Here is a 57,511-nt window from a genome sequence, read left to right on the forward strand (position 1 = left end):
CGCGCGAAGTATGACGGGCATGCTGGTCACACCCCCATCAAAGCATTACAATACGCGCCCTGCACTTCTCTGCTCAGAATCAATGGCTAGTTCAATGACCAAAAAACTGCATATTAAAACCTGGGGCTGTCAGATGAACGAGTACGATTCATCGAAGATGGCTGACCTACTGAACAGCACGCACGGCTATATCCTGACGGAGGAAGCCGAAGACGCAGACGTTCTGTTGCTGAATACCTGCTCCATCCGCGAGAAGGCGCAGGAAAAAGTATTCAACCTGCTGGGTCGCTGGAAAAAGCTGAAGGCGAAAAACCCGGAGTTGATCATTGGCGTGGGCGGCTGTGTGGCGTCTCAGGAGGGCGACAAACTCCGTCAGCGTGCGCAGTGCGTTGATATCGTATTTGGCCCGCAGACCCTGCACCGCTTGCCGGAGATGATCAACACGGTACGCGGCAGTAAGAGCCCGGTGGTAGATGTCAGCTTCCCGGAGATTGAAAAATTTGATCGTCTGCCCGAGCCGCGGGCTGATGGCCCGACTGCTTTCGTCTCTATCATGGAAGGCTGCAACAAATACTGTACGTTTTGCGTGGTGCCTTATACGCGTGGCGAAGAGGTCAGCCGTCCGTGTGACGACATTCTGCTGGAGATCGCGCAGCTGGCTGCACAGGGCGTGCGCGAAGTGAACCTGCTGGGTCAGAACGTAAATGCCTATCGCGGCGCAACGTTTGATGACCAGATTTGCACGTTTGCTGAACTGCTGCGTCTGGTGGCGGCGATCGATGGTATTGATCGTATTCGCTTCACTACCAGCCATCCGATTGAATTTACGGATGACATCATTGATGTTTATCGCGATACACCGGAGCTGGTGAGCTTCCTGCATCTGCCGGTGCAGAGCGGCGCAGACCGCGTGCTGACGCTGATGAAGCGTGCCCATACCGCGCTGGAGTATAAGGCGATTATCCGCAAACTGCTGGCGGCGCGCCCGACAATCCAGATCAGTTCAGACTTCATCATCGGGTTCCCGGGCGAAACCCAGCAGGATTTCGAACAGACAATGAAGCTTGTCGGTGAAGTGAACTTCGACACCAGCTTCAGCTTTATCTACTCTGCCCGCCCGGGTACGCCGGCCGCTGACCTGCCCGACGATGTGTCGGAAGAGGAGAAGAAGCAGCGCCTCTATATCCTGCAGGATCGCATCAACCAGCAGGCGATGGCATGGAGCCGGCGGATGCTGGGCACCGTGCAGCGCATTCTGGTGGAGGGTACCTCACGCAGAAACGTTATGGAGCTGACCGGCCGCACCGAAAACAACCGTGTGGTGAATTTTGAAGGCGCCATGAGCATGATCGGTAAATTTGTTGATGTGGAAATTGTTGACGTCTATACCAACTCACTGCGCGGCGTGGTGGTGCGCACGGAGGATGAGATGGGCCTGCGTGTGGCAGAGAGCCGGCCTCGGTGATTGCGCGTACGCGCAAAGAGGATGAGATCGGCGTAGGCGTGTTCCAGCCTTGAGACCGCGATTATTGAGCGACAGCGCACAGTGCGCTGTCGCCTGTTTCACCCCGCAGCGCTTGCTTTCCGCAATCGTCGCCCAAATATCACTTCTGAAGCTTGCGCCCGGGCGCTACCCCATAAATAATTCCGTAATGATGCCACAGCGAACTGACGCAGCATCTGACACACCTTTTCAACTGGCCCTGAGTGACCCAAAGGAATCATTTGAATATCGAAACTCGTGAAATCGCCCTTGAACCGGCAGATAACCGCCGCCTGATGAGCTTGTGCGGTCCGTTTGATGACAACATAAAACAGCTGGAGCGCCGGCTGGGTATTGAAATCAACCGTCGTGACAACCTGTTTAAACTGGTTGGCCGTACGCTGAGCGTTGAGGCTGCTGCGACAATCCTGCGCGATCTGTACGTTGATACCGCACCGGTACGCGGGCAGATCCCGGATATTGAACCGGATCAGATTCACCTGGCGATCAAAGAGAGCCGCGTGCTGGAGCAAACGGCTGACAGCGTGCCGGAGTACGGTAAAGCGGTCAACATCAAGACCAAACGCGGCGTGATTAAACCGCGTACGCCAAATCAGGCCCAGTACATCGCCAACATCCTTGATCACGACATTACTTTTGGTATCGGCCCGGCGGGTACAGGTAAAACCTATCTGGCGGTAGCGGCTGCGGTCGATGCACTGGAGCGCCAGGAGATTCGCCGTATTCTGCTGACGCGCCCGGCCGTGGAAGCGGGTGAGAAGCTGGGCTTCCTGCCTGGCGATCTCAGCCAGAAAGTGGATCCTTACCTGCGCCCGCTGTATGACGCGTTGTTTGAGATGCTGGGCTTTGAGCGCGTAGAGAAGCTGATGGAGCGTAACGTGATTGAGGTTGCGCCGCTGGCCTACATGCGCGGACGTACCTTAAACGATGCGTTTGTCATTCTCGATGAGAGCCAGAACACCACCATCGAACAGATGAAAATGTTCCTGACGCGTATTGGCTTCAACTCGAAAGCGGTGATTACCGGTGACGTCACGCAGATAGATCTGCCGCGCAGCACCAAATCTGGTCTGCGCCACGCCATTGAAGTACTGGCGAACGTGGAGGAGATCAGCTTTAACTTTTTCCATAGCGAGGACGTGGTGCGTCATCCGGTTGTCGCCCGCATCGTCAATGCTTATGAAGCCTGGGAAGAAGCCGATCAGAAACGCCGCGATACGCTGGCAGAAGAGCGTAAGCGCGATGCGCTGGCGGCACAGCTTGCCAGCCAGCCTGCGCCGCAGGAGCCAACATGAGTGCGGTGATTTTAGATTTACAGCTGGCCTGTGCCGATGAAACCGGCCTGCCAGCTGAAGCAGCCTTCCGTCGCTGGCTGGAAGCGGCCGTCACGCCGTTCCAGCCGGAGAGTGAAGTCACGATTCGCCTGGTGGATGAAGCTGAGAGTCATGAGCTTAATCTGACTTATCGCGGTAAAGATAAGCCAACCAATGTGCTGTCATTCCCGTTTGAAGCCCCGCCGGGGATTGAACTGCCGCTGTTAGGTGACCTGATCATCTGCCGCCAGGTTGTGGAGCAAGAGGCGGTGGAACAGGGCAAAACCACTGAGGCACATTGGGCGCACATGGTGGTACACGGCACGCTGCATCTGCTGGGTTACGACCATATTGAAGATGATGAAGCCGAAGAGATGGAAGCGCTGGAGACCGAGATAATGCTTGCTCTTGGGTATCCTGATCCGTACATTTCGGAAAAAGAAGACACCTGAGCCCGGTGCTCAGAACCCTATGCTGCTGGCGAGGATGCCAGCAGTTTTCTTTCCTCTAATGAGAGAACTAAATAAAAACGCCATGAGCGACGACCATTCGCAAAATAACGACGCCCCCAGTAGTAAAAAGGGCTTTTTCTCCCTGCTTATCAACCAGCTTTTCCACGGTGAGCCAAAAAACCGTGACGAGTTACTGGGATTGATCCGCGATTCTGAGCAGAAAGAGCTGATCGACGAAGATACCCGCGACATGCTGGAAGGGGTACTGGATATCGCCGAGCAGCGCGTACGCGACATTATGATCCCGCGCTCGCAGATGATTACCCTGAAACGTAACCAGAGCCTCGAAGAGTGCCTGGCGGTAATTATCGAATCCGCCCATTCACGCTTTCCGGTGATTAGCGAAGACAAAGACCACGTTGAAGGCATTTTGATGGCGAAGGATTTGCTGCCCTTTATGAGCAGCAGTGCAGAGCCGTTCAGCATGGAGAAAGTGTTACGTCCGGCGGTGGTCGTGCCGGAGAGCAAGCGTGTCGATCGCATGCTCAAAGAGTTCCGTTCTCAACGTTATCATATGGCGATTGTCATTGATGAGTTCGGCGGTGTTTCTGGTCTGGTCACAATTGAAGATATTCTTGAACTGATCGTCGGTGAAATCGAGGATGAGTATGACGACGAAGAAGATCGTGATATTCGCCAGCTCAACCGCCACACCTATACCGTGCGTGCGCTGACGCCCATTGAGGACTTCAACGAGGTGTTCGGTACAGGCTTCAGTGACGATGAGGTCGATACCATTGGCGGCCTTGTGATGCAGGGATTCGGCCACCTCCCGGCACGCGGTGAAAGCATTGACATTGATGGTTACCAATTCAAAGTCGCGATGGCTGACAGCCGCCGTATTATCCAGGTGCATGTAAAAATTCCGGAAGACTCTCCGCAACCGCAACTGGAAGACGAATAACTTTATGGCATTGGCCTCTCTTTACTCGCAGCAGCGGGTTCGCCTGCTGCTGGCGTTAATAACGGGTGCCGTGGGCACCCTCTCTTTTTCACCTTATGATTTCTGGCCTGCCGCGATCGTCTCCCTGGCCGGTCTGCAGCTGCTGCTGCTGGATCGTCGCACGGCGCAGGCGGGCGCAATAGGGTTTAGCTGGGGCTTTGGCCTGTTCGGTAGCGGTATCAATTGGGTCTACGTTAGCATTGCCACCTTTGGTGGGATGCCGGGCCCGGTTAACGTCTTCCTTGTGGTGCTGCTGGCGGCTTATCTGGCGCTCTACCCCATGCTGTTTGCCCTGCTGCTTAGCCGCTTCTGGCCCCGTGCTACCTTGTGGCGCCTGGCACTGGCGGCGCCGGCACTGTGGCAAATCACCGAGTTTCTGCGTGGCTGGGTGCTCACCGGGTTTCCGTGGCTGCAGTTTGGCTACAGCCAAATCGACGGTCCGCTTAAGGGCCTTGCACCGCTGGCGGGTGTGGAAACCCTGACGTTCGTGCTGATGGTTACTGCCGGTTTGCTGGTACATGCCGGCTACCACCGCTCATTGAAGAGTGGTATCGCCGCCGCTGCGCTGCTTTTACTGCCGTGGCCGCTGCGCATGGTGCAGTGGTATCAGCCCCTGCCCGCACGCAGCGTGGATGTTGCGATGGTACAGGGCAATATTCCGCAGTCGATGAAGTGGGATCCGCAACAGCTATTGAACACCCTGCGCGTCTACACCACCTACAGCCAGCCATTTATCGGTAAAGCACCGATCATCATCTGGCCGGAGTCTGCGATTACCGATCTGGAGAGTAACCAGCAGCCGTTCCTGCGTTCGCTGGATGCCGAGCTACGCGCGCGCGGCAGCGCGCTGATTACCGGGATAGTGGATTCGCGTATAGAGCGTGATAACCGTTACCACGACTATAACTCGGTGATCGTGCTGGGTGGGGAGCAGCCTTACAGCTATCAGAGCCACAACCGCTATCAAAAAAATCATCTGGTGCCGTTTGGTGAGTTTGTGCCACTGGAAGATCTGCTGCGTCCGCTGGCGCCGTTCTTTGACCTGCCGATGTCCTCGTTTAGCCGCGGTGCCTATGTTCAGCCGCAGCTGAAGGTGGCCGGTTACGATCTCACCAGCGCGATCTGCTATGAGATTGTGCTGGGTGAACAGGTACGCGCAAACTTCCGTCCGGACACCAATTTCCTGCTTACCGTCTCGAACGATGCCTGGTTCGGTCACTCGATTGGCCCATGGCAGCACTTCCAGATGGCGCGCATGCGCGCGCTGGAGCTGGGGCGTCCGCTGCTGCGTTCAACTAACAATGGCGTAACTGCGGTGGTCGATGCTAACGGTGAGGTTGAAAAGGCGCTGCCGCAGTTCACCCGCGATGTACTCACTGCCAACGTCACGCCGACGCGCGGTGAAACACCCTATGCGCGCGCAGGCATTTGGCCGGTCTGGCTATTGACGCTGCTGGCTATCGTACCGGCTATTTTACGCCGCCGCGCCTGATCATTCGTACAGTCTCTACAAGGCGAGGCCCGCGCTTCGCCTTTTTATCCCCCCTTTTTCTGCTCTCTCCACCCGTGCTTGACCCGATGTTGTGCTGCGGTTTTTCTGACGGCCTGTATGCTGGCACGATCATTGCTATTTATTTCAGTGATTTTTAAGAGCATCGCGTTTTGTCAGCAGAGTGCCATGTTAACGCACTATTATCTGGCACCGCTGCGCACCGTAATCGCGCAGAGGCGTTTTTTTGCCTCTTATTGGTGCGGAGCGGCTCGCAAAAAACAAACTTTTTTGTTTCATTGCGTTAACAATTCGCTATGTTAATCACTATCCTGCGCGCAGTTGCGCTAAGGGATAATTAAAAAAGCAGCAGGAAATACACACAACATCACAATCTGCGCAGTTTATGTTCTGCGCAACATTCACACGAAGGAGTTGGAACATGCAGATACGCAAAGTGGCACTATCGCTTCTGCTGTTGGGTTCGGCAGCGGGCGCGGCCCAGGCGGAAGACCTCACCGGTACGCTAAAGAAAATTAATGATAGCGGCGTTATCGTCGTCGGGCATCGTGAGTCATCAGTTCCCTTTTCTTACTATGACAACCAGCAGAAAGTCGTGGGCTACTCGCAGGACTACTCCAACGCCATCGTGGCGGCCATCAAGGCGAAGCTGAACAAGCCCGATCTGCAGGTTAAAATGCTGCCGATCACGTCACAGAACCGTATTCCGCTGCTGCAGAACGGCACCTACGATTTTGAGTGTGGTTCTACCACCAATAATCTGGAGCGCCAGAAGCAGGCGGCATTCTCTGATACTGTATTCATCATCGGTACGCGCCTATTGGTGAAGAAAGGCGGCGATATTAAGGGTTTCGACGATCTGAAAGGCAAAACCGTGGTCGTGACCTCTGGTACCACCTCTGAAGCACTGCTGCATAAGCTGAACGATGAGAAGAAGCTGGATTTGCGCATTATCAGCGCCAAAGATCACGGGGACTCATTCCGTACGCTGGAGACGGGTCGTGCTGTGGCCTTCATGATGGATGATGCATTGCTGGCGGGCGAACGTGCAAAAGCGAAGAAGCCGGATAACTGGGATATCGTCGGTACGCCGCAATCGAAAGAGGCCTACGGCTGCATGCTGCGTAAAGAAGATCCGCAGTTTAAACAGCTGATGGACGATACCATCGCCAAAGCGCAAACCTCAGGTGAAGCGACGAAATGGTTTGAGAAGTGGTTCAAACAGCCAATCCCACCAAAGAATCTTAACCTGAACTTCGAGCTCTCTTCGGATATGCAGGCGCTGTTTAAAGCCCCGAACGACAAAGCACTCTGAATTAACAATGACAACAAGGGCAGTACTGCTGTCCTCTCGATTGCTGAACCCGCGGTGCGGACAGACAGACTGTAACGGGTCGTTCCCCCGAAGCAGCATACAAGACACCGCTCAACAATCTTATGGGTAGCCTGGCTACCCTATTTTTTACCGGAGCTCGTTATGGGTATCGATTGGAACTGGGGCATTTTTTTAGAGCAGGCCCCGTTCGGCAATACGACTTACCTCGGCTGGCTGTGGTCCGGATTTCAGGTGACCGTTGCGGTCTCCTGCTGTGCCTGGATTATCGCCTTCCTGGTAGGTTCCTTCTTCGGCATTCTGCGTACCGTGCCCAATCGCTGGCTTTCAACCATCGGCACCTGCTACGTAGAGCTGTTTCGTAATATTCCGCTGATTGTGCAGTTCTTCTTCTGGTATCTGGTGGCACCGGAGCTGGTAGGTGAAAATCTTGGCATGTGGTTTAAGGCGGAGCTGGACCCGAACGTCCAGTTTTTCCTGTCATCGACCATCTGCCTTGGTCTGTTCACCGCGGCCCGCGTGTGCGAACAGGTGCGCGCGGCCATTCAGTCGCTCCCTCGCGGCCAGAAGAGTGCCGGCCTGGCCATGGGGCTGACGCTGCCGCAGACCTATCGCTACGTGCTGCTGCCAAATGCGTATCGGGTGATTGTGCCGCCGATGACCTCGGAGATGCTTAACCTGGTGAAAAACTCGGCTATCGCCTCCACCATCGGCCTGGTAGATCTGGCGGCGCAGGCGGGCAAACTGCTCGACTATTCCGCGCACGCGTATGAATCTTTTACCGCAATTACCCTGGCGTATGTCGGTATTAACCTGGTTATCATGCTAATTATGAGTCTGATAGAGCGCAAAATTCGCCTGCCCGGCAACATGGGAGGTAAATAATGTACGAGTTTGACTGGAGTTCCATTGCGCCCAGCCTGCCCTATCTGCTCAACGGGATGGCCGTAACGCTAAAGATCACCGCGGTTGCCGTGGTATTCGGCATTATCTGGGGCACCATCCTGGCCGTAATGCGACTCTCACCGCTGGCGCCTGTCCGCTGGTTTGCCAAATTGTATGTCAATCTGTTCCGCTCTGTACCGTTAGTGATGGTGCTGCTGTGGTTCTATCTGGTGGTGCCGAGCCTGCTGCAGCAGGTGCTGGGACTGTCGCCGAAAACCGATATCCGTCTGATTTCGGCGATGGTGGCGTTCGCGCTGTTTGAAGCGGCCTACTACTCCGAGATTATCCGTGCCGGTATTCAGAGCATTTCGCGCGGTCAGTCTAACGCAGCGCTGGCGCTGGGGATGACGCAGTGGCAATCGATGAAGCTGATTATCCTGCCGCAGGCGTTTCGCGCCATGGTGCCGCTGCTGTTAACGCAGGGGATTGTTCTGTTCCAGGATACATCGCTGGTGTATGTCCTGAGCCTGGCTGACTTCTTCCGTACCGCTTCCACTATCGGCGAGCGTGACGGTACGCAGGTTGAAATGATTCTGTTTGCCGGTCTGGTCTACTTTGTGATCAGCCTGAGCGCTTCGCTGTTGGTTAGCTATCTTAAAAGAAAAAGGACGGTTTAAATGATTAGCCTGAAAAATGTTTCTAAGTGGTATGGGCACTTTCAGGTGCTGACCGACTGCTCCACCGAGGTAAAAAAGGGTGAAGTGGTCGTGGTCTGCGGTCCGTCCGGCTCGGGCAAATCGACGCTTATCAAAACCGTTAACGGTCTTGAACCGGTGCAACAGGGCAGCATCATGGTGAACGGTACCGAAGTGAACAACAAGAAGACCAACCTTGCGCAGTTACGCAGCAAGGTGGGCATGGTGTTCCAGCATTTCGAGCTGTTTCCCCACCTCAGCATCATTGATAACCTGGTGCTGGCGCAGGTGAAAGTGCTGAAGCGGGATAAATCTGCGGCGCGGGATAAAGGTTTGGCGCTGCTGAAGCGCGTGGGCCTGAGCGCCCATGCAGAGAAGTTCCCGGGCCAGCTCTCCGGCGGTCAGCAGCAGCGTGTCGCCATTGCCCGTGCGTTATGCATGGATCCGATTGCCATGCTGTTTGACGAACCGACCTCTGCGCTCGACCCGGAGATGATCAACGAAGTGCTGGATGTCATGGTGGAGTTAGCCAATGAAGGCATGACCATGATGGTGGTCACGCACGAGATGGGCTTTGCGCGTAAAGTGGCGAACCGCGTGATTTTCATGGATGAGGGAAAGATTGTCGAAGACACGAACAAAGATGACTTCTTCAATAACCCGCAGTCCGACCGTGCTAAAGATTTCCTGGCGAAAATTTTACACTGATCAACCGCCTCAATCCGTAGCCAGGTGCGCGTCACTGCGCCCCTGGCTACCCGGCGTCATGGCTCAAACGGCTGACGCTGGAAGTGATCGTGACCGCACTCCGGGCAGCGCGTCAGGCTTTCGGGAGTGTAAATCGCACGGGTGAAGCCGCACTTCTCACACACCAGATTGCCCAGGCCAACCACCTCACCGCTTTGATAGACGCCATGATGGCGCAGATCCTGAAACACTTCGCGCCACTCCAGCTGGCTCTTGTCGGTGATGTCAGCCAGCTCCTTCCAGATACTCTCGCGAATGACGCGGAAAAAGACCGAATCAGCCGGCGCATCACTGGACTCCTGGTAGCTCAGCGCAAACTCATGCAAATCACGCCGCACGGCCCGCATTACCTCGTTGACTTCGGCCGGGGTCAGCGTCTGCCTGGCCAGCAGATCCTGGCGCGCTTCCGCGACCAGCGCGTCAACATCGCGCTCGCCGCGCTCCAGCCGCTGGGTTAATGCGGCTACCGTTGCACGATACTCCTGCGCCACGTTATTCATTTTATTCTCCTTTTCGCTGGGGTGCTGTGAGTAAGTTTAGCCGCTTTGTCATATTTGCTGTGTGCACGGCGGAGGAAATCGTAAAAGGGTGAAAGCGGCGGCGCATTCCGCACAAATCACGCCGCCATTGGGCGTGAAATGTTGTTGCGGGGCGGGCTTATGGGTATGCTATGCGGATCGAAAAGTCTTTAAAATACGATTTCACAAAGGACCACAGGCAGCCATGCAAGAGCAATACCGCCCTGAAGAGATAGAATCCCGCGTCCAGAAGCACTGGGACGAAAATGAAACCTTTAAAGTGACCGAGCAGGAAGGCAAAGAGAAATATTATTGCCTCTCAATGCTGCCCTATCCTTCTGGCCGTCTGCATATGGGCCACGTCCGTAACTACACCATCGGCGATGTGATTGCGCGCTATCAGCGTATGCTCGGCAAAAACGTACTGCAGCCGATCGGCTGGGACGCATTTGGCCTGCCGGCGGAAGGCGCAGCGGTAAAAAACAACACCGCCCCGGCGCCGTGGACGTACGACAACATCGAATACATGAAGAATCAGCTAAAACTGCTGGGCTTTGGCTACGACTGGAGCCGTGAACTGGCGACCTGCCAGCCAGAGTATTATCGCTGGGAGCAGTGGTTCTTCACCAAACTGTATGAAAAAGGCCTGGTATATAAAAAAACCTCGGCGGTTAACTGGTGCCCTAACGACCAGACCGTCCTGGCAAACGAACAGGTTATCGACGGCTGCTGCTGGCGCTGTGACACCAAAGTCGAGCGCAAAGAGATCCCGCAGTGGTTTATCAAAATCACTGACTATGCCGAAGAGCTGCTGAACGACCTCGATAAGCTGGACGAGTGGCCTGAGCAGGTCAAAACCATGCAGCGCAACTGGATCGGCCGCTCTGAAGGCGTAGAGATTACCTTCGACGTGGCGAACAGCGCGGAGAAAGTCACGGTTTATACCACCCGTCCTGACACCTTTATGGGTGCTACGTATGTCGCGGTTGCGGCCGGACATCCACTGGCTCGTCAGGCGGCGGTCAATAACCCGGCGCTGGCAGACTTTGTTGCCGAATGCAGCACTACCAAAGTGGCTGAAGCCGACATGGCGACGATGGAGAAAAAAGGCATGGCCACCGGCCTGCATGCCATTCATCCGCTGACCGGTGAAGAGATTCCGGTTTGGGTCGCCAACTTCGTGCTGATGGAGTACGGCACCGGCGCGGTAATGGCCGTGCCCGGACACGACCAGCGCGACTGGGAGTTCGCCACCAAATACGATCTCAACATCAAGCCTGTCATTCTTAACCTCGACGGCTCTGAGCCTGATTTACGCGCCGCTGCGATGACCGAGAAAGGCACGCTGTTTAACTCCGGCGAGTACAACGGCCTTGACCACGAAGCCGGTTTCAATGCGATTGCTGATGCACTGGCCGCGAAAGGCGTGGGCGTGCGTAAAGTGAACTATCGTCTGCGCGACTGGGGTGTTTCCCGTCAGCGCTACTGGGGCGCACCCATCCCGATGGTTACCCTGGAAGATGGCACCGTAATGCCAACGCCAGAAGACCAGCTGCCGGTCATCCTGCCAGAAGATGTGGTCATGAACGGCATCACCAGCCCAATTAAAGCTGACCCGGAGTGGGCGAAAACCACCATCAATGGCCAGCCGGCACTGCGTGAAACGGACACCTTTGACACCTTCATGGAGTCCTCCTGGTACTATGCGCGCTATACTTGCGCAGACTACAACGAAGGCATGCTGGACCCGGCAGCGGCAAACTACTGGCTGCCTGTCGATCAGTATGTAGGTGGTATTGAACACGCCATCATGCACCTGATGTACTTCCGCTTCTATCACAAGCTGCTGCGTGATGCGGGTCTGGTCAACTCTGACGAACCGGCAAAACGTCTGCTGTGCCAGGGTATGGTACTGGCCGATGCGTTCTACTATGTGGGCGCTAACGGCGAGCGCAACTGGGTTTCACCGGTTGACGTCAACGTGGAGCGTGACGAAAAAGGCCGTATCACCAAAGCGATCGACAATCAGGGTCGTGAAGTGATTTACGCCGGCATGAGCAAGATGTCGAAGTCGAAAAACAACGGCATCGACCCGCAGCTGATGGTTGAGCGTTACGGCGCGGACACCGTGCGTCTGTTCATGATGTTTGCTTCACCGGCGGACATGACGCTGGAGTGGCAGGAGTCAGGCGTAGAGGGTGCAAACCGCTTCCTGAAACGCGTCTGGAAACTGGCTTACGATCACGTAGCAAAAGGCGCGACCGTGGCGCTGGATGTCAATGCGCTGAACAATGCTCAGAAAGCGCTACGTCGCGATCTGCACAAAACCATCGCTAAAGTCGCCGATGATATCGGCCGTCGTCAGACCTTCAACACCGCAATTGCCGCTATCATGGAGCTGATGAACAAGCTGCTGCGCGCACCGCAGGAGAGCGAACAGGATCGTGCGCTGATGCAGGAAGCGTTGATGGCCGTGACCCGCCTGCTCTATCCGTTCACGCCACACGCCAGCTATGTTCTGTGGCAGGCGCTGGGCGGCGAAGGCAGCGTTGACGAAGCCAGCTGGCCGGTAGCCGATGAAGCGGCGATGGTTGAAGATTCGCTGCTGGTTGTCGTGCAGGTAAACGGTAAAGTGCGCGGTAAAATTACCGTCGCGCCTGATGCCACGCAGGAGCAGGTACAGGCACTTGCCGCGCAGGAGCACCTGGTGGCGAAATATCTGGAAGGCGTCACCGTTCGTAAAGTGATTTATGTCCCCGGCAAACTGCTTAACCTGGTCGTAGGTTAAGTTCAGGAGGAACTGTGCGACAACTGATTATCAGGCTGTTTGTCCTGCTTGCGGTGCTGGTCACCGCAGGCTGTGGTTTTCACCCACGCGGCACAACCATGGTGCCGCAGGAGATGAAAACGCTGATCGTCCAGAGTGGCGACCCGTATGGTCCGCTGGCGCGCACCGTGCGTCAGCAGCTGCGCATCAATGATGTCACCATCGTTGAAGACAGCGAGGGGGCCAGCGCAAAATACCCGACTCTGCGTCTGGGTGCTGAAAGACAAGGGCGCGACACAGCATCAGTATTTATCAGCGGCACTACCGCTGAGTACTCGTTGGTGATGACGATCAGCGCGCAGGTTTTGCTGCCGGGTAAAGGTATCTACCCTATCAGCACTACGGTGTATCGTTCGTTCTTCGATAACCCAAATGCCGCACTGGCGAAGGATGCCGAGCAGGACATGATCAAACAGGAGATGCGTCAGCGTGCCGCCGAGCAGCTGGTGCGTAAACTGCTGACCGTGCATGCTGCGCAGGAGAGCAATAAAGATACCCTGCCGCAACCGGAAGTGATCGCACCGGGTAGCGCTTCACCTGAAGTGTTCTCGTCGTCAGCTACCAGTCTGCAATGATCAGGATCTATCCTGAACAACTGAGCGCGCAGCTTCGTGAGGGGCTGCGCGCCTGTTATTTTCTTACCGGTAATGAACCGCTGCTGATTCAGGAGAGCGCCGACGCTATCCGTGCCGCGTCCACAGCGCAAGGGTTCGAAGAGCACTTCAGTATCACCCTGGACACGCAAACGGACTGGGACAGCCTGTTTGCCAGCTGCCAGTCACTCAGTCTGTTTACCCAGCGCCAGACGCTAACGCTACAACTGCCAGAGAGTGGCGCTAACGCGGCGATGGCTGAACAGCTGGTTAAGCTCTCCACGCTGCTGCACAGCGATATCCTGCTGGTGCTGCGTATGGCGAAGCTGACAAAAGCGCAGGAGAATAGCGCCTGGTTTAAAGCGCTCAGCATGCAGGCCGTGCTGGTGCCGTGTCAGACGCCGGAACAGGCACAGCTGCCGCGCTGGGTTGCCACGCGAGCGAAAGCGATGAAACTTAGCGTAGATGACGCCGCTATTCAGCTGCTCTGCTACTGTTATGAAGGCAATCTGCTGGCGCTGGCGCAGGCGCTGGAGCGCCTTTCGCTATTATGGCCGGATGGCAAATTGACGCTGCCGCGGGTTGAACAGGCGGTCAGCGATGCGGCGCACTTCACCCCCTTCCACTGGGTGGATGCACTGCTGGCGGGCAAAAGTAAACGCGCACTGCACATCCTGCATCAGCTGGCAAAAGAGGAGAGCGAAGTGGTGATTCTGCTGCGTACGCTGCAACGCGACCTGCTGACGCTACTGCATCTGCAGCGCAACCAGGCGAAACAGTCGTTACGCACGCTGATGGATCAGCAGCGCATCTGGCAGAACCGCCGCGCGCTGTTTACCGAGGCGCTGCAGCGGCTGGACGCGCGTCGTCTGCAACGTGCTGTGCATCTGCTGGCTGACATTGAACTGACCATGAAGCAAGATTATGGTCAGAATCTGTGGCCGCAGCTGGAGACCCTCTCATTGCTGCTGTGCCACCGTGATTTTCCACTGAGCTTTACCGATGTCTAAACTCCATGCGCTGTTTGGCGGTACATTCGATCCGATTCACTACGGGCATCTGCGTCCGGTAGAAGCCCTCGCCGGGCAGATTGGGTTAAAAAAAGTCACGCTGCTGCCTAACAACGTACCGCCCCATCGTCCGCAGCCGCAGGCCAGCGCCGCGCAGCGCGTGGCGATGCTGCAGTGCGCCATCGCCGACCGCCCGCTGTTTGATATTGATACCCGCGAGCTGGCGCGCTCAACGCCCTCATGGACCGTCGCCACGCTGGAAGCGCTGCGCGCTGAACGCGGTGCACAGCAGCCCCTCGGGTTTATCATTGGTCAGGATTCTCTGCTAACGTTACACAAGTGGCACCGCTGGCAGGATCTGCTGTCGCTCTGTCATTTGCTGGTGTGTAAACGCCCCGGCTATGCCACGCAGCTGGACACGCCAGCGCTGCAGCAGTGGCTGGTGGCGCACCAGGCACAGGATCCACAGCAGCTGCATCATGCCCCTGCCGGGTATATCTGGCTGGCCGATACGCCGCTGTTTGATATCTCCGCCACCGAAATCCGTCAGCGCCGCCATGCAGGCCAGCCCTGCACCGATCTGCTGCCAGACGCGGTGATCGCCTATATCGATCGCGCAGGCTTATATCGCGACTAGTTTCACCGTGCTATACTGCGCCGCTTCATTTTTGGCTGCATTTCCGGGGCATTCAGCCTGCCCGTCACCACCTGTTTTTAAGGGGAACCTTTTGCAAGGTAAAGCACTCCAAGATTTCGTTATTGATAAGATTGACGATCTTAAAGGCCAGGACATTATCGCTATCGATGTTCAGGGCAAATCCAGCATCACCGATTGCATGATCATCTGCACCGGCACCTCAAACCGTCACGTCTCCTCTATCGCTGAGCATGTGGTGCAGGAGTCACGCGCCGCGGGCCTGAAGCCATTGGGTGTGGATGGTAAAACGGCTGCTGACTGGGTCGTGGTCGATCTGGGTGAAGTCATTGTTCATGTGATGCAGGAAGAGAGCCGTCAGCTGTATGAGCTTGAAAAGCTCTGGAGCTAAGCGTTGAAACTGCAGCTAGTGGCCGTGGGCACCAAAATGCCCGACTGGGTTCAGACCGGTTTTATGGAGTATCTGCGCCGCTTTCCCAAGGATATGCCGTTTGAACTGATCGAAGTGCCTGCCGGTAAGCGTGGTAAGAACGCTGACATCAAACGCATTCTGGAAAAAGAGGGCGAAGCGATGCTGGCGGCGGTCGGTAAAGGTAACCGCATCGTCACGCTGGATATCCCCGGTCAGCCGTGGGAGACGCCGCAGCTGGCGCAGCAGCTGGAGCGCTGGAAGCTGGATGGCCGCGATGTCAGCCTGCTGATTGGTGGGCCGGAAGGCCTGGCACCGGCATGTAAAGCCGCAGCAGAGCAGAGCTGGTCGCTCTCGGCGCTGACGCTGCCTCATCCGTTGGTGCGTGTGCTGGTTGCAGAGAGCCTGTATCGCGCCTGGAGCATTACCACGAACCATCCTTATCATCGTGAATAAACGCCTGACAACCCCCAGATAATAAACGCAGCGGATGAAATTACAGAGCAACGCTTTTCGCGATTACACTGCCGAACAGAAACTGTTTGTCCGCCGGGCTTTAGTCGCCTTCGTCGGCATTCTGCTGCTCTCCAGCATTCTGGTGGTCAACCTGTACCACCTGCAAATTCTGCGTTTCGACGATTACAGCACCCGCTCCAATGAAAACCGCATCAAACTGGTGCCGGTTGCGCCGAGTCGCGGCATCATCTATGACCGCAACGGCGTGCCGCTGGCACTGAACCGCACCATTTACCAGGCCGAACTGGTGCCGGAGAAGGTGGATGATCTGAAACAGACGCTGCAGGATCTGCGTCCGGTGTTGGACCTGACCGATGACGACATCGATGCGTTTGAAAAAGAGCGCAAGCGCTCGCGCCGTTTCACCTCTATTCCGGTAAAAACCGGCCTGAACGAAGTGCAGGTCGCGCGTTTTGCCGTGAACCAGTACCGCTTCCCGGGCGTTGAAGTGAAAGGCTATCAGCGCCGTTACTACCCCTATGGCCAGACACTTACCCACGTGGTCGGTTATGTATCGAAAATCAACGATCGCGACGTTAAACGCCTTGATGAAGAGGGCAAGTGGCCTAACTACGCTGCGACGCACGATATCGGCAAGCTGGGCATCGAAAACTACTATGAAGATGTTCTGCACGGCAAAACCGGTTACGAAGAGGTTGAGGTCAACAATCGCGGGCGCGTAATTCGCCAGCTGCATGAGCAGTCGCCGCAGGCCGGGCGCGACATCTGGCTCACCGTGGATCTCAAACTGCAGCAATATATTGAAACGTTGCTGACCGGCAGCCGTGCGGCAGTAGTAGTAAGCGATCCGCGCACCGGAGAGATCCTCGCGCTGGTTTCCACCCCCAGTTACGATCCCAATCTGTTTGTTGATGGCATCTCCAGTAAAGATTACAAAGCGCTGCTGAGCGACGAAAATCGCCCGCTCTACAACCGTGCGCTGCAGGCCGCCTACCCGCCAGCTTCAACCGTGAAGCCGTACGTTGCGGTATCAGCGCTGAGCGCCGGGGTGATCAACCGTAATACCAGCCTGTTCGATCCGGGCTGGTGGCAGCTGCCCGGGTCAGAGAAGCGTTATCGTGACTGGAAAAAGTGGGGACACGGCCGCCTCAACGTGACCAAATCGCTGGAGGAGTCAGCGGACACCTTCTTCTATCAGGTGGCGTATGACATGGGTATCGATCGCCTGTCAGAGTGGATGACCAAATTTGGTTACGGTCACCGTACCGGTATCGACCTGCCGCAGGAGAGTCCGGGCAACATGCCCACGCGTGAATGGAAGATGAAACGCTTTAAGAAGCCATGGTATCAGGGTGACACCATTCCGGTGGGCATCGGCCAGGGTTACTGGACCGCCACGCCGATTCAGATGAACAAAGCGATGATGATTCTGATTAATGACGGCATCATTAAAGTGCCGCACCTGCTGCGCGCCACGCGTGAAGGTGATGCCATGGTGCCCTACCGCCAGCAGCCGGATGCGCCGATTGGCGACATCCACTCCGGTTACTGGGAGATCGCCAAAGACGGCATGTATGGCGTAGCGAATCGGGCGAACGGGACGGCGCATAAGAGCTTTGCCGATGCACCCTATAAAATTGCCGCCAAATCCGGTACGGCGCAGGTATTTGGTCTGAAAGAGAACGAGACCTATAACGCCCACAAGATTGCGGAGCGTCTGCGCGATCACAAACTGATGACCGCCTTTGCGCCATATGACAAGCCGCGCGTGGCCGTCACCATGATTCTGGAGAACGGCGGTGCCGGCCCGGCCGTTGGTACGGTAATGCGCCAGATTCTTGACCACATTATGCTGGGCGACAACAACACGGTGCTGCCAGAGGCCACACCCACGCCGCCCGGTTACGAAGGTGAATAACGATGTCGATGAACGATAGTCCCCAGAAAAGAACGATCTGGACGCGTATCCATATCGACCCGCTGTTTATGCTGATCATCATTGCGCTGCTGACCTACAGCGCCATCGTTATCTGGAGTGCCAGCGGGCAGGATCCTGGCATGATGGAGCGCAAGCTCGGTCAGATTGCGATGGGCACCATCATCATGCTGGTGCTGGCACAGGTCCCACCACGCGTGTATGAGAGCTGGGCGCCCTATCTCTATATCGTCTGCGTTATCTTACTGGTGGCCGTGGATGCGTTTGGTCACATCAGTAAAGGCGCGCAGCGCTGGCTCGATCTGGGCTTTGTACGCTTCCAGCCCTCGGAGATCGCCAAAATCGCCGTCCCGCTGATGGTGGCTCGCTTTATTAACCGCGATGTGTGCCCGCCCACGCTGAAGAATACCGGCATCGCGCTGGTGCTGATCTTCATGCCGACGCTGCTGGTCGCCGCGCAGCCGGACCTCGGCACGTCGATTCTGATTGCCGCCTCCGGTCTGTTTGTGCTGTTCCTGTCGGGTATGAGCTGGAAACTGATCGGCGTAGCGGTTCTGCTGGTGGCCGCGTTTATCCCGATCCTGTGGTTCTTCCTGATGCATGATTACCAGCGCGATCGTGTGATGATGCTGCTCGATCCCGAGAGCGACCCGCTGGGCGCCGGTTACCACATTATTCAGTCGAAGATCGCTATCGGCTCCGGCGGGCTGCGCGGCAAAGGCTGGCTGCACGGTACGCAGTCACAGCTGGAGTTTTTACCCGAGCGCCACACTGACTTTATCTTTGCCGTACTGGCCGAAGAGCTCGGCCTGGTCGGCGTCTTACTGCTGCTGGTCCTGTATCTGCTGCTGATCATGCGCGGTTTGATCATTGCAGCACGAGCGCAAACCACGTTTGGGCGCGTCATGGCGGGCGGCTTAATGCTGATTTTATTCGTTTATGTTTTCGTTAACATTGGCATGGTAAGTGGTATCTTACCGGTGGTTGGCGTGCCGCTGCCGCTGGTGAGTTACGGCGGGTCAGCGCTGATTGTGTTAATGGCCGGATTTGGCATCGTCATGTCGATCCATACTCATCGAAAAATGTTATCTAAAAGCGTTTAAGAGGCTGCACATGCGTAAGGACTGGCTTGGAGTTGCACTGGCTTCACTGGTACTGGCTGCCTGTTCCACCCCGGAACAGCAGACAAACACCGCCCCGCCACAACCGGCCTATAACGGCCCGGTGGTGGAGATCCCTGGCGTTGAGCCGCGCTACGAGCCGATCAATCCCTCTACCAGCCAGGATTACAGCGTTAACGGGAAAAGCTATAAGGTTATTAAAAACCCGGCCAACTACAGCGAAGTCGGGCTGGCAACCTGGTACGGTGATGAAGCCCAGGGTAACCGTACAGCCATCGGCGAAAACTACGATCCGGATGCGCTGACAGCCGCTCATCCCACGCTGCCGCTGCCGAGCTATGTGCGCGTCACTAACCTCGCGAATGGCCGTCAGATTGTGGTACGCGTCAACGATCGCGGTCCTTATACGCCGGGCCGCATTATCGACCTGTCGCGCGCCGCCGGCGATCGCCTGAACATTTCAAACAATACCCGTGTGCGCGTGGATTACATCAGCGTTGCGCCGGACGGCTCGGTTTCAGGACCGGGCACTATCGGTACTACGGTAGCAAAACAGAGCTACGCCCTGCCCGCCCGTCCGGATCTCGGCGGCGGTATGGTGATGACCGGCGGCAGTGCGAATCCAGCCCCTGCCCCGCAGGATGTCCATGCGGTAGATAACAGCACCCTGCAAAGCAACGGTGATATGGGTGCCCCGGTACAGAGCAGCGGCTTCCTTGGCGCGCCGCAGCCATTAGCCAGTGGTGTACTTGAGGGCAGTGAGCCGGCACCAGCCGTCGCGCCAGCGGCTGCCAGCGCGGCACCGGCCAGCCAGAGTGCGCATGCCGGCAGCGGTTTCGTGGTGCAGGTGGGCGCCCTGAACGATGCAGCGCGCGCACGCCAGCTGGCGGACAGCCTGGGCAAACGCTTTGGCGTGCCCGGAGCGGTTGAAGCGAACGGCAACGTTTATCGCGTCCAGCTGGGCGGCTTTAAGAGCCGTGCCGAAGCCGCCGCGCTGCAGCAGCGCCTGAGCACCGAAGCGCAGATGAACACCTTTATTACCACTGCCCGTCCGTCAATGTGACGGGCAGTAACATTTCCTGCTGAACTGATTGGTAAAGCAAGATGTCGCGCGATCGGACGTTTGCTATAGTAAGGCACTTTTTTCACTCTAACCCCACGGATGTTGTAGTCCTGAACATGAATACGCTGAAACCTTCTCGTTTTCTGAAACGCCTGACAGTGGGATCACTGGTCGCTCTTTCTCTCAGCCATGTCGCTTTCGCCGACGATGTTAATCTTAAAACTATGATTCCGGGCGTGCCGGACATCGACGCTGAAGCCTATGTGCTCATCGACTATAACTCCGGCAAAATCCTTGCCGAGAAGAACGCAGACGCGCGCCGCGATCCTGCCAGCCTGACGAAAATGATGACCAGTTATGTCATCGGCCAGGCGGTGAAAGCGGGCAAAATCCATCAGGATGACATCGTTACCGTGGGTAAAGATGCCTGGGCCACCGGCAACCCGGTGTTTAAAGGCTCCTCACTGATGTTCCTGAAACCGGGCGATCGCGTACCGGTTTCTCAGCTGACGCGCGGTATCGTGCTGCAGTCCGGTAATGACGCCTGCGTAGCAATGGCCGATTACGTTGCCGGTAGTCAGGACGCGTTCGTCAATCTGATGAACAATTACGTGGGCGCGCTGGGGCTGAAAAACACCCACTTCCAGACCGTACACGGCCTGGATGCTGACGGGCAGTACAGCTCGGCGCGTGATATGGCGCTGATCGGTCAGGCGCTGATTCGCGATGTGCCGGATGAGTACGCCGTGTACCGTGAAAAAGAGTTCACCTTTAACAACATCCGCCAGATGAACCGCAACGGCCTGTTGTGGGACACCAGCCTGAGTGTTGATGGTATCAAAACCGGCCATACCGAAGCCGCAGGTTACAACCTGGTGGCCTCTGCGACCGAAGGTCAGATGCGTTTGATCTCCGCCGTAATGGGCGGCCACACCTATAAAGGCCGCGAAACTGAAAGCAAAAAGCTGCTGACCTGGGGCTTCCGCTTCTTTGAGACCGTGGCACCGCTGAAAGCCGGTAAAGAGTTTGCGTCTGAGCCGGTCTGGTTCGGCAACAGCGATCGCGTCCAGCTTGGCGTCGAGAAGGATGCTTACCTGACCATCCCACGCGGCCGCATGAAGGATCTGAAAGCCAGCTACGTATTGAACAACACCGAACTGCACGCCCCGCTGCAGAAAAATCAGGTGGTGGGCAGTATCAACTTCCAGCTGGATGGCAAAACTATTGAGCAGCGTCCGCTGGTGGTACTGAACGAAGTGCAGGAAGGGGGCTTCTTCAGCCGCATCATCGATTACATTAAGCTGATGTTCCATCACTGGTTCGGCTAAGGCGTGCTTGAAAAATCGCCAACCCGTCCCCAGATACGTTATTATCTCTGCTCCCGCTTCGGCGGGAGCCTGTTTTTTTATGCACCGGAGTCAATATGAAAACCAAACTGAATGAACTGCTCGAATTCCCTACCCCGTTCACTTATAAAGTGATGGGCCTGGCGCAACCGGAGCTGGTTGATCAAGTGGTTGAAGTGGTGCAGCGTCATGCGCCAGGCGACTACTCACCGGATGTGAAGCCAAGCAGCAAAGGCAACTATCACTCCGTTTCCATTACCATCAATGCGACGCACATTGAGCAGGTGGAAACCCTGTACGAAGAGCTGGGCAATATCGAAATCGTGCGCATGGTTCTGTAATGCGGACGCTGGCAAACGCCACTTTGCCAGCGTTATACTCAGCCCTCCATCCTCTACCGGACTTTCGCTTTGTCAGCTCATACGCTTCTTGTTCGTCAACTCGGTCTGCGCGACTGGCAGCCCGTCTCCGATGCCATGCATCAGTTTACCGATCAGCGCCACAGTGAAACCCCGGATGAGATCTGGCTGGTTGAGCACCCGCCGGTGTTCACCCAGGGACAGGCCGGTAAAGCCGAGCATCTGCTCATGCCAGGCGACATTCCGGTGGTGCAGAGCGATCGCGGCGGTCAGGTGACCTATCACGGGCCGGGCCAGCAGGTCATGTACGTTCTGATTGATATCAAACGCCATAAAACTGGCGTGCGCGAGCTGGTGACCGCGCTGGAGAATACGGTGATCGCTACGCTGGCGGACTATCAGGTGGCCGCGCGGGCGCGAGCCGATGCCCCCGGCGTCTACGTGGGTGATGATAAGATCTGCTCCCTTGGCCTGCGCATCCGCAAAGGCTGCTCGTTTCACGGTCTGGCGCTGAATGTCGCGATGGATCTCGCACCCTTCCTGCGCATCAATCCCTGCGGCTATGCCGGCATGCAGATGACCCAACTGAGCCAGTTCCAGCCTGGTGTTACGGTAACGGACGTGCAGCCACGTCTGGTGCACCATTTTGCCCGTCTGTGCCGGTTTGATGAGGTTGAATGGTTGAATGAGGCGACATCTTGACCTTGTCTGTATGTGCGCATTTACAAAATTGTAACCTTTGTCTCCGCTTATCGGCTGCTTCTGTGCGGGCGAGATGATATAATTTTTGCAATTTTTTCAAATAAAGTTGAAAGCCTGGTTCTCAGTTTGAGTGAGGAAGCTTTCAAATCGCAATCCCGACCGGAACCTGCAGATTTATGAGTAAACCAATTCAGATGGAACGTGGCGTCAAATATCGCGATGCCGACAAAATGGCGCTGATTCCGGTGAAAACCGTGGTCACCGAGCGCGAAGAGATTTTACGTAAGCCCGAGTGGATGAAGATCAAACTGCCTGCGGACTCCAGCCGCATTCAGGGTATCAAGGCTGCCATGCGGAAAAATGGCCTGCACTCGGTGTGTGAGGAGGCCTCCTGTCCTAACCTTGCCGAATGTTTCAACCACGGCACCGCAACCTTCATGATTCTGGGCGCGATTTGTACCCGCCGCTGCCCGTTCTGCGACGTCGCACACGGCCGCCCGAATGCGCCGGACGCGAATGAACCGTTGAAGCTGGCGCAGACCATTGCCGATATGGCGCTGCGTTATGTGGTCATCACCTCTGTTGACCGTGATGACCTGCGTGACGGCGGTGCTCAGCACTTTGCCGACTGCATTACGGCCATTCGTGAAAAGAGCCCAACGATTAAGATCGAAACGCTGGTACCTGACTTCCGTGGTCGCATGGATCGTGCACTGGAGATCCTTACCGCCACGCCGCCGGATGTGTTCAACCACAACCTGGAGAACGTACCGCGCGTCTATCGCCAGGTGCGTCCGGGTGCCAACTATGAGTGGTCGCTGAAGCTGCTGGAGCGTTTCAAAGAGGCGCATCCTGATGTGCCGACCAAATCCGGCCTGATGGTGGGCCTGGGTGAAACCAATGCGGAGATTATCGAAGTGATGCGCGATCTGCGTCGTCACGGCGTTACCATGCTGACGCTCGGCCAGTATCTGCAGCCAAGCCGCCATCACCTGCCGGTACAGCGTTATGTCAGCCCGGCTGAATTCGATGAGATGAAAGAGGAAGCGATGGCCATGGGCTTCACCCATGCCGCCTGCGGCCCGTTTGTACGCTCTTCTTATCATGCCGATATGCAGGCGAAAGGCCTGGAAGTGAAGTAACAGCCTGTCGCAATTGCGCCCGTCGTGGCGCAATTGCAAAATTCTCCTTAAAAGCTTTAAGACTTGTGCCAAATCTGTCGCTTTAACCGCTGAGGCCGTAAAAGCCCTTTTTTTCTTTTTCAGCGTGTTTTTTATAAAGGTCAGATTATGCAACCATCCTTTCATGTCGATGAGCCCGATTTTCGGGCGGCAGATGTGGCGGGTCACTCCATGAGTCAGCGGCGTGCCGGCGATTCGGGCGAAAGCTGGAAGCGCGAAAGGCCCGCACTACGCCAATGGATATCACCAACCCATTTGTCACGCCGCACGCCTCCTGTGAACTGGCGTTTCTGGCAACGGCGATCAGCATTGAACATCGTTACGACGAAGTGCACATGCATCTTCCCGCTGCCAGTCATACGCCCGCCACGCTGCCGCTGCAGGCCGCTGATAACGTAGTTTCAGCCGCAGAAGTGCCGGTTCTTCCGGTCGCGCTGCCTGCCATAAAAACTGAAACCGTCCCGGAAGGGTATGCCATCAGTGCTGTTCCCGTGCCTGTTGTTAACCCGCTGCTGCCGCAGTTTTGGTTACCTCAGCCCCTCTTATCCCCTGCCACTCTCGTGAAGATCGGAGTAACTGCCTTCAAAACAGCCCAGCCTGCCGCGCTGTTGCCGAATGATAGCGTATCCGATATCAAAGCTCCGGCGGCCCTCCACGCGCGCTATGATGATGACTACAAGCCGGCGATGTTCAGCGGTAAAGCCCCGGCTGGAAAACTGCTGCAGTTTTACATTGACGGTATACTGGTGGGCAGTATTGAGATCGATGAGAGCGGCGACTGGCAATTTGAGCAACCAGCAGGATTAGGCGGCGCGCAACACACCTTCAGCGCCATCCTCGTCGATGAAGAGGGGGTGATCGGCGAGCAGCTGGATATGCCTTTTACTTCGCTGCCGTGGCTGGATAGTACGCTTCTTCCCCCTGACGAGAGTGAACTGGTCCGAATCGAGCTGGCGCTGATTGAGCTGACGCTACCGCAGGAGGATACCGTACCTGCGATCTCTCCGCTGCCGCTGACAAACGAGATTCTAACTGACTGGCAGACGCAGGCGGGCATCAGCGTAACGACACCGCTAACCGGAATGGACCTGCTGATGTGGGATGAAAGTGCTGACGGCCCTGTTGTGTGGCACTAAATAAACAAAAACCAGACTGCTGCAGTCTGGTTTTTTAGTAGCGCAATAAATATTTACACTTATTGACGTTCAGCGCAGAGATTACTCTTTGTGGCTAACGCGTTCAGCCGGAACTTCTTCAGCGCTCTGTTTGGCGGTGGAGGATTCATCATCTTTCATGGCTTTTTTGAAGCCTTTGATTGCGGAACCCAGATCGCCACCCAGTGAACGTAACTTATTGGTGCCAAAAAGCAGTACGATAAGCGCACCGATGATCAGCAGTTTGGCAATACTGATACCTTCCATATTTTACCTTTCAACCTTCGCGAAAACGGACAACCGTTATTAACGCGCAGTTTATCACCTGTCTCAACTGGAATCTGTAACAGAGTGAGATCGATGGGTCAGATAAACCGGCTAAGAAACGCCTGAGTTCGCGGGTAGTGTGAGTTGTTGATCGCCAGCGGATAGTAATCCGCGTTTATGCCCGCCAGCGCGATGGCGGCAATCATCATTTTCCCTCGATAGCTTCAGCGTGGCTGCAGTTCAGGGCGGACAAAGCGGCGATTTTCCAGTACCGGCAGTACGCTTCGCGCCCAGGCAATGCGCTGCGGATCAAGTTCCGCAAATATCAGGGCTGCGGATTCCGGCGCTTTCGCAATCGCGACGCCAAGGGGATCAATCACCAGGCTGTTGCCAATATTACGCGGACCGCACTCGCCAACCGCCACCATATAGCAGGTGTTTTCCAGGGCACGCGCGGTAGTCAGCAACTCCCAGTGCATCTCCTTAAGCGGCCCTTTAACCCACGCTGAGGGCAGCACCAGCACATCGGCACCGTCCAGCGCCAGACGGCGTGCCAGCTCCGGGAAACGCACGTCGTAGCAGGTCATCAGGCCCACTTTCATGCCCGCCACCTCCACCAGCGGCGGCACCTCATGGCCAGGATTGACGCGCTGTGACTCCTGCATCGCAAACGCATCGTAGAGATGCAGCTTCACGTACCGGGCGATGATTTCGCCATTGCGGAGAACGATCAGAACGTTATGCGCTTTATTACCCTCAACCGGCACGTGTACGCTCATTATGGTGGTCAGCGTATTACCGCGGCTGGCCGCCAGCAACTGCGTGACAAACGGCCCATCCAGCGGCTGTGCGGCTTTCAGTACGCGATCGGGATCGGCGATGTCCTGCGCCAGCACGGCTTCCGGCAGCACCAGCAAATCCGCCCCGCCGGCCAACGCATTGTTCATCAGGCCAATACAGATCGCGGCATTCTCCTGCCATTCGCGGCTGACGGCAAATTGTCCCATTGCAACTTTCATCGTTACTCCCCTCGGGGGCAAATACCGCGCTCAGCTCATCAGCCTTTAACCTTCAGCAGCAGGCCAGCGTCGGCGGTTAGTCATGGCTTCCGGTCGCGAGATAAACGTTAGCCCAGACCTTTAATGTGATAGCGCGGTGACTCAACATAACCTTCACGTGCATAGAACTGATTGGCTTTAACGCGTGAGGCGTGACAGTGTACTTCCATGCGATCGCATCCGCGTGCGCGCGCCAATTGTTCGGCATGGTTCAGCAGCTGCTGGCCGCTGCCCTTGCTGCGCTCACCTTCGGCAATGCAGAAATAACTAATGCGGGCAAAATCGCCTGCCAGCGCCAGCTGCGGAATAAAGTGCAGCGAAAGAAAACCCAAAACCTGATAACCGTGCTCCGCGACCAGCAGCACTTCATCAGGGTGGCTGCTTAGCTGTGCCAGGCGCGCTTCTATAAACTGTTCGGTATTGCGGTAACCCAGTTCGGTTAACAGCGCACTCAGGGCAAAACTGTCTTTAGCCTGTGCTTCACGTATGTTCATCCTGCCTCCTCCCTTTTCCCTGCCTGCTGTTATATAGCGTTGGCCGCTAAAAAGCTGCACGTATGATTTGTTATGAGGATGTTACAGACATTATCTGTGAGATACGCCGCAGAATGTGCGTTGTCATCCGGCTGTTATGCGCGCTTAAGGCTGGCTTAATCTTGCTTTGCCATGCTGACGGAAATGAACTGACGGGGCAAATGGATGAAGAACTTGATACCGCGTTGCTTTAATGAACTGCTGGCGCTCTCAATCACCACCGTGGCGATTATTGCCTGGGCGATGATGTGGTGGCAGGCCTGAAAAAAGGATAAAAAAAACCCGCCAGAAGGCGGGTTTTTAAAATTCTGACTGTTAACTTACAGAGCGATAACGTTAGCAGCAGATGGGCCTTTAGCGCCGTCGGTGATTTCAAACTCTACACGCTGACCTTCAGCCAGAGTTTTGAAGCCGTTGCTCATGATAGCAGAGAAGTGTACGAATACATCTTTGCTGCCATCTTCTGGAGTAATGAAACCGAATCCTTTGGACTCATTAAACCACTTAACGTTACCTTTGATCTTGGACATCTATATTACCTTTACATGAAAAATGGACACTAAACTGTGTCGGCATCTAGTACAGCAATTGCGGTGACATTTGTCCAGTGAGAATTGATGAAAAAGTGATAAATATCGATTTTTTCCACCTCCTTCACACTTTCTGCCTCTTCTCCTGGCTTAAAACTGGAAGCGCAGCCAGGCAAAATAGACGTTGCCGTTGTTATAAGTGCCCGGAATATAAGTCATTTGGAAGGTAGCCGGGCCATATCCTAATGACGCCAGCGGTAACACCAGCGGAATCGGGATATAGTTCCAGTTATCTCTGGCCGTAACGCCTGCGGTGTAGCCGGCACCGAGATGGAAGTTCTGATCGTTCAGCGGTCGCCATGTCGCTTCCCAACCGTAGCCGGCAATGGGTTCCCACTTGTTAAACGAATCTTTAAAGGCCATGGCATACAGGCCATGCCAGTTACCCTTCTCATCCCAGCGCGACACACCGCCGCCAGCGCCCCATGGTCGCTCGTTGTATTTTCTGATGTGCTCATCATCATAGGTTAAGCGGTTGTGCCAGGTAATTGCCGGCACGTAAAGGTCGTAACTTTGCGGTTGTGACCAGGTTTGCGCCACGTTGCCAGAAAACGTATTCCAGCCCGTTTTAAGCGCTTCGCCGGTGGTTGCCGCTGGTGTTGAAAAAGAGACCGGTAAGGTCAAAATGCAGCCTGAAAAGGCGGCTAAAAGGTGCCGATTCACAACAAAAATTTCCTGTTAATTTTTTCCGAACACAGCGACCGGGAAGGAACCAGGCCCACTCTCTCGGCTTCGCTGCTGATGCATTTTCGTGCCTGAATAGCCTAATCAATACCCGTACTTTATGCGCCAGGCATAGTCCGGATCCCGGGCAATCAGGTGGTTAATTTTACCTCAGAAAATACGGGGAATCGAAACGGCAGCTAAACGAGTGGAAACTGTTGTAAAGGGATCAAATTGTGCACTTCACGTGTAACTATAACCTTACTTGATTACTTAATAATCAGCAACTTACTCACGATCTTTTCAGTGGTGAATAAGTTAATAAAATTTATCAATTGAACTTAAGGGGTAGATAAGATAAATCTCATGACTTCCAGGACGGAAAGAGGAGAAGTGAAATGATTATTCGTTGTAGCCGTTGCGGCTGCGCGCGGTTTTTCTACACATTACCCGGCAGCGAAAACGCCGATAAAGCGCGTCATCATGGTGCCTGTTGCGCCAGATGTGGTAAGGCCATCAATCAGCATGACCTGATGCCACGCTTACCCACTTCTGTTCCCCCTCCAGCCCGCCATGCTGAATAGCTGAATCAGGCACCCAAAGGTGCCTGTACGCGTCAGAAAATCAGTTTAAACACGCCCGTTATCGTCAGCAGTCCCACGATAAAGATGATGGCAATAATCCACAGAATTATTTTCATAGTTCGCTCCTTCAGTGATGAAAATTAACGCGTCTGGGATTCAGTATAGATGATTATTCTGGCTTCGCTCGATCATGCGAAGCGGATCTCACTTAGCGCTTCTCAGAATAGTTATCCTCCATTTATTTTGCGAGAAGGGTCGCAGCTAAGGCCCTTTTTTGTCCCTTGCCGGGCACGTATCAGACGCAGATTGTCTAAACTTACAGCGCCTGTAGCAGGCCTCAATTGTTATCAATGCCTACGTAACAAGGAGACATTATGAGCACAATTAATACCAGCATGGGACGTTACAGCCTTAAGGCAAAGGAGTATGGCAATCACATTCGCGGTAGCATTGCCATCAATGACGAAGGCGGTACGCAGCTCACCCTGCAAGAGTTCGATGAGCACTATCTGGACGATGTGGTCAACAATGTTATTTACCCGGTCACGGGTGGGAACCGTGAAATTACCCGCGCCCTGCGCGAAGAGATGGTAAAAGCGGGCTTTGAACAGCCGCATTAAGCCAGTTGGGCCACATATTGTGGCCCTTGCTTTATCCGGGTTGCGGTTAGACCGGTTTTCGGCGCAGGATGCGTCTTTACCCGATAAGGAGATTGACCGCATGACCACGCTTCATCGCATTTCCCCTTCAGCGCTCCATTCGTTTGTTCAGGCTATCTGGTTACAGGCGGGCAGCAGTGCCGCCGAGGCGCGCCTGGTGGCCGACCATTTGGTCGCCGCTAACCTGGCCGGACACGACTCACACGGCGTCGGCATGATCCCCAGCTATATGGCGTCGCTTACGCAGGGCTTTTTGCAGCTCAATCAGCACGTCAGCATTGAGAAAGATGTTGGCGCAGTGATAACCGTCAATGGTCACAACGGTTTTGGCCAGGTGGCCGCCTATGAAGCGATGCAGCACGGCATTGCACGTGCAGAGAAGTTTGGTATCGCGGCGGTAGGTTTACATCATTCGCACCATATTGGTCGCATCGGACACTGGGCAGAGCAGTGTGCGGCCGCGGGCTTTGTATCATTCCACTTTGTGAACGTGATGGGCGACCCGATGGTGGCGCCGTTTAATGGCAGCGATCGCCGTTTCGGCACCAACCCTTTCTGCGCAATCTTTCCGCGCCGCGCCGGCAAACCGCTGCTGCTGGATTTTGCCACCAGCGGTATCGCCTTTGGCAAAACGCGCGTGGCGTTTAATAAAGGCCAGCCGGTGGCGCCAGGTTATCTGATTGATCATCAGGGCCAGCCCACATCAGACCCGGGCGTAATGCATCAGCCGCCCTTCGGTTCACTGACGGCGTTCGGCCTGCACAAAGGGTATGCGCTGGCGACCTTATGTGAAATTCTGGGCGGTGCGCTGTCGGGGGGCCGCACCACGCACGATGCCACGCTGGTTACCAGTCATGACGCTATCTTTAACTGCATGACCACCGTGATCCTCAATCCTGACGCTTTTGATGCGCCGGGCATGCAGGAGGAGGCTGAATCATTTCTGGCGTGGGTTAAACGTTCACCGCAAAGTGGCGCGGCGCCCATTCAGGTACCCGGCGAGTGGGAAGAGCATAACCGGCAGGTACGCGAGCGCGAGGGCATTCCGCTGGACAGTAATAGCTGGGCGCAGATTTGTGCCGCAGCCCTGCAGGCCGGCATGCCAGAGGAGACGCTGGCGACCTGGCGTGCGTTAGCGCAGTAAGTCGCCCGGGGAGCTGAGGCGCAGCGGCCTCAGCTTAAGGATTACAGCGCCGCCGAAAGCAGCAGACAGCCGATCAGACCACACAGCGAGATGATGGTCTCCAGCGCTGACCAGGAGCGAATGGTTTCGCCAATCGTCAGGTTGAAGTACTCCTTGAACAGCCAGAAGCCGGGATCGTTCACGTGCGAGAAGATCACGCTGCCGGAACCGACCGCAATCACCATCAGTTCCGGGCTGGCTCCGCTGGTCACAATCAGCGGCGCGACAATGCCCCCGGCGGTAATGGCAGCCACCGTCGCTGAACCAAGCGCGATACGCAGTACAGCGGCAATTGACCAGGCCATAAAGATCGGCGACAGGTTAGTTTCATGCATCATGCTTGCGATGTACTTATCGACGCCGCTGTCCACCAGCACCTGCTTGAACGCCCCGCCACCGCCGATGATCAACAGCATCATGGCAATGATTTTAATGGAGTCGGTGATGGTGCCCATCACTTCATCCATGCTGCGTCCGCGGTTGAGACCAAAGGTGAAGATCGCGATCAGCACCGCAATCAGCGTTGCCATGATGGGATCGCCGAAGAACTCGGCGTACGGCAGCAGCACGTGGCCTTTCGGCAGCAGCATCTCGGCCACGGCACGCAGCGCCATCAGAATCACCGGAACCAGCGCCGTCCAGACGCTGACGCCAAAGCCTGGCATCTCTGCTTCAGTAAAGGTTTTAGGATTCCACAACCCTTCCGGGATAGGCTTATCAATGCCCTTCAGGAAACGCGCATAGACCGGGCCGGCGAGGATAACGGTTGGAATACCTAACAGCGTACCGTACAGCAGCGTTTTCCCCATGTCTGCGTTAAACAGCGTGGCAATCGCCGTCGGGCCCGGATGCGGTGGCAGGAAGCCGTGGGTGACGGAGAGCGCAGCAGCCATCGGCACGCCGACATACAGCAGCGGCACGCGGGCTGAAGCCGCAATGCTGAACACCAGCGGCAGCATCAGCACAAAGCCCACTTCGTAGAACAGCGCGAAGCCGACGGTAAAACCGGTCAGCACCAGCGCCCACTGGATATGTTTCTGACCAAATTTTTCGATCAGCGTGGTGGCGATACGCTGTGCGCCACCGCAATCGGCTAACAGTTTGCCGAGCATGGCACCAAATCCCATGATCAGCGCCAGGCTGCCCAGGGTGCCGCCCACGCCGGTTTTGATCGAGCCGATCACCTTGTTCACTGGCATGCCCTGCATCATCCCCACCGCCAGCGCGACCAGAATCAGCGCGATAAATCCGTTGAGTTTGAAACGAATCATCAGCAGTAGCAGGAGCGCTACGCCAATTGCCACATAGAGTAATGGCATAATTTTTCTCCACTTTTGTGCGCGGCTGTTAACCGGCAGCGGTTTGTTGTAGTAAGCCCGGGGGCCAGAGTCAGTGCCTGATGCTTCAGCGTGTAGCATTCTGTTACCGGTATCATGTTAAGGGTAACATTGCCGGGAAATCACCTGGCGCGGCGGGCGAATTTCTGTTTTGCGAAGGTGATCAACTTTTTGCCCGCCAGTTATCAGATTGTTTGCACCGGAAGCGTCACGGCTTTTGGTTACACTAGCGGTTTACGCCAATCAAAAAGGATATGCAGGTGAGTGAGAATCTGATCGAGCTGTACAGTAATCAACAAACCCTGTTTGGGCGCGGCAGTATAGACCGTCTGGTGCCGCTGCTGGCCGCCAATCCACAGCCGACCCTGCTGTTCTGCGGTCGCTCTTTTCTCAACAGCCCCGCCTGGGCGCGCCTCGGCGCCGCCTTACATGACCAGATCCTCGGCTATGAGATTGTCAGTCACGAGGCCTCACCGGCGGAGATCGATGGCTGGGTGCAGCGCTGGCGTGGACACGTTGATCGCGTTGTTGCAATTGGCGGCGGCAGCGTACTGGATGCCGCGAAAGCGTTTGGCGCGATGATGCAGCATCCGCTGAACACGGCGCGCTATCTGGAGAAGGTGGGTGATACGCCGGTACAAGCCGTAACACTGCCGCTGATTGCGATTCCCACTACGGCCGGCACCGGCAGCGAAGTGACGCAAAATGCAGTGGTAACCGACCAGCAGGAGATCAAGGTCAAAGCATCACTGCGTCATCCGGTGTTTGTGCCGCAGGTGGCTATTCTCGATCCCGATCTACTTAAAGGCGCGCCAGACTCAGTCTTAGCAACCTGCGGCATTGATGCGTTTACCCATCTGTTTGAGGCCTATCTGTCGCGCAAGGGCAATCTGTTTACCCGGCAACATGCGCTTAATGGCCTGCAACTCTTTTTCCGTGCCTGGCCGCATTTGAACCGTGATGACACCGTGGGAGATGACGCGCGTGAAGCGATGATGATGGCATCGTGGCTGGGCGGCATCAGCCTGAGCAGCGCCGGCCTGGGGGTTATTCACGGCATCGCCGGGGAGCTGGGCGCGATTAAGCCGTTCCACCATGGCGAAGTGTGCGGCCGTTTACTGTTTCCCTTCCTGGATGTGCTGGCTGAGACAACGCATCCTGAGCAGCAGCGCCTGATGGCCCAGCTGGGTGAACAGCTGCTGCCGAATGAGGCAGCACCGCCTGCGCTGGCGCTGAAAGCCTGGCTCCAGCAGCATGCGATTGTGCCCTTCTGGCAGGATGGCCCCACGCTCTCACCAGAGGACGTTGACTGGATTGTAGCCCGTGCCAACAGCAAAAATGGCTGGGTGAGCTATGACGCACCGACGATGACAGAGATGCTCGTGGCTGCGTGGCGGGTTGTTTAATACCAGATACCGTATCGTTGAGAAAATCCCACTGCAGATAGCGCAGTCAGGCCGGACAGGCCTGACTGTAAAGGCCTCTGTCAGGCAAACGGCCCCTCTTCTGCCAGCATCTGCTCAATCACCTGCAGCACCCCCTCCTCACTGTTCAGCGGGGCGACATAACGCGCCGCCTCTTTCACCCGCTGCGGCGCATTCTGCATCGCAAAGCTAAAACGTGATTGCGTCAGCATCTCCAGATCGTTACCGCCATCGCCAAACGCCAGCACGTTATCGCTGCTGATGCCCCAGCGGTCCTGTAGCAAACGCAGGCCGTTGGCCTTATGCAATCCCGGCACAATCAAATCCACAGAGCCGTGACCGCTGGAGGTCGCCGCTGCCGCGCCCCGATGCACGCGGTTAATATCGGCCATCAGGGTATCCACGTAATCGTCGGAAAGGTTCAGGGCGAACTTGAACAGTTTGTCATCGCCGACATCGGCAAGGCTGTGGATCTCCTGCAGACGATGACAGTAGTGCCGCATCTTGCTCAGCCACTGCGCATCGGCACCGGCAAAGTGATAGGCACTGTTGCGTCCGCACAGCAGGAACCGGAGGTTGGGATAGTGCCCCTGATGCAACGTCTCCAGTACGGCATTCACATCGTCGCGTGAAAATTCTCCGCAAAACAGCTCTTCATCACAGTCGATAATCCACGCGCCATTCTCTGCAACAAAGGCAATCTCGCTGGCAATGTCAGGAAAGAAGGATTTGAGCTGGTAGTACTGGTTGCCGCTGGCCACCACAAATTTGATGCCGCGCCGTTTCATCTCCTGATAGCAGATGTGAAAACGCGCCCGGTTGTAGTGCTTTTTATCGTCGAGAAAGGTGCCGTCCATATCCACCGCCACCATTTTTACCACGGTCATCATGACTCCTTATCGCTTTGAAAGGAAAAACGGGTCACAAAGAGGATAACCTGGTGAGCGGCGAAAGCAGAAAGAAACACGGATGGCCGCCGCCATCCGTGCAGGGTAATCAGTTGATGGCGTTGTTGAGCAAAATCGCCGTAATAATCCCGGTAGCTGCCGCCACCAGCACGTAGTTGCCATCAATATAAGCCCAGTGCTCACCGCGTGGTGGCTCATACAGACCGCGATCGCGCCAGTCATCTACGCGGTAGTGCGATCCGCGAAACGCCTGCGGTGCCGGATAACCCCGGCGGAAATCGTGACCATTCCAGGCAAAGCGGTCGCCGCCGTGATGGCCTTCCGGCATGCGATGGCTGGCATAGTTATCATGATGATCGTCACCACGCCCGCGATCGCCACCGCGGTGCTCATCTCGATCGGGGCTGTGACCGCGATCCTGATGCTGATCGTTTCCGTGTGACTCCCATCGGTGATCGCCCGGCCCGTCCGCCCACGATGTGCCGGAAATGAGTGTGCTGCATGCAATAAGTGAAGCAATAATAGTCAATGTTGTTTTTTTCATGATGTTACCTCCAATAATAACGGCAGGCTGTATGCCGTTGAGCATCACTATTGTTTAAATAGAGGTAGAAAATCATTTCCAAAAGTCTTAAAAATCTTAAACTTACAATATATTACGCCGCGTTAGCGCTTTCTTAACGATTGTGACCGTTTTGACATTAATTGTTTGCCAGTGGCGGCATGCGATTATTCAGTAATTAAGGGGTAAAAAGAAAAAACCCGACCTTGACGATCGGGTGGAGAATGCTATTTCCATAAAATGCATAAAGCGGGGAAACCCTGCTAATGAAGAGGGTAAAACTGAAGCACACAACGCCACATCACGAGCATTGCGCATTAATAATATCATTACGACATGCAAAATACTTATAAAAACTGCATCTTTTCGGATTAAACCTTAAAAAAGAAAGATTGTTCATAAATAACCTACCGCGCCCGGACTCACTCGTCTCAAATAAGGTCCGTGCTCTGACCACTACAACAATTCAAGAAAGCTTTTGACATAAGAAAATCTACAAAACTGCATTAATCCACAGTTAGCCACTGAAAAGCATAACAAAAAACCCAAACAGCATAATGTTTCCCACCGGATAAACGGCGTAATTTTAAATAGCATCATCACCGTTAAGGTCTGGCCTGCTATTTTACGGCAGGCCAGAAAAAAATCACAATCAATTTACTGGAGTGATTAATACCCGACTTAATATTAATATTCTTAATCACGCTCAATTTCCTGCCATGAGTAACGTGCAGGAGGTAATTTTACCTGCCGCTACGCTTTTTTTAATTGCTTAACTCTTACTGTTTATTAACGGCAAGATGACGCGTCACGGAAGCCGGATGACGCTTCAACGCAGCGGCTGGCCGGATGGGCCGCCGCACCAGTTCGCCGCCGCAGTTCGGACAGTGCTGAGCCAGCGGACCTTCGGCACAGTCCGCGCAAAACGTACACTCAAACGAACAGATGCGCGCCCCGCTGGTCTCAGGGGGCAGATCTTTATCACAGCACTCACAGTTTGGTCGTAGTTCCAGCATTATCGTCTCCCGTGGTTAGCGCTTTATCATTACCCTACAGGCTGTCCGTTACCAGTCTGCCTGCGGACATCAGGCGGACAGATCGGGACAGCGCGCGGCGCAGAGCGCGTCAGGGTTTCGCTAAAAACATTACATTCCCCGCCGGGCGTTCTATAGTTCATTCGCTACGTTTATCCTGCGAGGCTATTGAATGCGTGTTAAAGGCTTAAATATCGGTTTCTTCATTGTTATTTTGGCGATCGTCACGATCGCCTTTTTCGATGTGCTGACACCTTACTTCTCCGCCATTTTATGGGCGGCTATCCTGGCGGTGATCTTTGCACCGCTCAAGGCCCTGCTGCGCCGTAAAATGGGCGATCGCAATGGGCTGGCCTCTTTTGCCACCCTGGTGATTATCTGCCTGATTGTTTTTACCCCGCTGGCTATCATCACCTCTTCACTGGTGGTGGAGGTCAATACGGTCTATACCAAGCTGCAGAATAACTCGGCGCAGTTCCCTACGGTCTTTGCCGATCTGCTGCAGCATCTGCCGGGCTGGGCACAACGCTATCTGGCGGATCATGATCTGAACAGTGCGACGCAAATCCAGCAAAAACTCTCCAGCTTTGCCCTGAAGGGTGGCCAGTACATGGCGGGTAGCGTGTTCCTGATTGGTAAAGGCACATTTACCTTTACCGTTGGCTTCGGCGTTATGCTCTATCTGCTGTTCTTCCTGCTGAAAGATGGTGCCTGGCTGGTGGGCCTGATACTGGAAGCGCTGCCGCTCTCCACGTACGTCAAACACCACCTGATGATGAAATTTGCCGCAGTTTCGCGTGCAACCGTCAAAGGCACCGTCGTGGTGGCGGTGGTTCAGGGGATTCTGGGCGGCTTCGCCTTCTGGATCACCGACATTGACGGCAGCCTGCTGTGGGGTGCGCTGATGGCCTTCCTGTCGCTGATTCCGGCGGTCGGCTCCGCCATTGTCTGGGTGCCCGCCGCGATCTTCTTCTTCGCTACCAGCGCGCTGTGGAAAGGTCTGTTCCTGGTGGGCTTCTTTGTGGTTGTCGTTGGCCTGGTGGATAACATCCTGCGTCCGCTGCTGGTCGGTAAAGATACCAAGATGCCGGATTACCTGATCCTGATCGCCACGCTGGGCGGCATGGAAGTTTATGGCATCAACGGTTTTGTCATCGGGCCGCTGATCGCCGCGCTGTTCATTGCCTGCTGGAACCTGCTCTCTGGCCGCGACAACCGCGATAACGCCGAGGAGATCGACGAAGAGTTTATCGAAGAGGGTAAACTGCGCGATTAAGGTTCTACCTCTCTGCTGGCTACCGCCCGGTAGCCAGCCTTTGCTTAATCGTTTTGCCTGCGGTAGGCTCTTTTGCTGACATTTAACGGACGACCGCAAAAGAGCTAACATGGATGCACAGCCCACTCCTGAAAGTATTCTGCGTGCCTGGCAACGCATAGAGTTTTTCCAGCCCTACACTCTCGATGAAAAAAAACAGAGCATACGGCTCACACTCAGCGAGCTAAGGCGCGCTGGCGATCGCTTATTGCCATGGCTAAACGCGGAGCTGCGGGAGCAGTGTGACATCCCGGACAGGGCCGCTTACGTTGTTCATCTCGGACTATTTGATAAAAGTATCGCAAACCAGGTAGCGCGGCAGGTATTTGGCACGGAGTCCGGGCTGGCGGCAGAAGAGAACGAACAGCGGCTGGATAATGAGGGGATAACTTGCTTCGCCAAGGTCGTCGTGGACAAGCATGGCGCACCCGCGTTGCAAGATCTATCCGTTAGCTCGCTCCCCTGGGCACTCGGTCATCTTGCTCAGCAGCGCTTTAATCAGCTTCACTCTCAAACCTTTAAAAACCACTGCGAAACCCTGGCCGATAAACTCACTACGTTTGCTCTATCATTGCGGGCAGCTGTTGAAAATGGTCCGCGCATTCTCGGGGCAGCTGATGTGCTCGCACTGCTGCACGATGAGTTAGTCCCCTGGGCAGATTTTTCGCCAGCATGGAAATATGCGCTGCAGATCGACTGGTTTGAAAGTGGCAGTAGCGCCTCAGAGGATGATACTGCGGATGAGGATGAGGCTGGTGGATCGAATAATATCGCGCTACCGATCCTTAACAGCTTCTTTTTTGATGACCTGGAAATCGTCAGCGCATCTCTGCACCCTTCGCAGAAGAGCAAGAGTTTACGTGCTTATCTCAGTAATGAGAGCGTACCAAAAATCGATCTCTACTCTCAGTCAGCTATGGATGCCATTATCACCCTGTCGCATCCGGCCAAAACCCCACCCGGCCGATGGCCCGCAGATCCCCGTCACAACATGTCGCTGATGCAACAGTTTGCCATTAACGCCGCAACAACCGAGCTGGCAGACGGCGGTATCCTTTCGGTCAATGGACCGCCCGGCACCGGGAAAACCACCCTGCTACGCGATCTTGTGGCGCACAATGTGGTTGAACGCGCCCGCGTGCTGAGCGGCTTCACTCAGGTGGCCGACACGTTTGATAAGAACGGTTTGCTCGTACCAGCGCTGTGCGGGTTTGAGATGGTGATTGCCTCCAGTAATAATGCCGCCGTTGAGAACATCTCGAAAGAGCTGCCTCAGCAATCCTCCATTGCTGAGGCGTACCGTGAGATAAATTACCTGGCAGCAAGTGCTAACCAGATTGCGGCAGCCGGTCTTCCCAGGCGCGACAAGAGAACGGCCAAAGAGCCCAATGGTAAGGGCCGTACTTATCATCTGTTTCGTCCACTGGAGACGGATAAGCAGTGCTGGGGCGTCATTTCAGCTGCGCTGGGCAGTAAAAAGAATCGCCAGCGCTTTGCGCAACGCTTCCTGATTGATGAACACTTCCTGCGTGATACGCCCGCAGAAGCCAATCGGCCGCAAAACGAAAACTTCCTTAGCCTCTGGCGCTGGTGGAAATGCCATCAGCACACCTCATTTGCCGAGGCAAAACGCGCCTTTCTGCACCAGTTGAAGCAGACTGACGCCCTGCAGCAGCAACTGGTCACGCTGGCCGATCTGCGTGCAAGTGAGCCACAAGACCTTACCCCGCTTAAACAACAGCTGAATGCGCTTCAGCAGCAGCTGACGCAGCAGGTGCGAGCCCGGGATCTTGCTGAGACGCAAAATCACGCGCTGGAGGTGCAGATACGTCACCTTCTGCAGCAACAAAAAGTGCTGGATGCCACATCGCCCGGATGGTTTAGCCGCCTGCTGAACCGAAAAAAAGTTCAGGCTTACCAGCAAGAGAAGGCAGCCGTTCAGCAAAATCTGCTCCAGCTTACGCAGCAGCAGGTGCTGTACGCGCAACAGCTGGAGGCCGCGCAGCGGAAAACAGGTGAGATTGAGAGCCAGATACAGCATGTGCAACAGCATCTGCAGCAACTGATTGACCGGCAGGCGGCACAAGCGCGCGAAGTACAGGCGTTGCAGCAGCGATTCCCTGATGTGGCAATGCCCGATCCTGCATGTGCAATTGACGATGTCACGTTGCAGCGTAATGCGCTCTGGCAAAATAAAGAGATTAACGATCAGCGCTCACGGCTGTTCGTTGCGGCGATGGCGCTACATCAGGCCTGGTTAAATGAAGCACTCTATCAACCGGCGTTTCGCAGTGTGCTCTTTGGCATGAGCGATTTTCTTGCCAGCCCCCAGAAGAGCCCGCAACCGGTGCGCGAATGGCAAACGCTGTTCATGATGGTGCCGGTCCTTTCCACCACGTTTGCCTCAGTCGGGCGCATGTTTAGTGGCGTTGGTGCCGAAGAGCTGGGCTGGTTGCTGATTGATGAAGCCGGGCAGGCTTCACCGCAACAGGCCGTGGGGGCAATCTGGCGAGCCAAACGGGTATTGGTGGTGGGCGATCCACTGCAGATCGAGCCGGTATTTACCACTTCACCAGCGCTGGTGAAATACCTGTGTGAAGATACGCTGGCCCGGCATGCTGACCACTGGAATCCCGGCTTGTTGTCGGTACAGCAGGTCGCCGACCGCACCAATCATTGGGGCTGCGAGCTGGAGGTCATGAATCAGGTACAATCTATCGGCATTCCGCTTTGGGTCCACCGCCGCTGTCGCGAGCCGATGTTCAGTCTTGCTAATCGTATGGCTTATAACGGTCGTATGATTCATGGTCTGGATACTGAAGCCATTCGCGCCCGGCCTTTACAGGGCCTGATACACAATCGCTGGATACATGTCACCGGTAAAACCACCGATAAGCAATATCACGACAGCCTGGGCGACGGCCTGTTGCAACTACTGGATACGCTTCTGAGCCAGCATGTTGCACTGGCATCGCTTTATATCATTACGCCGTTTAAAGCGGTTAAGTTCGCATTGATCGATCGGCTTGCACAGCGGGATCTGCATACATGGCGCCAATGGCAGCCAATGTTAAAGCAGAAAGAGATCAAAGAGTGGCAGGAGAAAAATATCGGTACCGTGCATACCTTCCAGGGAAAAGAGAATGACACGGTTATTCTGGTGCTGGGCTGTGATGAAGAGAATAAGGGTGGCGCGCACTGGGCTGCCAGCAAACCCAATCTGTTAAACGTTGCCCTCACCCGCGCTAAAAATAATATTTTTGTTATTGGTAACCGTACGGTTTGGGGGAGCTACCCGGGTTTACAGGATTGATCTCAGCACTGGAGACGGCATCGGTAACAGCGTCCCAGCGCTGGATTAATCCACCGGGAAAATAAGCTACGCTTTAAAAGCAACGCTGGGTTGCTGAGCAAAAGGGATGCGCATGATGAAAACATTACTGGCCGGCATGATGATGGTTTCCAGTTTGATGACGCTGGCAGGCTGCCAGCAACCGGATCGCCCTATCGGCCCGGATGGACGGCCTAACGTGCAAACAGAACAACCTGTGCCGGGCGGCCCGATGAGTAAAGGCCCGGTCGGGCAACCGCAAGCGTAATGCCCCATCAGCGCACATAGCCTGGGGTGAATTGTTCACCTCAGGCTTGCCCTGCGGGCTGCTGCTCGCCTCGGGATCAGAGATTCTCACCTGATGACGTCAGGTGCCCCTTTAAACCACAGTTATTACTGGCACGTCTCCGCTAGAGATTTTGCGCTATTCATGCCAGAATCCGCCCCATCTGAAGCGAAGGGAATCTGCTCCATGCCGCAACCGCAAGCCATCTGCCAGATAAGCGAAGGCACTGTCAATCTACCCGTAGCCTATCGGGATCGTACCGTTAATATCTTTACTTCCAGCACAACAAACGCCCCTGCGTTCAATATCTCCCGCGATACATTACAGGAGAGTGAAACGCTGCCCGCTTATATCGATCGCCAGCTAAAACTGATGCAGCAGCACCTGAAGGGCTGGCAGCAGAGCCTGCGGGAAGCGGCAGCGCTGGGGAAGCCCGCACTTGTTGGTGAAAGCGTTCACGCCAGTTATCTGCGCGACGGCAAACGCATCTGGCAGCAGCAGGCGGTGTTCACGCCCGACAACCGCCATGTTCTGGTTTTCACCATGACAGCAAACGCGGCATTTACCGCGGCTGATAACGCACTGTTTCAGGAATTGCTGGGGAGCTTCCGTCCACACGCTTAACAATAAGGATTGTTGTTATGTTTGAAGCCGCACGCGCTGGCGACGATATCGGACACTCATCCGCCCTGGCGGGTATGATTGGCGGCACGCTGGTCGGTGGTCTGATTGCCGCCGTCGGAGGCATCGCCGCCGGCGCGCTGATGCTGGCTGGCATCGGTGCTTCCTGTTTAGGCGTAGGCGTCCTGCTAATCGGCGCCAGCGTTGCCGTGGGTTATTTCACCGGCGAACTGGCCACGGCAGCCAGAGACGGTATTGTCGAGGCGGGTGCCGCCAGCATGACGAAAAAAGGCACAATCACCACCGGATCGCACAACGTCTTTATTAATGGCCGACCGGCGGCCATCGCCACCGGGAGTATGGTGACGTGCCAGGACGATGGCTCGCAGCAGATGGCGGAAGGTTCTTCGCGCGTGTTCATTAACGGCTTCCCTGCCGCGCGTCTCGGCGATCAAACCACCTGCGGCGCGAAGGTAATGACCGGGTCGGATAACGTTTGTATCGGCGGCAGCGCGCAGCAAACGTTACCCATCCAGTCTGAAGTTCCCGAGTGGCTCTATAAAGCGTCCGATCTCACTCTGTTATTTGCTGGCCTGGCTGGCGGCTTCGGCGGCGTGGCTGGTAAAGCGGGTGTCGTCAGTAAGATGCTGAGTAAATTACCCGGCATCAATAAACTTGGCCGCATCGCCTGTCGTGCGGGTGCGCTGATGACCGGGGCCGCCGCTGTCGGCATTATTGCCCGCCCGGTAGATATCGTTAGCGGCCAGAAGTTTCTCAGCGGCGATGACGAACTCGACTTCGTGCTGCCCTCGCGCCTGCCGGTACAGTGGCAGCGCCACTGGCGCAGCGGCAACCCCGGCGATAGCGTGCTGGGACGCGGCTGGAGCCTGTTCTGGGAGACACAGCTGACGCGCTATCAGGATGGTCTCGTGTGGCGCGCTCCGTCGGGCGATTATGTTTCCTTCCCTTTAGTGCCGAAAGGCCAGCGGACCTTCTGCGAGGCGGAAAAGTGCTGGCTTGAGCACCATCTTGATGGAAGCTGGTCACTTTATGACATCAGCGACGAGCGCTGGCACTTTGGCGCACTGCAGGACGATACGTCCTCGCTGCCGCTGCGCCTGGCCGATCGGTGCGGCAATGATATTCTGTTTGAGTGGAATGTTAAGGGTACGCTGCACGCATTGACCGATAGCGCCGGGCAACGCGTGGTGTGTCGCTATGCCCATGATCGCCTCACCGGTGTCTGGCTGGATGACGCGATCTGCTTAGTCAGTTACGCTTATGACGACAGCGGCCAGCTCATTACCGTGACAGGCCGGGGCGGTAGCGTGCGCCGCCGTTTTCAGTGGCGCGATGGTCTGATGAGCGCCCATGAGGATGCCAATGGCCTGCTCAGTGAGTATCGCTGGCGGGAGATTGACGGTTTACCGCGCGTGGTGGCATATCGTCACAGCGGTGGCGAGCAGCTGGATTTTTACTACGACTTTGAAAACGGCACGCGCCGGGCCACGCGTGATGACGGTACCGAAGCGCACTGGCTGCTGGATGATGATGACAATGTGGCGCGCTTTACCGATTTTGACGGCAGGCAGACCGCTTTTGTCTACCAGGAGAGCGAGCTGTGCGACGTTATCCTGCCCGGCGGTGCGATGCGCAGTAGCCGCTGGGATCGCTACGGCCGTATGCTGCAGGAGATCGATCCGGCTGGCCGCCAGACCCGCTATCACTGGCTGCGCCTGACTGACCTTCTTGTCCGCACTGATTACCCGAATCTGAGTGCCACGCACGCTACCTATGACCTGCAAGGGCGGCTGTTTACTGAGACCGACGCGTTAAACCACACCAGCACCTGGCACTACCCGGACGACAACGAGACGCTGCCCGACCAGATCACCGATGCCGCCGGTGGCGTGGTGCAGCTGTGCTGGAACCGTCAGGGCTTGCTGACGCAGCGCATCGACTGCTCCGGCAGCGTTACCCGGTTCAGCTATGACCGCTTTGGTTATCTGATCAGTAGCGAGGACGCTGAAGGCAACATCACTCAGCGTGAATGGAACGCAGCGGGTCAGCTGTGCGCGATTGTGCTTCCGGACGGCAGCCGCGAAACCCTGCACTGGAACGTGCATGGCCAGCTCAGCGCCTGGCGCGATGCGCTGGAGAGCGAAGTTCGCTGGACCTATAACGCGCTGGGACTGCCGGTTAGTGTGACTGATCGCATTGGCCGCACCCGACGCTGGCATTACGATCCGCGTGGCAATCTGCTGCGGCTGGAGAACGGCAACGGCGGTGAATATCACTTCAGCTATGATCCGGCAGGCCGCCCACTCAGCGAGACGCGACCGGATGAGACCGCGCGCTTAATGGCGTGGGACGAGCGCGGTTTTCTCACTTCGCTGCAGGAGCATGGCCGGCCGGAAGCCGACGGCGGCACCGCACGCCGCTGGCAGCAGTTCAGCCACGACGACAGCGGGCTGCTGATCGGCCGCACTACGCGCCATGCGGCATATCGTTACACGCGTAAAACCAGCGGTGAACTCGCCAGCGTGTTGTGCACGCCCACCGCAGAGGGCGCGGCGCTGGGCATTGAAGAGGACAGCGTCGCTTTCACTCACGATGCTGCCGGCCAGCTACTGCGCGAATCGGGCTGCACCGGTGCGCTGGAGTATGCCCGTGACGGGCTGGGCAACCTCACCATGCTGACGCTGCCGGGCGAACAGCAGCTGCAGTGGCTGCACTACGGCTCCGGGCACGTCAGCGCTATCCGCTTTAACCGACAGCTGGTCAGCGAATTTACCCGCGATCGGCTGCATCGGGAAATATCACGCAGCCAGGGCGCGCGTGAACAGCTGCGTCAATACGACAGCCTTGGCCGGCGCACGCTGCAGCGCAGCCAGCCGGGCACACAGGTTCCCCTGCCGGAGCAGGCTATCCTTGAGCGGGCGTTTCGTTACACCGCGCGCGGCGAGCTGGCGGGCGTCAGCGATACCCTGCGCGGCGACGTGCATTACGGCTATGACGCAGAAGGTCGTCTGCTGAAGCACTATGAAGCGCGCCAGGGCCACAGCACAGCGGCATTTCATTATGACGCGGCGGATAACCTCACCGCAGACGATGCCGGCCCGGCCGTTTTCCCCGTCACCGATAACCGGCTCGGGCAGTGGCAGAACCTGTTTATGCAGTATGACTGGTGGGGCAATCTGGTCCGCAGGCGGAGCGGCTTTAGCGAACAGCACTATACGTACGATGCCGAAAACCGTCTGATTAAGGCCGAAGGCAGCGGGCCGCAGGGCCGCTTCAGCGCGCACTATCATTACGATGCGCTCGGCAGGCGCATCCGTAAAACCGTGACCACGCAGCAGGGCACCCTCAGCACGCGCTTTTTGTGGCAGGGCTGTCGCCTGCTGCAGGAGCAACAGGAGAACGGCCGCTGCCATACCTGGCTCTATGACCCGGCTGAAACCTGGAGCCCGCTGGCGCGCATTGAGCACCGGCATGCAGATTCAGAGGGCGACATATTCTGGTTCAGCACCGACCTGAACGGCGCACCGCTGGAGATGACGGATGAGAACGGCGACCTGCGCTGGAGCGGCCAGTACGGCAGCTTTGGCGAAGTGCGCAGGCAGAGTGAGGGCTTCAGCCGCCGCGCGGTGCGCCCCGCCCTGCACCACCAGCCACTGCGCTATGCCGGACAGTACGCTGACAGCGAAACCGGGCTTCACTACAATCTGTTCAGGTACTATGATCCTCAGGTCGGCCGGTTTACGGTGCAGGATCCGATAGGGCTAAATGGCGGGCTGAACTTATACCAGTACGCGCCGAATCCGTTAAGTTGGATAGATCCTTTTGGTTTGAGTGTTCTTCGTTTAAGGCACTACACAAGCAACAAAGGCTTAGAAGGAATTAAAGAGAGTATGACTATTAAGCCCTCTGATCAAAATGCTGTGTTCGCAACAAAAGCGAAAGGAAATCCATTAAGTATGGCCGATGCTGCTGATAAGTTTAAAATAAAGCAAAATCATGCCAGAAACTATATTGACTTTGATATAGATTCTGACCGAGTTGAACTTAGAAAAAACAACTTAGGCGTTGAAGAGTACAAAATAAAAGGTGAAGTGAAGTTAAATGAAAAAACAACAAAGTTTGTTAAAAGGTGCTGAAAAATGAATGATAAATATTCAGATAAAACAGAAGCAATTAAAGATATTTTAACTTCACTGGAAGAAATTGTTGTTGTGATAGATAAAATAGGATCTGGTTTCGATGAAAGTAAAAAAACTGCGTCAGCATTATTACTTTTCTTTAACCAATGCAATGTTCTGGATAAGTTATCTAAAACAAGAAAATTCTTACACCAAGAGTTAGAAAGTAACCTATCACCGGAAGAATATGACGAATGGATTGAAAAAGATTTTAACATATGGCAGCCACCTTACGATAAATCAGAAGAAGAGATATTGAGGATGCTAGAATAAACAAAGCCCCTTCAAAAGATAAAGGCATGACTCTTATTTAATTAACGTTACGATCCGTAGGTCGGCCGTTGTGCGACCCCGGATCCGATAGGGCTAAATGGCGGGCTGAACCTTTATGCGTATGCACCGAATCCGCTGAACTGGATCGCCCCGTTGGGGCTGAGTAAGTGTGGGAACTTTACAAAGAATGCTGACGATATCCATTCCATGCAAAGCTCAATTAAGAATCAAACGGGTGAGCATACCGTTCTCAATAACACAGCTGCTCTTAAAAACGGTACTCTTAAGCCTACTGATTTATCGGCAATTAAAATTTGGCAAGACTCAAGCGGAAAATTATGGACTTTGGACCACAGGAGGCGGGCTGCATTCAAATTGTCAGGGCTGAAAGAAATACCGGTGCAGTGTGCTTCGGAGAAGGAAGTTGCTGGCAAAATGTGGAAAATGACCACGAAAACAGATGAAAAAATCATCATTCTTAAAATGAGTTATGGTATTAAGAGAGTTATAGATAGCTGAAATTTTAGATGATTTATTTCCGGTTAACAGTAAAGATGGGCTTGTTAAACTTATAGAAGCTCTGGCGAAAGATTTTAAAGACAACCCTGATGAATGGGAAAATAAAGATCTCAGCTCTTATCTTGGAGCTATCGCTTCATGGATAGAGGATATGGATGGGTATTATGAAAAGACTAACCAGCCCTTGCCAAAGGATACGAACTGGAAAGTTTTTGCAGATATTTTAATGGCTGCAAAAGTATACGAATAATAAAAGCCGGAAGCGACATTGACGGTCCTTCCGCCTTTTTACCGTCAGCCGCTGACCTGGGCCAGTAACATCTCGACCGACTATCGGGCCTGTCTGGCGTTCCACTTTTGCCACACATCGCCAGCCATTTCCAAAACAGATTCTGCGCCGAGGTGCAGCGTTCTCCTCTGTGCGGGCGGTGTCATCATGACCTTTTCGGATCAGTGACCAGCTAAATGCCTCAGCTAATGTAATAGAGTCAAAACCTTAAAACGAGATGCTGACTAACAGCAAAAATCACTCTGTATAGGGTGCGTGATCTATCTGGCACCGAAAGCATAATCGTCACACAACAGGATCATCTATCTGTACCACTAACTCTTCACCCTGATTATGGATATTGCCGACTTTCTTTGTTACCGGATGCCAGATGAAATCCTTCTCAGGTAAGGCCGCATCATGTGCGATCTTCTCCGCACGCTCCGGGCTGGTTTCAGCACTCAACCATTCATGAACAGCATCCGCAGTAAGCACCAGCGGACGACGATCGTGAATATCGACCATACCTTTGTTACTCGCGGCTGTCACAATAACAAACCCTTCGTGCCCATGATCCTTGTCGTATGGCGCTTTACCGATAGCAGCGAAGAACAGCGGCGCTTTTCTCTTGTGATAAATGAAGTAAGGTTGCTTTTTATCGCCCCCTCTCTTCCACTCAAACCAGCCGTCAGCCGGGACAATGGCGCGCCCGTGCTGCCACAGAGGTTTGAATATACGGCCCGATGCAGCGGTTTCACCGCGGGCGTTAATAAGAGGTTGCTTATTCCACCACTCGGGACCGTATCCCCAGTAGACCGGATCGAAATGAAGCTCATCTTCGCGTTCGTTGAGCAGCAAAACCTTTGTGCCAGGCGCAATGTTAAAGCGCCCTATCGGCTCAGGATCGTAAATGATTTCGTCAGGCTTTAACCCGAGTGAGTCAAAATAGCTATCTCTGCTGCTGTACTGCGCAAATCGTCCACACATAGACACCTCCTGCTTTAAAGATAGCGCGGTAGAGTTAGTTCAGGAGGAATGGCTCAGTCGAGCAGGCAAAAGATGTGCGTGGCGAAGTAATCCAGTAGCGTAAGCAGCATCGATAAAAGGGAAAATCAGGTGGCGTGGAAGCTGGCTTAAGTTCTTGAAAGTATTTGGCACGCCCTACAGGATTCGAACCTGTGACCTACGGCTTAGAAGGCCGGTGCTCTATCCAGCTGAGCTAAGGGCGCATAGAAGATGCGTCGGATTATACGTTGGCAGGCTGGCGCGTCAACGTTTTTGCCGCAGCAGCGCGGCAGAGTGTTGAGGGATTGAGCAATTACGCTTAATGGCGCTGACGCCAGTCGCTCAGCGACACCAGATTACTCGCCTCAGCCGATTCCCCTTCCAGCTCAATCCCCTGCTGCGTAAAACGCGCATTGTACTGCTCGCGCAGCGCGTGTAGCTCCTGGCTGTCCGGCTCCAGCTGACGCAGAAAACCCAGGGCCAGCAACAGCTGCTGGCGCGAAATCAGCGCAGAGAAACCCGCCTTGCTCAGAATACCGTGCCAGCGCAGCGTATTCGCTTCGCTGCCGTCCACAATCAGTACCTGCCAGATCAGCAGAACCATCGCGCCATTCTGCAGATGCGCCTCGTTATCGCCAGCGATGTAATCGATGAACTCCTTTGCCGCCTCTTTCCCCATCAGCGAAAGCATTGACTCAATATGCACCGGCGGCAGCCCCAGGCGCTTGTTCAGTGCCTGCGCGGCGTGGCGCGAACGGGCGGTCAGCAGCTGAAAACCCACAACAAACACGATCGCCAGCGTGGCGAGCATCAACCAAATCATCACGTCATCCACATCATGTCCAGGCGGGCATAATACGCGCTAACGCGGCCTCACGTCACGGCGAAAAAATCGGGAAACGCACTGTGCCAGCGAATCTGTGACTGACAGCCGCACGCGCTTCTGACAGAATAGACGCCATCCCCGATTTAACCCTCTACAGATGGATTTCCTCTCTGATGGCAGCAAAAATTATTGACGGTAAAACGATTGCGCAGCAGGTGCGCCTTGAGGTTGCCGAAAAAGTGCAGCAGCGTGTGGCAGCCGGTAAACGTGCGCCAGGTTTAGCGGTTGTGCTGGTGGGTGAAAACCCGGCCTCGCAAATTTATGTCGCTAACAAACGCCGCGCCTGTGAAGAAGTGGGTTTTATCTCCCGCGCTTACAACCTGCCTGCCAGCACCAGCGAAGCTGAGCTGCTGGATCTGATCGATCAGCTGAATAACGATGGCGAGATCGACGGCATTCTGGTGCAGCTGCCGCTGCCGGCGGGCATTGATAACGTGAAAGTGCTGGAGCGCATCACGCCGGACAAAGACGTTGATGGCTTCCACCCCTATAACGTTGGCCGCCTGTGCCAGCGCGCGCCGAAGCTGCGTCCGTGTACGCCGCGCGGCATCGTTACACTGCTGGAGCGCTACAATATCGACACTTACGGCCTGAACGCCGTGGTGGTAGGCGCTTCCAATATTGTAGGCCGTCCGATGAGTATGGAGCTGCTGCTGGCCGGGTGCACCACTACCGTCACCCACCGCTTTACCAAAGATCTGCGTCATCATGTCGAGCATGCCGATCTGCTGGTGGTCGCCGTGGGCAAACCGGGCTTTATTCCGGGTGACTGGATCAAGCCGGGTGCGATCGTCATTGATGTCGGTATTAACCGTCTGGAGAGCGGCAAAGTCGTCGGCGATGTCGATTTCGAGGCGGCTGCCGAACGCGCCGCCTATATCACGCCGGTGCCGGGTGGTGTTGGCCCGATGACGGTGGCCACGCTGATCCAGAATACGCTACTGGCGTGCGAGCAGTATCACGATGTGGAGGAGGCGTAATGGCGAATTTTTCTCTGGGTAAACACGCACACGTTGATCTGTGCGATCTGCTGAAGCTTGAAGGCTGGGTCGAGAGCGGCGCGCAGGCCAAAATCGTGATCGATGAGGGTGCAGTGCGTGTTGATGGTGCCATTGAGACGCGCAAGCGCTGCAAGATTTTCCCCGGCCAGACGGTCGAGTTTGCCGGTCAGCGCGTAACGGTTGTCGCCTGACAGACGCGGTGCGCATGCCTGCGGGCGATAAATTGGCATAAAAAAGGGCGAACTGCGGTTCGCCCTTTTTGGTTATTTACGGCGCCAGCTGGAGCCCTGCGGGCCATCTTCAACGATAACGCCCAGCTCATTGAGCTTGTCACGCGCAACATCCGCCTGCGCCCAATCTTTCGCGGCGCGCGCATCGGCGCGGGTTTTTACCCAATGCTCAATCTCTGCCACTTCATCCTGGTCCACCTGCGCACCGCTCTGCAGGAACTGCTCCGGGTCCTGTTGCAGAATGCCCAGCACGTCCGCCAGCTGTCGCAGTTTGGCTGCCAGCGCGTCGGCAGCCGCTTTATCTTCGCTCTTCAGGCGGTTCACTTCGCGTGCCATGTCGAAGAGTACGGAGTAGGCTTCCGGGGTATTAAAGTCATCGTCCATCGCCGTGCGGAAGCGCGCTTCAAACGCTTCGCCACCCGCTGGCCTGGCGCTGGCATCGGTGTGGCGCAGCGCGGTGTAGAGGCGCTCCAGCGCGGCACGCGCCTGGTTGAGGTTATCTTCACCGTAGTTGAGCTGGCTGCGATAGTGACCGGACATCAGGAAGTAGCGCACGGTCTCAGCATCGTAGTGCTGCAGCACATCGCGCACGGTAAAGAAGTTGCCGAGCGATTTTGACATCTTCTCGCGATCGACCATCACCATGCCGGAGTGCATCCAGTAGTTCACATAGGGGCCGTCGTGCGCACAGGTGGACTGTGCCACTTCGTTCTCGTGATGCGGGAACATCAGGTCTGAACCGCCGCCGTGGATGTCAAAATGGGTGCCCAGCTGTTTGCAGTTCATCGCCGAGCACTCAATGTGCCAGCCCGGACGGCCGTTGCCCCATGGCGATTCCCACGCTGGTTCGTCGGCTTTGGACATTTTCCACAGCACGAAGTCCATCGGGTTGCGCTTCACTTCGGCCACTTCAACGCGTGCACCGGCCTGCAGCTGCTCCAGATCCTGACGCGACAGCACGCCGTAATCGTTATCGCTCAGCACGTCGAACATCACGTCGCCGTTGTCGGCTACGTAAGCGTGGCCGCGTTCGATAAGCTTGCCAACCAGCTCAATGATCTCCGCGATATGGCGGGTCGCGCGCGGCTCCAAATCCGGCGGCAGAATGCCCAGCGCGGCAAAATCTTTGTGCATCTCCGCGATCATGCGATTGGTCAGCGTTTCGATGCTCTCACCGTTTTCATTGGCGCGTTTGATGATTTTGTCATCAATATCGGTGATGTTACGTACATATTTCAGCTGAAAACCCAGGTAGCGCAGGTAGCGTGCCACCACGTCAAATGCCACAAAGGTACGCCCATGGCCGATATGACAGAGGTCGTAAACCGTGATTCCACACACGTACATACCGATTTCACCGGCATGGATGGGTTTAAATTCCTCTTTCTGTCGACTCAGGGTGTTATAGATCTTTAGCATTGAACGGTTCCGTTTTTTACGTGTGCGGGATACGCCTTCTTTTGTAGCCGGTTATTGTGCCGTATTTTTCCGACTTGTGCATCGCTGGCATACCAACTGCCGTTGGCTTACTGACGCGTTATTGGAAATTGTGATATAAGAAGCGTCTACAAAAATGCCCCGCCGCTCTGCTGGCGCGGCAGTTGATACTGACGACAACCTCCACAGGACGAATATAATGGTCACTTTCCAGACGAACCATGGCGATATCGTAATCAAAACCTTTGACGATAAAGCGCCGGCAACCGTGCAGAACTTCCTGGATTACTGCCGTGAAGGTTTTTACGACAACACGATTTTCCACCGTGTAATCAATGGTTTTATGATTCAGGGCGGCGGTTTTGAGCCGGGCATGAACCAGAAAGCTACCAAAGCGGATATCCGTAACGAAGCGAACAACGGCCTGAAGAACACCAAAGGCACGCTGGCGATGGCACGTACCCAGGCACCGCACTCTGCCACCGCGCAGTTCTTCATCAACGTGGCGGACAACGACTTCCTGAACTTCCGCGACGAAAGCCTGCAGGGCTGGGGCTACTGCGTATTCGCCGAAGTGGTTGAAGGCATGGACGTGGTCGAAAAAATCAAAGCGGTTAAAACGGGCCGCAGCGGCATGCACCAGGACGTTCCGGTTGACGACGTTGTCATCCAGAAAGTGACTGTTAGCGAGTAATGTCGCGCACGCTGTTTATCGCAGATTTACATCTGTGTCAGGAAGAACCGGCAATCACTGCCGGTTTTCTGCATTTTTTGCAGGGTGAAGCGCAGCAGTGCGATGCGCTTTACATCCTGGGCGATCTGTTTGAAGCCTGGATTGGCGACGACGATCCGAATCCGCTGCATCAGCAGATCGCCGCGGCCCTCCGGGCCCTGCCGGTACCAAAGTACTTCATCCATGGCAATCGCGACTTTCTGCTTGGTAAACGCTTTGCGCGCGCCAGCGGTATGACGCTGCTGCCGGAAGAGCAGGTACTCACCCTGTACGGTCAGCGCGTGCTGATTATGCATGGCGACACGCTCTGTACCGATGATACCGGCTATCAGCGCTTTCGCGCGAAAGTGCATCAGCGCTGGCTGCAGCGTCTGTTTCTCGCCCTGCCGCTGCGGGTGCGTATGCGCATTGCCGCGCGCATGCGCGCCGACAGTAAGCAGGCCAATCAGCATAAATCGCTGAGCATCATGGATGTGAACCAGCAGGCGGTGGAGGCGGCGATGACGCGCCAGCAAACGCCGGTGTTAATCCACGGCCATACGCACCGTCCGGCGATTCATCACTTCTCCCTGCACGGCAGCGCGGCGCAGCGCGCGGTACTGGGCGCCTGGCATGAAAACGGTTCGATGGTTCAGGTCGATGCCGGCGGCGTGAGCCTTATCGAATTTCCGTTCTGACTTTACGGGCGTAAATGCCCGTTTTCCGCCTACGCAACCGTTTTCCTTACTGCCATCTCATGCTATTCTCTGTGCCCTTCTTTACCTGCCCGCCCGGCCAGGTTCGTTTGACTATTCACAGGAGTTGACCGCATGTCATCCAACGCCACCCCGGCCCGTATCGCCATCGTCATGGGCTCTAAAAGTGACTGGGCTACCATGCAGTTCGCCGAGGAGATTCTTAACAGCCTGGATGTGCCATTCCACGTTGAAGTGGTCTCTGCTCACCGTACGCCAGACAAACTGTTCAGCTTCGCCGAAACCGCAGCTGATAACGGCTTTCAGGTGATCATCGCCGGTGCCGGCGGTGCGGCACACCTGCCGGGCATGCTGGCCGCGAAAACGCTGGTGCCGGTGCTGGGCGTGCCGGTACAGAGCGCGGCGCTGAGCGGCGTTGATAGCCTCTACTCAATTGTGCAGATGCCGCGCGGTATTCCGGTGGGCACGCTGGCGATCGGTAAAGCCGGTGCCGCCAATGCTGCGCTGCTGGCGGCACAGATTCTGGCTATTCATGACCAGGCACTGGCGACACGCCTGGCAGCCTGGCGCCAGACGCAGACCGATGAAGTGCTGGAGAACCCGGACCCGCGGGGGAACGCATGAAGCCGGTTTGCGTATTGGGTAACGGCCAGCTGGGCCGTATGCTGCGCCAGGCGGGCGAGCCGCTGGGCATTGCGGTCTATCCGGTGGGGCTTGACGCGGAGCCCTCCGCCCTGCCCATTGCAGAGAGCGTGATCACCGCAGAGATTGAGCGCTGGCCGGAGACCGCGTTAACGCGCGAGCTGGCACGCCACCCGGCCTTTGTGAATCGCGATATTTTCCCGCGTCTGGCCGATCGCCTGACGCAAAAACAGCTGCTCGATCAGCTCAATCTGGCGACCGCACCCTGGCAGCTGCTGGCTGACAAACGCGAGTGGCCGCAGGTGTTCAGCACGCTGGGCGAGCTGGCCATCGTGAAGCGCCGCACCGGCGGTTATGACGGTCGCGGCCAGTGGCGTTTACGCGCGGCTGAAATCGACACGCTGCCGGATGCGTGCTACGGCGAGTGCATCGTTGAGCAGGGCATCAACTTCAGCGGTGAAGTGTCGCTGGTGGGCGCGCGCGGTCAGGATGGCGGCACGGTATTCTACCCGCTGACGCACAACCTGCATGAAGAGGGCATTCTGCGTACCAGCGTGGCCTTTCCGCAGGCTGATGCCGCGCAACAGCAGCAGGCCGAAGCGATGCTTAGCGCTATCATGCATGAGCTGAACTATGTCGGCGTGATGGCGATGGAGTGTTTTGTTACGCCGGAAGGGTTACTGATTAACGAGCTGGCGCCACGCGTGCACAATAGCGGCCACTGGACGCAGAATGGCGCATCAATCAGCCAGTTCGAGCTGCACCTGCGCGCGGTACTGGGCCTGCCGCTGCCGCAACCGGTGGTATTTGCGCCATCGGTGATGGTGAATCTGATTGGTACTGACGTCAACCTTGCCTGGCTGCAGCAGCCGCTGGTGCATCTGCACTGGTACGATAAAGAGGTGCGTGCCGGCCGCAAGGTTGGGCATCTGAATCTGACCGATAGCGATCGTGCGCGTCTGGCGTCGGCCTTGAATGCGCTGGTTCCGCTGCTGCCGGCAGCCTATGCTTCCGGCATCGCCTGGGCAGTCGCGAAGCTGTAACGCCGCGCGCCTGGCCGTTCGGCTCCCGCAACGGTGATAACCGCTTCCGGGGGCTAATCGTCACGCCTCCAATCACGCAGCTTCAAATCGCCGGAACAGCGCCTTACCTTTCAGCAAGCGTACACCCAGCCAGCCTCCGCACAGTGACAACAGCAGCGCGCCGCAGAGGGGTAGTGCGAACCACAAGGTCCAGTCCGGCTCCCACGGGAAGTCAAAGATCTTGCGTTGCAGGCCCCACAGTGCCGCTTCCGCGCCCAGCGCCGCCGCAATGCCGGATACCACGCCAAGCAGCGCAAACTCGCACCACAGCGTGCCGCGCAGCAGCCGCTTGCTGGCACCGAGCGTACGGTAGACCACCAGCTCCTGACGCCGTTGCCGCATACCGACCTGGATCTGTGCCATGAGCAGCAGCACACCACATACCGTGACCAGAATCACCATGATCTCCAGCGCCTGGCTCACCTGCGCCAGCACCTGGCCGATCTGCTTCAGCATGCTGCCAACATCCAGCAGGCTTAAGGTGGGAAATGCCCGGTTCAGCTGGGCCAGCATTGCTGGATCGCTCTCCATACGGAAGCTGGTGAGCCAGGTTTGCGGCTGTTGATCGAGCGCGCCAGGCGGGAAGATAAAGAAGAAATTCGGCCGCAGGCTCTCCCAGTCCACTTTGCGCAGGCTGGTGATTTTGGCGCTGAACTGCTGTGTATCGCCGCTGAAGGTGAGCGTATCGCCGGGCTTCACGCCGAGACGGTCAGCCAGCTCCACTTCCATCGACACTTCACCGGCCTGCGGTGGCCAGCTGCCGGCCACCAGCGGATTGTGATCCGGCCGTTCCGCCTGCCATGTCAGGTTCAGTTCGCGGTTCAGCGCATTATCCAGCTTCGGATCGGCCTTTTTGCCGTTCAGCTCAGTCAGGCGCGCACGCACGATGGGGTAGAACGTTTCCGCTTTAATGTGATGCTGCTGCAGGAAGTCGCGCACCTGCGGCACCTGCTGCTGTGTCAGGTTGAGCAGGAAATAGTTTGGCGCATCGGCCGGCAGCTGCTGCTGCCAGCGATCCAGCAGATCGCCGCGCATCACCAGCAATAGCGCCAGCAGCATAAAGGAGAGTGAAAAGGCCGCCAGCTGACTGAGCGTCATCACCGGTTGTCGCAGCAGACGGTTGATCGCCAGCCGCAGCGCCAGATTGCGCACCACCAGCTTACGCAGCAGCAGCAGCGTGCCCAGCCGAGCAGCGCCAGCAGCAGGGCCAACATTACTACGCCCGCCAGTAGCGCCCAGAGCATTTTGCTGCCGCCCATCAGCAGCGCCAGCAGCGCGACCACAATTAGCGCCATCACCGGCAGATAGATGCGGAGCGGCCAGACGCTGGCTACCGCATCACGGCGCAGCACCCGCAGCGGCTGCGTCGCCATCAGCAGGCGATACGGCCGCAAGCCCACCAGCAGCGAAATCACAAACATCGCGCCGATCGCCCACAGCCATGGCCAGAAGCTGGCGGCCGGCAGCGCGGCCGGCAGCACCGGTTTCAGCATCACCAGCAGCGCCAGCTCAATCCCCTGCCCCAGCGCACTCCCGGCAATGGCAGCCAGCAGCAGGACCGCCAGCCATTGACCGATGATCAGCCGCTGCAGCGCTTTGCGCGTCGCCCCGAGCGTTTTCAGCACCGCCACCAGATCGTACCGGCTGCGGCAGTAGTGACTCATCGCCACCGCTACCGCCGCAATCGCCAGCAGCAGCGTCAGCAAAGCTGACAACAGCAAAAATTGCTGGGCGCGCTGCATGGAGCGGCCCAGTGCATCTTCAGAGTTCTCCACGCTGATCCAGCGCTCACCCGCCTTCAACTGCGGCTGAATCCAGCTGTCGTAGCGCGCCAGCGGTGCCGCATCGCCGGAAAACTTATAGCGCCAGCTCAGGCGGCTGCCAGGCTGAATCGCACCGGTTTTGTCGACGTCAGCCAGGTTCATCAGCAGACGTGGCGATGTCTGGAAAGGATTGAAACCGCCATCCGGCTCCTGGATCACTTCACCCGCAATGCGCAGCGTGGTATCGCCAACGTCGATGTTATCGCCCACTTTCAGGTTGAGCAGCGCCAGCAGGCGCGGCGCGGCTAAGACCGTACCGGCCATCGGACGTAAGCCTGGCGGCTCCGTTTGCAGCGTACCAAACATCGGATAGGCGTCATCTACCGCTTTGACGTCCGCCAGCTGCGGCGTCTCTTGTGCGAAGGTCATGGTCATGAAGCTGAGCTGACGGCTGACCGCCAGCCCCTCTTCACGCGCTTTGTCCAGCCAGGCCTCCGCTGCCGGCTTACTGCTGCGCAGCGTGCGATCGCCCGCCATAAAGTCGCGGCTCTGCTGGCTTAACCCTTTTTCCATGCGATCGCTGATTGAACCCAGTGCCAGCACGCAGGCCACTGCCAGCGTCAACGCCAGCCAGACAATCAGCAGCGAGGGCGAACGCCACTCGCGCCAGAACCAGCGCCAGATCATACCTCCTCCCACAGCTTGCCGTCGCGCAGCCGCAGCCGCCGGTCACAGCGTGCCGCCAGCTGCTCATCGTGCGTGACCAGAATTAGCGTGGTGGCAAAATCACGGTTGAGGGAGAAGAGAAGATCGGCAATGCGGTCACCGGTTTTGCGGTCAAGGTTGCCGGTCGGTTCATCAGCAAACAGCAGGCCGGGCCGGCCGCTAAACGCGCGCGCCAGCGCCACACGCTGCTGCTCACCGCCCGAAAGCTGTGCCGGCAGATGGTGCAGACGCGCTTTCAGGCCAAGCTGAGCAAGCAGTTCGGTCGCCTGCACGCGGCTGTCGCGATCGCTGTCGCCCCGCAGCAGCGCGGGCAGCTGAACGTTCTCCAGCGCGTTTAGCGTCGGCACCAGCATAAAGGATTGGAAAACAAAGCCGACTTCGCGCGCGCGCAGCGCGGCGCGCTGCTCCTCGTTCATACTGTGCAGCGGCTGGCCCAGCAGGTGCACTTCGCCGCTGCTGCCATCATCCAGCCCGGCAAGGATGCCCAACAAGGTTGATTTACCGGAACCCGACTCGCCAATCAGCGCGATGGTTTCAGCTGGTTTGACAACCAGCTCAACTCCGGTAAGGATGGTCAGCTGATGCTCTCCCTGACCGACGGACTTAGTAAGATGATGAACTGCAACAATGTTTTCCGCTGGCATTATCCCTTCCTGTTGTTATTGCTTCTGCTGGTGTCGCGTATCGCCGCCGCCGATACGCTGCTGGTGTTAGGCGACAGCCTGAGCGCCGGCTATCGCATGTCCGCCACGGCCGCCTGGCCCAGCCTGCTTGATAAATCGTGGCAACAGCAGCCCAAAGTCGTGAACGCCAGCATCAGCGGTGATACCGCCGGCCAGGGACTGGCGCGTTTGCCGGGCCTATTAAAACAGCATCAGCCCCGTTGGGTGTTAATCGAATTGGG

53 protein-coding genes, 1 tRNA gene and 4 pseudogenes (1 of these 58 cut by a window edge) are annotated in these 57,511 nt (G+C 56.1%); 41 read left to right on the top strand and 17 right to left on the bottom strand.

The annotated features are described in order from the left end of the window. Positions 1 to 94 precede the first annotated feature (94 nt). From miaB to HA48_RS09835, 9 genes and pseudogenes are all read left to right on the top strand, one after another. A pseudogene (gene miaB, locus HA48_RS09795) lies at positions 95 to 1,518 on the top strand (tRNA (N6-isopentenyl adenosine(37)-C2)-methylthiotransferase MiaB). 207 nt (positions 1,519 to 1,725) lie between these two features. Beyond that, complete coding sequence (locus tag HA48_RS09800; protein ID WP_128601019.1) at positions 1,726 to 2,799, top strand: PhoH family protein; 1,074 nt, start codon at positions 1,726 to 1,728, stop codon at positions 2,797 to 2,799. Next, positions 2,796 to 3,269 carry an rRNA maturation RNase YbeY gene (gene ybeY, locus HA48_RS09805; RefSeq protein WP_128601022.1) on the top strand — a complete coding sequence of 158 codons (474 nt, stop codon included), beginning with the start codon at positions 2,796 to 2,798 and terminating at the stop codon, positions 3,267 to 3,269. The genes HA48_RS09800 and ybeY overlap by 4 nt, the downstream gene beginning before the upstream one ends. Before the next feature lie 82 nt (positions 3,270 to 3,351). Continuing rightward, positions 3,352 to 4,233, top strand: a complete 882-nt coding sequence (corC, locus tag HA48_RS09810; RefSeq protein WP_128601024.1) for a CNNM family magnesium/cobalt transport protein CorC — start codon at positions 3,352 to 3,354, stop codon at positions 4,231 to 4,233. Between the two features lie 4 nt (positions 4,234 to 4,237). After that, entirely contained in the window at positions 4,238 to 5,764 is a 1,527-nt protein-coding gene (lnt, locus tag HA48_RS09815) for an apolipoprotein N-acyltransferase (RefSeq protein ID WP_128601026.1), read from the top strand. A 439-nt stretch (positions 5,765 to 6,203) separates the two neighbouring features. Beyond that, positions 6,204 to 7,097 carry a glutamate/aspartate ABC transporter substrate-binding protein gene (locus HA48_RS09820; protein WP_128601029.1) on the top strand — a complete coding sequence of 298 codons (894 nt, stop codon included), beginning with the start codon at positions 6,204 to 6,206 and terminating at the stop codon, positions 7,095 to 7,097. A gap of 162 nt (positions 7,098 to 7,259) precedes the next feature. Next, a complete protein-coding gene (locus HA48_RS09825) occupies positions 7,260 to 8,000 on the top strand; it encodes an amino acid ABC transporter permease (protein ID WP_128601031.1) in 741 nt (246 codons plus the stop codon). Next, entirely contained in the window at positions 8,000 to 8,677 is a 678-nt protein-coding gene (gltK, locus tag HA48_RS09830) for a glutamate/aspartate ABC transporter permease GltK (RefSeq protein ID WP_128601033.1), read from the top strand. Before HA48_RS09825 ends, gltK begins: the two co-directional genes overlap by 1 nt. Next, complete coding sequence (locus tag HA48_RS09835) at positions 8,678 to 9,403, top strand: amino acid ABC transporter ATP-binding protein (protein WP_128601035.1); 726 nt, start codon at positions 8,678 to 8,680, stop codon at positions 9,401 to 9,403. 56 nt (positions 9,404 to 9,459) lie between these two features. On the opposite strand, the gene HA48_RS09840 is transcribed toward HA48_RS09835, so the two are convergent. Then, the gene (locus HA48_RS09840) at positions 9,460 to 9,942 is read right to left on the bottom strand and encodes a zinc ribbon-containing protein (RefSeq protein ID WP_128601037.1); all 483 of its coding nucleotides are present in this window, start codon (positions 9,940 to 9,942) and stop codon (positions 9,460 to 9,462) included. Between the two features lie 223 nt (positions 9,943 to 10,165). Between HA48_RS09840 and leuS the strand changes: the two genes are divergently transcribed. The 14 genes from leuS (at position 10,166) to HA48_RS09910 (ending at position 24,775) form a co-directional block, all read left to right on the top strand. Further along, positions 10,166 to 12,748 carry a leucine--tRNA ligase gene (leuS, locus tag HA48_RS09845; RefSeq protein ID WP_128601039.1) on the top strand — a complete coding sequence of 861 codons (2,583 nt, stop codon included), beginning with the start codon at positions 10,166 to 10,168 and terminating at the stop codon, positions 12,746 to 12,748. A gap of 14 nt (positions 12,749 to 12,762) precedes the next feature. Beyond that, complete coding sequence (lptE, locus tag HA48_RS09850) at positions 12,763 to 13,362, top strand: LPS assembly lipoprotein LptE (RefSeq protein WP_128601042.1); 600 nt, start codon at positions 12,763 to 12,765, stop codon at positions 13,360 to 13,362. Beyond that, on the top strand, positions 13,359 to 14,390 hold the full coding sequence (holA, locus tag HA48_RS09855; RefSeq protein ID WP_128601044.1) for a DNA polymerase III subunit delta: 1,032 nt from the start codon (positions 13,359 to 13,361) through the stop codon (positions 14,388 to 14,390). The genes lptE and holA overlap by 4 nt, the downstream gene beginning before the upstream one ends. Then, positions 14,383 to 15,027 carry a nicotinate-nucleotide adenylyltransferase gene (gene nadD, locus HA48_RS09860; protein ID WP_128601046.1) on the top strand — a complete coding sequence of 215 codons (645 nt, stop codon included), beginning with the start codon at positions 14,383 to 14,385 and terminating at the stop codon, positions 15,025 to 15,027. Before holA ends, nadD begins: the two co-directional genes overlap by 8 nt. Before the next feature lie 91 nt (positions 15,028 to 15,118). After that, complete coding sequence (gene rsfS / locus HA48_RS09865) at positions 15,119 to 15,436, top strand: ribosome silencing factor (RefSeq protein WP_128601048.1); 318 nt, start codon at positions 15,119 to 15,121, stop codon at positions 15,434 to 15,436. 3 nt (positions 15,437 to 15,439) lie between these two features. Beyond that, complete coding sequence (gene rlmH, locus HA48_RS09870) at positions 15,440 to 15,910, top strand: 23S rRNA (pseudouridine(1915)-N(3))-methyltransferase RlmH (RefSeq protein ID WP_128601051.1); 471 nt, start codon at positions 15,440 to 15,442, stop codon at positions 15,908 to 15,910. Between the two features lie 34 nt (positions 15,911 to 15,944). Then, positions 15,945 to 17,849 carry a peptidoglycan DD-transpeptidase MrdA gene (gene mrdA / locus HA48_RS09875; protein WP_128601053.1) on the top strand — a complete coding sequence of 635 codons (1,905 nt, stop codon included), beginning with the start codon at positions 15,945 to 15,947 and terminating at the stop codon, positions 17,847 to 17,849. Positions 17,850 to 17,857: 8 nt separating this feature from the next. Continuing rightward, entirely contained in the window at positions 17,858 to 18,970 is a 1,113-nt protein-coding gene (mrdB, locus tag HA48_RS09880) for a peptidoglycan glycosyltransferase MrdB (protein ID WP_128601141.1), read from the top strand. Between the two features lie 10 nt (positions 18,971 to 18,980). Then, positions 18,981 to 20,051 (top strand): endolytic peptidoglycan transglycosylase RlpA, encoded by a 1,071-nt coding sequence (gene rlpA, locus HA48_RS09885; protein ID WP_128601056.1) that lies wholly within the window; start codon positions 18,981 to 18,983, stop codon positions 20,049 to 20,051. 116 nt (positions 20,052 to 20,167) lie between these two features. Further along, the gene (dacA, locus tag HA48_RS09890) at positions 20,168 to 21,379 is read left to right on the top strand and encodes a D-alanyl-D-alanine carboxypeptidase DacA (RefSeq protein ID WP_128601058.1); all 1,212 of its coding nucleotides are present in this window, start codon (positions 20,168 to 20,170) and stop codon (positions 21,377 to 21,379) included. A gap of 95 nt (positions 21,380 to 21,474) precedes the next feature. Further along, positions 21,475 to 21,738: a DUF493 family protein YbeD gene (ybeD, locus tag HA48_RS09895; RefSeq protein ID WP_010618866.1), complete on the top strand. Its 264-nt coding sequence runs from the start codon at positions 21,475 to 21,477 to the stop codon at positions 21,736 to 21,738. Between the two features lie 69 nt (positions 21,739 to 21,807). After that, positions 21,808 to 22,458 carry a lipoyl(octanoyl) transferase LipB gene (gene lipB / locus HA48_RS09900; protein ID WP_128601060.1) on the top strand — a complete coding sequence of 217 codons (651 nt, stop codon included), beginning with the start codon at positions 21,808 to 21,810 and terminating at the stop codon, positions 22,456 to 22,458. Positions 22,459 to 22,634: 176 nt separating this feature from the next. Beyond that, positions 22,635 to 23,600 (top strand): lipoyl synthase, encoded by a 966-nt coding sequence (lipA, locus tag HA48_RS09905; protein WP_128601062.1) that lies wholly within the window; start codon positions 22,635 to 22,637, stop codon positions 23,598 to 23,600. A gap of 275 nt (positions 23,601 to 23,875) precedes the next feature. Then, entirely contained in the window at positions 23,876 to 24,775 is a 900-nt protein-coding gene (locus HA48_RS09910; protein ID WP_128601064.1) for a hypothetical protein, read from the top strand. Between the two features lie 81 nt (positions 24,776 to 24,856). On the opposite strand, the gene tatE is transcribed toward HA48_RS09910, so the two are convergent. The 6 genes from tatE to HA48_RS23030 all read right to left on the bottom strand — a co-directional run bounded on the left by tatE (position 24,857) and on the right by HA48_RS23030 (position 28,604). Then, a complete protein-coding gene (tatE, locus tag HA48_RS09915; RefSeq protein WP_128601067.1) occupies positions 24,857 to 25,060 on the bottom strand; it encodes a twin-arginine translocase subunit TatE in 204 nt (67 codons plus the stop codon). A 224-nt stretch (positions 25,061 to 25,284) separates the two neighbouring features. Continuing rightward, complete coding sequence (locus tag HA48_RS09920) at positions 25,285 to 26,079, bottom strand: deaminated glutathione amidase (RefSeq protein ID WP_128601070.1); 795 nt, start codon at positions 26,077 to 26,079, stop codon at positions 25,285 to 25,287. 107 nt (positions 26,080 to 26,186) lie between these two features. Then, positions 26,187 to 26,612, bottom strand: coding sequence for a GNAT family N-acetyltransferase (locus HA48_RS09925; protein WP_128601073.1), 426 nt, complete (start codon positions 26,610 to 26,612; stop codon positions 26,187 to 26,189). A 359-nt stretch (positions 26,613 to 26,971) separates the two neighbouring features. Next, entirely contained in the window at positions 26,972 to 27,181 is a 210-nt protein-coding gene (gene cspE, locus HA48_RS09930) for a transcription antiterminator/RNA stability regulator CspE (protein WP_034829024.1), read from the bottom strand. Between the two features lie 150 nt (positions 27,182 to 27,331). Continuing rightward, positions 27,332 to 27,904, bottom strand: coding sequence for a lipid IV(A) palmitoyltransferase PagP (pagP, locus tag HA48_RS09935; RefSeq protein WP_128601075.1), 573 nt, complete (start codon positions 27,902 to 27,904; stop codon positions 27,332 to 27,334). 616 nt (positions 27,905 to 28,520) lie between these two features. Further along, positions 28,521 to 28,604 (bottom strand): small membrane protein YohP, encoded by an 84-nt coding sequence (locus tag HA48_RS23030; RefSeq protein ID WP_017346848.1) that lies wholly within the window; start codon positions 28,602 to 28,604, stop codon positions 28,521 to 28,523. Between the two features lie 258 nt (positions 28,605 to 28,862). Here HA48_RS23030 and HA48_RS09945 point away from each other — a divergent pair, with 258 nt between their 5' ends. Next, on the top strand, positions 28,863 to 29,108 hold the full coding sequence (locus HA48_RS09945; protein ID WP_128601080.1) for a hypothetical protein: 246 nt from the start codon (positions 28,863 to 28,865) through the stop codon (positions 29,106 to 29,108). Positions 29,109 to 29,208: 100 nt separating this feature from the next. Further along, on the top strand, positions 29,209 to 30,291 hold the full coding sequence (locus tag HA48_RS09950) for a malate/lactate/ureidoglycolate dehydrogenase (protein ID WP_128601082.1): 1,083 nt from the start codon (positions 29,209 to 29,211) through the stop codon (positions 30,289 to 30,291). 41 nt (positions 30,292 to 30,332) lie between these two features. Here the strand turns inward: HA48_RS09950 and gntT are convergent, their stop codons facing one another. After that, a complete protein-coding gene (gntT, locus tag HA48_RS09955; protein ID WP_128601085.1) occupies positions 30,333 to 31,649 on the bottom strand; it encodes a gluconate transporter in 1,317 nt (438 codons plus the stop codon). Between the two features lie 114 nt (positions 31,650 to 31,763). Between gntT and HA48_RS09960 the strand changes: the two are divergent. Continuing rightward, positions 31,764 to 33,073, top strand: a pseudogene (locus tag HA48_RS09960) (iron-containing alcohol dehydrogenase). 80 nt (positions 33,074 to 33,153) lie between these two features. On the opposite strand, the gene HA48_RS09965 reads toward HA48_RS09960, so the two are convergent. The 3 genes from HA48_RS09965 to HA48_RS09975 all read right to left on the bottom strand — a co-directional run bounded on the left by HA48_RS09965 (position 33,154) and on the right by HA48_RS09975 (position 35,577). Next, positions 33,154 to 33,978: a Cof-type HAD-IIB family hydrolase gene (locus HA48_RS09965; RefSeq protein ID WP_128601091.1), complete on the bottom strand. Its 825-nt coding sequence runs from the start codon at positions 33,976 to 33,978 to the stop codon at positions 33,154 to 33,156. Between the two features lie 109 nt (positions 33,979 to 34,087). Next, on the bottom strand, positions 34,088 to 34,543 hold the full coding sequence (locus HA48_RS09970; RefSeq protein WP_128601093.1) for an RcnB family protein: 456 nt from the start codon (positions 34,541 to 34,543) through the stop codon (positions 34,088 to 34,090). A 797-nt stretch (positions 34,544 to 35,340) separates the two neighbouring features. Continuing rightward, positions 35,341 to 35,577, bottom strand: a complete 237-nt coding sequence (locus tag HA48_RS09975; RefSeq protein WP_128601096.1) for a DUF1272 domain-containing protein — start codon at positions 35,575 to 35,577, stop codon at positions 35,341 to 35,343. 190 nt (positions 35,578 to 35,767) lie between these two features. Here HA48_RS09975 and HA48_RS09980 point away from each other — a divergent pair, with 190 nt between their 5' ends. The 8 genes and pseudogenes from HA48_RS09980 to HA48_RS22940 all read left to right on the top strand — a co-directional run bounded on the left by HA48_RS09980 (position 35,768) and on the right by HA48_RS22940 (position 46,389). Further along, positions 35,768 to 36,871, top strand: a complete 1,104-nt coding sequence (locus tag HA48_RS09980; protein WP_128601098.1) for an AI-2E family transporter — start codon at positions 35,768 to 35,770, stop codon at positions 36,869 to 36,871. A gap of 109 nt (positions 36,872 to 36,980) precedes the next feature. Further along, positions 36,981 to 40,223, top strand: a complete 3,243-nt coding sequence (locus HA48_RS09985) for a DEAD/DEAH box helicase (protein WP_128601101.1) — start codon at positions 36,981 to 36,983, stop codon at positions 40,221 to 40,223. A 112-nt stretch (positions 40,224 to 40,335) separates the two neighbouring features. Beyond that, positions 40,336 to 40,509: a hypothetical protein gene (locus HA48_RS22040; RefSeq protein WP_158086964.1), complete on the top strand. Its 174-nt coding sequence runs from the start codon at positions 40,336 to 40,338 to the stop codon at positions 40,507 to 40,509. Between the two features lie 204 nt (positions 40,510 to 40,713). Then, positions 40,714 to 41,151, top strand: a complete 438-nt coding sequence (locus HA48_RS09990) for a DcrB-related protein (RefSeq protein ID WP_128601103.1) — start codon at positions 40,714 to 40,716, stop codon at positions 41,149 to 41,151. Between the two features lie 17 nt (positions 41,152 to 41,168). Beyond that, a complete protein-coding gene (locus HA48_RS09995) occupies positions 41,169 to 45,305 on the top strand; it encodes an RHS repeat-associated core domain-containing protein (protein WP_158086965.1) in 4,137 nt (1,378 codons plus the stop codon). 3 nt (positions 45,306 to 45,308) lie between these two features. Then, positions 45,309 to 45,620, top strand: a complete 312-nt coding sequence (locus HA48_RS10000) for a hypothetical protein (RefSeq protein ID WP_128601106.1) — start codon at positions 45,309 to 45,311, stop codon at positions 45,618 to 45,620. A 60-nt stretch (positions 45,621 to 45,680) separates the two neighbouring features. Continuing rightward, positions 45,681 to 46,139: pseudogene (locus HA48_RS10005) on the top strand (RHS repeat-associated core domain-containing protein); the annotation flags it as partial. Between the two features lies 1 nt (position 46,140). After that, entirely contained in the window at positions 46,141 to 46,389 is a 249-nt protein-coding gene (locus HA48_RS22940) for a DUF7660 family protein (RefSeq protein WP_128601144.1), read from the top strand. Positions 46,390 to 46,713: 324 nt separating this feature from the next. Here HA48_RS22940 and HA48_RS10015 read toward each other — a convergent pair whose 3' ends face one another. The 3 genes from HA48_RS10015 to HA48_RS10025 all read right to left on the bottom strand — a co-directional run bounded on the left by HA48_RS10015 (position 46,714) and on the right by HA48_RS10025 (position 48,235). Beyond that, positions 46,714 to 47,394, bottom strand: a complete 681-nt coding sequence (locus HA48_RS10015; RefSeq protein ID WP_128601109.1) for an SOS response-associated peptidase family protein — start codon at positions 47,392 to 47,394, stop codon at positions 46,714 to 46,716. A 165-nt stretch (positions 47,395 to 47,559) separates the two neighbouring features. Further along, positions 47,560 to 47,636, bottom strand: a tRNA-Arg gene (locus HA48_RS10020). Between the two features lie 95 nt (positions 47,637 to 47,731). Further along, a complete protein-coding gene (locus HA48_RS10025; RefSeq protein ID WP_128601112.1) occupies positions 47,732 to 48,235 on the bottom strand; it encodes a DUF1198 family protein in 504 nt (167 codons plus the stop codon). A gap of 176 nt (positions 48,236 to 48,411) precedes the next feature. On the opposite strand from HA48_RS10025, the gene folD reads away from it, so the two are divergent. After that, positions 48,412 to 49,278: a bifunctional methylenetetrahydrofolate dehydrogenase/methenyltetrahydrofolate cyclohydrolase FolD gene (gene folD / locus HA48_RS10030; protein WP_128601114.1), complete on the top strand. Its 867-nt coding sequence runs from the start codon at positions 48,412 to 48,414 to the stop codon at positions 49,276 to 49,278. Further along, positions 49,278 to 49,490, top strand: coding sequence for a ribosome-associated protein YbcJ (ybcJ, locus tag HA48_RS10035; RefSeq protein ID WP_128601117.1), 213 nt, complete (start codon positions 49,278 to 49,280; stop codon positions 49,488 to 49,490). Before folD ends, ybcJ begins: the two co-directional genes overlap by 1 nt. 72 nt (positions 49,491 to 49,562) lie before the next feature. Here ybcJ and cysS read toward each other — a convergent pair whose 3' ends face one another. After that, the gene (cysS, locus tag HA48_RS10040) at positions 49,563 to 50,948 is read right to left on the bottom strand and encodes a cysteine--tRNA ligase (RefSeq protein ID WP_128601119.1); all 1,386 of its coding nucleotides are present in this window, start codon (positions 50,946 to 50,948) and stop codon (positions 49,563 to 49,565) included. Positions 50,949 to 51,165: 217 nt separating this feature from the next. Here cysS and ppiB point away from each other — a divergent pair, with 217 nt between their 5' ends. From ppiB to purK, 4 genes are all read left to right on the top strand, one after another. Further along, on the top strand, positions 51,166 to 51,660 hold the full coding sequence (gene ppiB, locus HA48_RS10045) for a peptidylprolyl isomerase B (RefSeq protein WP_128601121.1): 495 nt from the start codon (positions 51,166 to 51,168) through the stop codon (positions 51,658 to 51,660). After that, positions 51,660 to 52,376, top strand: a complete 717-nt coding sequence (locus HA48_RS10050) for a UDP-2,3-diacylglucosamine diphosphatase (protein WP_128601123.1) — start codon at positions 51,660 to 51,662, stop codon at positions 52,374 to 52,376. The genes ppiB and HA48_RS10050 overlap by 1 nt, the downstream gene beginning before the upstream one ends. 132 nt (positions 52,377 to 52,508) lie before the next feature. After that, positions 52,509 to 53,018 carry a 5-(carboxyamino)imidazole ribonucleotide mutase gene (gene purE, locus HA48_RS10055; protein ID WP_128601125.1) on the top strand — a complete coding sequence of 170 codons (510 nt, stop codon included), beginning with the start codon at positions 52,509 to 52,511 and terminating at the stop codon, positions 53,016 to 53,018. Continuing rightward, on the top strand, positions 53,015 to 54,079 hold the full coding sequence (gene purK, locus HA48_RS10060; RefSeq protein WP_128601127.1) for a 5-(carboxyamino)imidazole ribonucleotide synthase: 1,065 nt from the start codon (positions 53,015 to 53,017) through the stop codon (positions 54,077 to 54,079). The genes purE and purK overlap by 4 nt, the downstream gene beginning before the upstream one ends. A 72-nt stretch (positions 54,080 to 54,151) precedes the next feature. Here purK and ybbP read toward each other — a convergent pair. Continuing rightward, positions 54,152 to 56,568, bottom strand: a pseudogene (gene ybbP / locus HA48_RS10065) (putative ABC transporter permease subunit YbbP). Then, the gene (gene ybbA, locus HA48_RS10070; protein ID WP_128601129.1) at positions 56,565 to 57,251 is read right to left on the bottom strand and encodes a putative ABC transporter ATP-binding protein YbbA; all 687 of its coding nucleotides are present in this window, start codon (positions 57,249 to 57,251) and stop codon (positions 56,565 to 56,567) included. Before ybbA ends, ybbP begins: the two are co-directional and overlap by 4 nt. Between ybbA and tesA the strand changes: the two genes are divergently transcribed. Then, a protein-coding gene (gene tesA / locus HA48_RS10075; RefSeq protein ID WP_244182826.1) for a multifunctional acyl-CoA thioesterase I/protease I/lysophospholipase L1 crosses the window boundary here: on the top strand, positions 57,219 to 57,511 show its 5' end (the start). 334 nt of this gene lie beyond the right edge of the window; only the first 293 of its 627 coding nucleotides appear in the window; the start codon lies at positions 57,219 to 57,221; its stop codon lies beyond the right edge, outside the window. The genes ybbA and tesA overlap by 33 nt on opposite strands.

Origin of the sequence: Pantoea wallisii (assembly GCF_002095485.1) — a bacterium.
Classification (GTDB): domain Bacteria; phylum Pseudomonadota; class Gammaproteobacteria; order Enterobacterales; family Enterobacteriaceae; genus Pantoea; species Pantoea wallisii.

Bases quoted from the DNA above. Each gene is read 5' to 3' on its own strand.
- HA48_RS09970 (WP_128601093.1), bottom strand. From the start codon at position 34,543: ATGAAAAAAACAACATTGACTATTATTGCTTCACTTATTGCATGCAGC.
- lnt (WP_128601026.1), top strand. From the start codon at position 4,238: ATGGCATTGGCCTCTCTTTACTCGCAGCAGCGGGTTCGCCTGCTGCTG.
- HA48_RS10000 (WP_128601106.1), top strand. From the start codon at position 45,309: ATGAATGATAAATATTCAGATAAAACAGAAGCAATTAAAGATATTTTA.
- rlpA (WP_128601056.1), top strand. From the start codon at position 18,981: ATGCGTAAGGACTGGCTTGGAGTTGCACTGGCTTCACTGGTACTGGCT.
- ybbA (WP_128601129.1), bottom strand. From the start codon at position 57,251: ATGCCAGCGGAAAACATTGTTGCAGTTCATCATCTTACTAAGTCCGTC.
- mrdA (WP_128601053.1), top strand. From the start codon at position 15,945: ATGAAATTACAGAGCAACGCTTTTCGCGATTACACTGCCGAACAGAAA.
- HA48_RS09965 (WP_128601091.1), bottom strand. From the start codon at position 33,978: ATGACCGTGGTAAAAATGGTGGCGGTGGATATGGACGGCACCTTTCTC.
- HA48_RS09950 (WP_128601082.1), top strand. From the start codon at position 29,209: ATGACCACGCTTCATCGCATTTCCCCTTCAGCGCTCCATTCGTTTGTT.
- ppiB (WP_128601121.1), top strand. From the start codon at position 51,166: ATGGTCACTTTCCAGACGAACCATGGCGATATCGTAATCAAAACCTTT.
- HA48_RS10050 (WP_128601123.1), top strand. From the start codon at position 51,660: ATGTCGCGCACGCTGTTTATCGCAGATTTACATCTGTGTCAGGAAGAA.
- cysS (WP_128601119.1), bottom strand. From the start codon at position 50,948: ATGCTAAAGATCTATAACACCCTGAGTCGACAGAAAGAGGAATTTAAA.
- gntT (WP_128601085.1), bottom strand. From the start codon at position 31,649: ATGCCATTACTCTATGTGGCAATTGGCGTAGCGCTCCTGCTACTGCTG.
- HA48_RS09820 (WP_128601029.1), top strand. From the start codon at position 6,204: ATGCAGATACGCAAAGTGGCACTATCGCTTCTGCTGTTGGGTTCGGCA.
- mrdB (WP_128601141.1), top strand. From the start codon at position 17,858: ATGAACGATAGTCCCCAGAAAAGAACGATCTGGACGCGTATCCATATC.
- HA48_RS23030 (WP_017346848.1), bottom strand. From the start codon at position 28,604: ATGAAAATAATTCTGTGGATTATTGCCATCATCTTTATCGTGGGACTG.
- corC (WP_128601024.1), top strand. From the start codon at position 3,352: ATGAGCGACGACCATTCGCAAAATAACGACGCCCCCAGTAGTAAAAAG.
- nadD (WP_128601046.1), top strand. From the start codon at position 14,383: ATGTCTAAACTCCATGCGCTGTTTGGCGGTACATTCGATCCGATTCAC.
- ybcJ (WP_128601117.1), top strand. From the start codon at position 49,278: ATGGCGAATTTTTCTCTGGGTAAACACGCACACGTTGATCTGTGCGAT.
- folD (WP_128601114.1), top strand. From the start codon at position 48,412: ATGGCAGCAAAAATTATTGACGGTAAAACGATTGCGCAGCAGGTGCGC.
- HA48_RS09925 (WP_128601073.1), bottom strand. From the start codon at position 26,612: ATGAACATACGTGAAGCACAGGCTAAAGACAGTTTTGCCCTGAGTGCG.
- HA48_RS09975 (WP_128601096.1), bottom strand. From the start codon at position 35,577: ATGCTGGAACTACGACCAAACTGTGAGTGCTGTGATAAAGATCTGCCC.
- purE (WP_128601125.1), top strand. From the start codon at position 52,509: ATGTCATCCAACGCCACCCCGGCCCGTATCGCCATCGTCATGGGCTCT.
- HA48_RS10025 (WP_128601112.1), bottom strand. From the start codon at position 48,235: ATGATTTGGTTGATGCTCGCCACGCTGGCGATCGTGTTTGTTGTGGGT.
- holA (WP_128601044.1), top strand. From the start codon at position 13,359: ATGATCAGGATCTATCCTGAACAACTGAGCGCGCAGCTTCGTGAGGGG.
- HA48_RS09910 (WP_128601064.1), top strand. From the start codon at position 23,876: ATGGATATCACCAACCCATTTGTCACGCCGCACGCCTCCTGTGAACTG.
- HA48_RS09980 (WP_128601098.1), top strand. From the start codon at position 35,768: ATGCGTGTTAAAGGCTTAAATATCGGTTTCTTCATTGTTATTTTGGCG.
- gltK (WP_128601033.1), top strand. From the start codon at position 8,000: ATGTACGAGTTTGACTGGAGTTCCATTGCGCCCAGCCTGCCCTATCTG.
- HA48_RS09840 (WP_128601037.1), bottom strand. From the start codon at position 9,942: ATGAATAACGTGGCGCAGGAGTATCGTGCAACGGTAGCCGCATTAACC.
- HA48_RS22040 (WP_158086964.1), top strand. From the start codon at position 40,336: ATGATGAAAACATTACTGGCCGGCATGATGATGGTTTCCAGTTTGATG.
- cspE (WP_034829024.1), bottom strand. From the start codon at position 27,181: ATGTCCAAGATCAAAGGTAACGTTAAGTGGTTTAATGAGTCCAAAGGA.
- ybeD (WP_010618866.1), top strand. From the start codon at position 21,475: ATGAAAACCAAACTGAATGAACTGCTCGAATTCCCTACCCCGTTCACT.
- tatE (WP_128601067.1), bottom strand. From the start codon at position 25,060: ATGGAAGGTATCAGTATTGCCAAACTGCTGATCATCGGTGCGCTTATC.
- ybeY (WP_128601022.1), top strand. From the start codon at position 2,796: ATGAGTGCGGTGATTTTAGATTTACAGCTGGCCTGTGCCGATGAAACC.
- leuS (WP_128601039.1), top strand. From the start codon at position 10,166: ATGCAAGAGCAATACCGCCCTGAAGAGATAGAATCCCGCGTCCAGAAG.
- HA48_RS09945 (WP_128601080.1), top strand. From the start codon at position 28,863: ATGAGCACAATTAATACCAGCATGGGACGTTACAGCCTTAAGGCAAAG.
- lipA (WP_128601062.1), top strand. From the start codon at position 22,635: ATGAGTAAACCAATTCAGATGGAACGTGGCGTCAAATATCGCGATGCC.
- HA48_RS09995 (WP_158086965.1), top strand. From the start codon at position 41,169: ATGTTTGAAGCCGCACGCGCTGGCGACGATATCGGACACTCATCCGCC.
- HA48_RS09825 (WP_128601031.1), top strand. From the start codon at position 7,260: ATGGGTATCGATTGGAACTGGGGCATTTTTTTAGAGCAGGCCCCGTTC.
- HA48_RS09990 (WP_128601103.1), top strand. From the start codon at position 40,714: ATGCCGCAACCGCAAGCCATCTGCCAGATAAGCGAAGGCACTGTCAAT.
- HA48_RS09920 (WP_128601070.1), bottom strand. From the start codon at position 26,079: ATGAAAGTTGCAATGGGACAATTTGCCGTCAGCCGCGAATGGCAGGAG.
- HA48_RS09985 (WP_128601101.1), top strand. From the start codon at position 36,981: ATGGATGCACAGCCCACTCCTGAAAGTATTCTGCGTGCCTGGCAACGC.
- dacA (WP_128601058.1), top strand. From the start codon at position 20,168: ATGAATACGCTGAAACCTTCTCGTTTTCTGAAACGCCTGACAGTGGGA.
- HA48_RS10015 (WP_128601109.1), bottom strand. From the start codon at position 47,394: ATGTGTGGACGATTTGCGCAGTACAGCAGCAGAGATAGCTATTTTGAC.
- HA48_RS09835 (WP_128601035.1), top strand. From the start codon at position 8,678: ATGATTAGCCTGAAAAATGTTTCTAAGTGGTATGGGCACTTTCAGGTG.
- purK (WP_128601127.1), top strand. From the start codon at position 53,015: ATGAAGCCGGTTTGCGTATTGGGTAACGGCCAGCTGGGCCGTATGCTG.